At 61.9% G+C, this 56,747-nt stretch carries 51 protein-coding genes and 1 tRNA gene (2 of these 52 cut by a window edge); 21 read left to right on the forward strand and 31 right to left on the reverse strand.

Annotated elements, in window-relative coordinates:
* From purL to A9D60_RS08335, 4 genes are all read right to left on the reverse strand, one after another.
* On the reverse strand, nt 1-579 hold the 5' portion of the coding sequence (purL, locus tag A9D60_RS08320) for a phosphoribosylformylglycinamidine synthase subunit PurL (protein ID WP_065267146.1). 1,587 nt of this gene lie to the left of the window's left edge; the window shows 579 of its 2,166 coding nt (coding positions 1-579); it begins with the start codon at nt 577-579; the stop codon falls past the left edge of the window.
* Nucleotides 580-682: 103 nt separating this feature from the next.
* Entirely contained in the window at nt 683-1,753 is a 1,071-nt protein-coding gene (locus A9D60_RS08325; protein WP_254656651.1) for a BamA/TamA family outer membrane protein, read from the reverse strand.
* Nucleotides 1,754-1,796: 43 nt separating this feature from the next.
* Nucleotides 1,797-4,067: a mechanosensitive ion channel family protein gene (locus tag A9D60_RS08330; protein ID WP_065267147.1), complete on the reverse strand. Its 2,271-nt coding sequence runs from the start codon at nt 4,065-4,067 to the stop codon at nt 1,797-1,799.
* Between the two features lie 387 nt (nt 4,068-4,454).
* A complete protein-coding gene (locus tag A9D60_RS08335; RefSeq protein ID WP_065267148.1) occupies nt 4,455-5,360 on the reverse strand; it encodes a LysR family transcriptional regulator in 906 nt (301 codons plus the stop codon).
* Between the two features lie 169 nt (nt 5,361-5,529).
* Here A9D60_RS08335 and A9D60_RS08340 point away from each other — a divergent pair, with 169 nt between their 5' ends.
* From A9D60_RS08340 to A9D60_RS08390, 11 genes are all read left to right on the forward strand, one after another.
* Nucleotides 5,530-8,949, forward strand: a complete 3,420-nt coding sequence (locus tag A9D60_RS08340) for an indolepyruvate ferredoxin oxidoreductase family protein (protein ID WP_065267149.1) — start codon at nt 5,530-5,532, stop codon at nt 8,947-8,949.
* A gap of 250 nt (nt 8,950-9,199) precedes the next feature.
* Nucleotides 9,200-9,793 (forward strand): dimethylsulfonioproprionate lyase family protein, encoded by a 594-nt coding sequence (locus A9D60_RS08345; RefSeq protein ID WP_065267150.1) that lies wholly within the window; start codon nt 9,200-9,202, stop codon nt 9,791-9,793.
* A gap of 118 nt (nt 9,794-9,911) precedes the next feature.
* Nucleotides 9,912-10,790: a lysophospholipid acyltransferase family protein gene (locus tag A9D60_RS08350; RefSeq protein WP_065267151.1), complete on the forward strand. Its 879-nt coding sequence runs from the start codon at nt 9,912-9,914 to the stop codon at nt 10,788-10,790.
* A gap of 9 nt (nt 10,791-10,799) precedes the next feature.
* Complete coding sequence (locus tag A9D60_RS08355; RefSeq protein ID WP_065267152.1) at nt 10,800-11,609, forward strand: glutamate racemase; 810 nt, start codon at nt 10,800-10,802, stop codon at nt 11,607-11,609.
* Between the two features lie 114 nt (nt 11,610-11,723).
* Complete coding sequence (gene argC / locus A9D60_RS08360) at nt 11,724-12,752, forward strand: N-acetyl-gamma-glutamyl-phosphate reductase (RefSeq protein ID WP_065267153.1); 1,029 nt, start codon at nt 11,724-11,726, stop codon at nt 12,750-12,752.
* 40 nt (nt 12,753-12,792) lie between these two features.
* Nucleotides 12,793-13,236: a cytochrome c maturation protein CcmE gene (ccmE, locus tag A9D60_RS08365; protein ID WP_065267154.1), complete on the forward strand. Its 444-nt coding sequence runs from the start codon at nt 12,793-12,795 to the stop codon at nt 13,234-13,236.
* A 198-nt stretch (nt 13,237-13,434) separates the two neighbouring features.
* The gene (locus A9D60_RS08370) at nt 13,435-14,046 is read left to right on the forward strand and encodes a holin-associated N-acetylmuramidase (protein ID WP_065267155.1); all 612 of its coding nucleotides are present in this window, start codon (nt 13,435-13,437) and stop codon (nt 14,044-14,046) included.
* Entirely contained in the window at nt 14,037-14,612 is a 576-nt protein-coding gene (locus A9D60_RS08375; RefSeq protein WP_065267156.1) for a holin family protein, read from the forward strand. The genes A9D60_RS08370 and A9D60_RS08375 overlap by 10 nt, the downstream gene beginning before the upstream one ends.
* Before the next feature lie 108 nt (nt 14,613-14,720).
* Nucleotides 14,721-16,685, forward strand: coding sequence for a heme lyase CcmF/NrfE family subunit (locus A9D60_RS08380; RefSeq protein WP_065267157.1), 1,965 nt, complete (start codon nt 14,721-14,723; stop codon nt 16,683-16,685).
* A 5-nt stretch (nt 16,686-16,690) separates the two neighbouring features.
* Nucleotides 16,691-17,164, forward strand: coding sequence for a cytochrome c-type biogenesis protein (locus A9D60_RS08385; protein ID WP_065267359.1), 474 nt, complete (start codon nt 16,691-16,693; stop codon nt 17,162-17,164).
* Between the two features lie 110 nt (nt 17,165-17,274).
* Nucleotides 17,275-18,051: an enoyl-CoA hydratase-related protein gene (locus A9D60_RS08390; RefSeq protein ID WP_065267158.1), complete on the forward strand. Its 777-nt coding sequence runs from the start codon at nt 17,275-17,277 to the stop codon at nt 18,049-18,051.
* 148 nt (nt 18,052-18,199) lie between these two features.
* On the opposite strand, the gene A9D60_RS08395 is transcribed toward A9D60_RS08390, so the two are convergent.
* Both A9D60_RS08395 and gltX read right to left on the reverse strand, forming a co-directional pair.
* The gene (locus tag A9D60_RS08395; protein ID WP_065267159.1) at nt 18,200-19,495 is read right to left on the reverse strand and encodes a citrate synthase; all 1,296 of its coding nucleotides are present in this window, start codon (nt 19,493-19,495) and stop codon (nt 18,200-18,202) included.
* A gap of 127 nt (nt 19,496-19,622) precedes the next feature.
* On the reverse strand, nt 19,623-21,023 hold the full coding sequence (gltX, locus tag A9D60_RS08400; RefSeq protein WP_065267160.1) for a glutamate--tRNA ligase: 1,401 nt from the start codon (nt 21,021-21,023) through the stop codon (nt 19,623-19,625).
* Between the two features lie 79 nt (nt 21,024-21,102).
* Here gltX and A9D60_RS08405 point away from each other — a divergent pair, with 79 nt between their 5' ends.
* Nucleotides 21,103-23,166, forward strand: a complete 2,064-nt coding sequence (locus A9D60_RS08405; protein ID WP_065267161.1) for a ComEC/Rec2 family competence protein — start codon at nt 21,103-21,105, stop codon at nt 23,164-23,166.
* On the opposite strand, the gene lexA is transcribed toward A9D60_RS08405, so the two are convergent.
* The 7 genes from lexA to A9D60_RS08440 all read right to left on the reverse strand — a co-directional run bounded on the left by lexA (nt 23,160) and on the right by A9D60_RS08440 (nt 28,740).
* Nucleotides 23,160-23,867, reverse strand: a complete 708-nt coding sequence (lexA, locus tag A9D60_RS08410) for a transcriptional repressor LexA (RefSeq protein WP_065267162.1) — start codon at nt 23,865-23,867, stop codon at nt 23,160-23,162. The two genes, A9D60_RS08405 and lexA, sit on opposite strands and share 7 nt — an antisense overlap.
* A 143-nt stretch (nt 23,868-24,010) precedes the next feature.
* Nucleotides 24,011-25,183: a molybdopterin molybdotransferase MoeA gene (locus A9D60_RS08415; RefSeq protein WP_065267163.1), complete on the reverse strand. Its 1,173-nt coding sequence runs from the start codon at nt 25,181-25,183 to the stop codon at nt 24,011-24,013.
* A complete protein-coding gene (gene moaC / locus A9D60_RS08420; RefSeq protein ID WP_065267164.1) occupies nt 25,184-25,654 on the reverse strand; it encodes a cyclic pyranopterin monophosphate synthase MoaC in 471 nt (156 codons plus the stop codon).
* Nucleotides 25,655-25,665: 11 nt separating this feature from the next.
* Nucleotides 25,666-26,478, reverse strand: coding sequence for an indole-3-glycerol phosphate synthase TrpC (gene trpC / locus A9D60_RS08425; RefSeq protein WP_065267360.1), 813 nt, complete (start codon nt 26,476-26,478; stop codon nt 25,666-25,668).
* A gap of 14 nt (nt 26,479-26,492) precedes the next feature.
* Complete coding sequence (locus tag A9D60_RS08430; RefSeq protein WP_065267165.1) at nt 26,493-27,146, reverse strand: uracil-DNA glycosylase; 654 nt, start codon at nt 27,144-27,146, stop codon at nt 26,493-26,495.
* Complete coding sequence (gene trpD / locus A9D60_RS08435; protein ID WP_065267166.1) at nt 27,143-28,162, reverse strand: anthranilate phosphoribosyltransferase; 1,020 nt, start codon at nt 28,160-28,162, stop codon at nt 27,143-27,145. Before trpD ends, A9D60_RS08430 begins: the two co-directional genes overlap by 4 nt.
* Complete coding sequence (locus A9D60_RS08440) at nt 28,159-28,740, reverse strand: anthranilate synthase component II (RefSeq protein ID WP_065267167.1); 582 nt, start codon at nt 28,738-28,740, stop codon at nt 28,159-28,161. Before A9D60_RS08440 ends, trpD begins: the two co-directional genes overlap by 4 nt.
* 188 nt (nt 28,741-28,928) lie before the next feature.
* On the opposite strand from A9D60_RS08440, the gene A9D60_RS08445 reads away from it, so the two are divergent.
* Nucleotides 28,929-30,491 carry a divergent polysaccharide deacetylase family protein gene (locus A9D60_RS08445; protein WP_065267168.1) on the forward strand — a complete coding sequence of 521 codons (1,563 nt, stop codon included), beginning with the start codon at nt 28,929-28,931 and terminating at the stop codon, nt 30,489-30,491.
* A 96-nt stretch (nt 30,492-30,587) separates the two neighbouring features.
* On the opposite strand, the gene trpE is transcribed toward A9D60_RS08445, so the two are convergent.
* The 5 genes from trpE to fabI all read right to left on the reverse strand — a co-directional run bounded on the left by trpE (nt 30,588) and on the right by fabI (nt 36,811).
* Nucleotides 30,588-32,099, reverse strand: a complete 1,512-nt coding sequence (gene trpE, locus A9D60_RS08450) for an anthranilate synthase component I (protein ID WP_065267169.1) — start codon at nt 32,097-32,099, stop codon at nt 30,588-30,590.
* 16 nt (nt 32,100-32,115) lie between these two features.
* On the reverse strand, nt 32,116-33,957 hold the full coding sequence (locus tag A9D60_RS08455; RefSeq protein WP_065267170.1) for a peptidylprolyl isomerase: 1,842 nt from the start codon (nt 33,955-33,957) through the stop codon (nt 32,116-32,118).
* A 118-nt stretch (nt 33,958-34,075) separates the two neighbouring features.
* Nucleotides 34,076-35,251 (reverse strand): aminotransferase, encoded by a 1,176-nt coding sequence (locus A9D60_RS08460; protein ID WP_065267171.1) that lies wholly within the window; start codon nt 35,249-35,251, stop codon nt 34,076-34,078.
* A 180-nt stretch (nt 35,252-35,431) separates the two neighbouring features.
* Entirely contained in the window at nt 35,432-35,935 is a 504-nt protein-coding gene (gpt, locus tag A9D60_RS08465) for a xanthine phosphoribosyltransferase (RefSeq protein ID WP_065267172.1), read from the reverse strand.
* Nucleotides 35,936-36,007: 72 nt separating this feature from the next.
* Nucleotides 36,008-36,811 carry an enoyl-ACP reductase FabI gene (gene fabI, locus A9D60_RS08470; RefSeq protein WP_039182935.1) on the reverse strand — a complete coding sequence of 268 codons (804 nt, stop codon included), beginning with the start codon at nt 36,809-36,811 and terminating at the stop codon, nt 36,008-36,010.
* A gap of 132 nt (nt 36,812-36,943) precedes the next feature.
* On the opposite strand from fabI, the gene pdxH reads away from it, so the two are divergent.
* The 5 genes from pdxH to A9D60_RS08495 all read left to right on the forward strand — a co-directional run bounded on the left by pdxH (nt 36,944) and on the right by A9D60_RS08495 (nt 43,193).
* On the forward strand, nt 36,944-37,549 hold the full coding sequence (gene pdxH, locus A9D60_RS08475) for a pyridoxamine 5'-phosphate oxidase (RefSeq protein ID WP_065267173.1): 606 nt from the start codon (nt 36,944-36,946) through the stop codon (nt 37,547-37,549).
* 132 nt (nt 37,550-37,681) lie between these two features.
* Nucleotides 37,682-38,221, forward strand: coding sequence for a cold-shock protein (locus A9D60_RS08480; protein WP_065267174.1), 540 nt, complete (start codon nt 37,682-37,684; stop codon nt 38,219-38,221).
* A 4-nt stretch (nt 38,222-38,225) separates the two neighbouring features.
* Nucleotides 38,226-38,705 (forward strand): DUF192 domain-containing protein, encoded by a 480-nt coding sequence (locus A9D60_RS08485; RefSeq protein WP_065267175.1) that lies wholly within the window; start codon nt 38,226-38,228, stop codon nt 38,703-38,705.
* 43 nt (nt 38,706-38,748) lie between these two features.
* Nucleotides 38,749-38,825 (forward strand) — tRNA-Pro (locus A9D60_RS08490).
* A gap of 723 nt (nt 38,826-39,548) precedes the next feature.
* Nucleotides 39,549-43,193, forward strand: coding sequence for a vitamin B12-dependent ribonucleotide reductase (locus A9D60_RS08495; protein WP_065267176.1), 3,645 nt, complete (start codon nt 39,549-39,551; stop codon nt 43,191-43,193).
* Between the two features lie 309 nt (nt 43,194-43,502).
* On the opposite strand, the gene A9D60_RS08500 is transcribed toward A9D60_RS08495, so the two are convergent.
* Together A9D60_RS08500 and A9D60_RS08505 are read right to left on the reverse strand one after the other, a co-directional pair.
* On the reverse strand, nt 43,503-44,366 hold the full coding sequence (locus A9D60_RS08500) for an acyl-CoA thioesterase (protein ID WP_065267177.1): 864 nt from the start codon (nt 44,364-44,366) through the stop codon (nt 43,503-43,505).
* Nucleotides 44,367-44,410: 44 nt separating this feature from the next.
* Complete coding sequence (locus A9D60_RS08505; protein ID WP_065267178.1) at nt 44,411-45,622, reverse strand: serine hydrolase domain-containing protein; 1,212 nt, start codon at nt 45,620-45,622, stop codon at nt 44,411-44,413.
* 262 nt (nt 45,623-45,884) lie between these two features.
* On the opposite strand from A9D60_RS08505, the gene aroQ reads away from it, so the two are divergent.
* Nucleotides 45,885-46,334: a type II 3-dehydroquinate dehydratase gene (aroQ, locus tag A9D60_RS08510; protein ID WP_065267179.1), complete on the forward strand. Its 450-nt coding sequence runs from the start codon at nt 45,885-45,887 to the stop codon at nt 46,332-46,334.
* Entirely contained in the window at nt 46,331-47,086 is a 756-nt protein-coding gene (locus A9D60_RS08515; RefSeq protein ID WP_065267180.1) for a helix-turn-helix transcriptional regulator, read from the forward strand. Before aroQ ends, A9D60_RS08515 begins: the two co-directional genes overlap by 4 nt.
* Nucleotides 47,087-47,580: 494 nt before the next feature.
* On the opposite strand, the gene tsf is transcribed toward A9D60_RS08515, so the two are convergent.
* From tsf to A9D60_RS08540, 5 genes are all read right to left on the reverse strand, one after another.
* Nucleotides 47,581-48,456, reverse strand: coding sequence for a translation elongation factor Ts (gene tsf / locus A9D60_RS08520; RefSeq protein ID WP_065267181.1), 876 nt, complete (start codon nt 48,454-48,456; stop codon nt 47,581-47,583).
* 80 nt (nt 48,457-48,536) lie between these two features.
* Nucleotides 48,537-49,310, reverse strand: a complete 774-nt coding sequence (rpsB, locus tag A9D60_RS08525; protein ID WP_065267182.1) for a 30S ribosomal protein S2 — start codon at nt 49,308-49,310, stop codon at nt 48,537-48,539.
* Between the two features lie 182 nt (nt 49,311-49,492).
* Nucleotides 49,493-50,329: a lysophospholipid acyltransferase family protein gene (locus A9D60_RS08530; RefSeq protein ID WP_065267183.1), complete on the reverse strand. Its 837-nt coding sequence runs from the start codon at nt 50,327-50,329 to the stop codon at nt 49,493-49,495.
* Nucleotides 50,326-51,081, reverse strand: coding sequence for a GNAT family N-acetyltransferase (locus A9D60_RS08535; RefSeq protein ID WP_065267184.1), 756 nt, complete (start codon nt 51,079-51,081; stop codon nt 50,326-50,328). Before A9D60_RS08535 ends, A9D60_RS08530 begins: the two co-directional genes overlap by 4 nt.
* 107 nt (nt 51,082-51,188) lie before the next feature.
* A complete protein-coding gene (locus A9D60_RS08540) occupies nt 51,189-51,371 on the reverse strand; it encodes a DUF3553 domain-containing protein (RefSeq protein ID WP_039145992.1) in 183 nt (60 codons plus the stop codon).
* A gap of 34 nt (nt 51,372-51,405) precedes the next feature.
* Here A9D60_RS08540 and A9D60_RS08545 point away from each other — a divergent pair, with 34 nt between their 5' ends.
* Entirely contained in the window at nt 51,406-52,002 is a 597-nt protein-coding gene (locus A9D60_RS08545; protein WP_065267185.1) for a histidine phosphotransferase family protein, read from the forward strand.
* A gap of 62 nt (nt 52,003-52,064) precedes the next feature.
* On the opposite strand, the gene A9D60_RS08550 is transcribed toward A9D60_RS08545, so the two are convergent.
* The 6 genes from A9D60_RS08550 to rplU form a co-directional block, all read right to left on the reverse strand.
* The gene (locus A9D60_RS08550; RefSeq protein ID WP_065267186.1) at nt 52,065-53,330 is read right to left on the reverse strand and encodes a glutamate-5-semialdehyde dehydrogenase; all 1,266 of its coding nucleotides are present in this window, start codon (nt 53,328-53,330) and stop codon (nt 52,065-52,067) included.
* A gap of 75 nt (nt 53,331-53,405) precedes the next feature.
* Nucleotides 53,406-54,512, reverse strand: coding sequence for a glutamate 5-kinase (gene proB, locus A9D60_RS08555; RefSeq protein ID WP_065267187.1), 1,107 nt, complete (start codon nt 54,510-54,512; stop codon nt 53,406-53,408).
* The gene (gene obgE, locus A9D60_RS08560) at nt 54,500-55,534 is read right to left on the reverse strand and encodes a GTPase ObgE (RefSeq protein ID WP_065267188.1); all 1,035 of its coding nucleotides are present in this window, start codon (nt 55,532-55,534) and stop codon (nt 54,500-54,502) included. Before obgE ends, proB begins: the two co-directional genes overlap by 13 nt.
* A 120-nt stretch (nt 55,535-55,654) precedes the next feature.
* Nucleotides 55,655-56,191 (reverse strand): GNAT family N-acetyltransferase, encoded by a 537-nt coding sequence (locus A9D60_RS08565; protein WP_065267189.1) that lies wholly within the window; start codon nt 56,189-56,191, stop codon nt 55,655-55,657.
* A gap of 248 nt (nt 56,192-56,439) precedes the next feature.
* Entirely contained in the window at nt 56,440-56,709 is a 270-nt protein-coding gene (gene rpmA, locus A9D60_RS08570; RefSeq protein ID WP_019297807.1) for a 50S ribosomal protein L27, read from the reverse strand.
* Nucleotides 56,710-56,720: 11 nt separating this feature from the next.
* Nucleotides 56,721-56,747, reverse strand: the 3' end of a protein-coding gene (gene rplU / locus A9D60_RS08575) for a 50S ribosomal protein L21 (RefSeq protein WP_065267190.1). It continues 537 nt past the right edge of the window; only the last 27 of its 564 coding nucleotides appear in the window; its start codon lies off the right edge, out of view — the gene reads right to left on this strand; its stop codon occupies nt 56,721-56,723.

Raw genomic sequence — 56,747 nt, forward strand, 5'->3', positions numbered from 1 at the left:
GAAGATCGAGTCGGTGCGTGCGAGGCCAGCCGCAAAGGCGTTCACCAGGCAGTTGCCGTTATAGGCGGGGTGGAAGCGGACCTCGCCGCCTGCGCAAGGAACACCAAAGCAGTTGCCGTAGCCGCCGATGCCCTCAACGACGCCGTTGACCAGCTGGCGGGTCTTGTGGTGGCCGGGCTCACCAAAGGACAGCGAGTTCATCGAGGCGATGGGGCGCGCACCCATGGTAAAGACGTCGCGCAGAATACCGCCAACCCCGGTTGCCGCGCCCTGGTAGGGCTCGATGTAGGAGGGGTGGTTGTGGCTTTCCATTTTGAAAACAACGGCATCGCCGTCGCCGATGTCCACGATGCCCGCGTTTTCGCCGGGGCCGCAGATCACTTGCGGACCGTCGGTTGGCAGGGTGCGAAGCCATTTCTTGGAGGACTTGTAGGAGCAGTGCTCGTTCCACATCGCCGAGAAGATGCCCAGCTCGGTGAAGGTCGGCTCCCGCCCGATGATTTCGAGGATCAGATCGTACTCATCGGGCTTCAGCCCGTGGTTTGCGATCAGTTCAGGCGTGATGGCGGGTTCCTGCATCCGTAAACGTCCCCAATGGCTGCGATTGCGCGCCTTTTAGAGCAAGCTTTGCCATTGGGAAAGAGGGGTTGCGCAAACGGATGCACGCCGCGTGTCCGCAGTGTCAGAACCGCTGCCCGACATAGACATACAACTGGGTTTCCTGAGCGTTGTTGCGGCTGACATCAATCGAGAAATCCACCGGGAATTTCTTGGACACCCGGTAGCGGAGGCCTGCGCCGGCAGCACTGTGGCTGCCGCCCTGCGTCAAATCGCCGAACTCCGGCCCCGTCCAGCCGGTGCCGGCAAAGACCACGCCGCCCCAGCGCTTGGAAAACCTTTTGCGGTACTCGGCCTGCACCGAGGCAGAGCGCGCGCCGATAAACTGCGTGCTGTTGAAGCCGCGCATGTTATCGGTGGCCCCGATGGAGCACTGGTCGAAGAACGGCGTGTTGCCAGAGGCAGCACAGATCGTGCCACGCAGGGCCAGGACGCCGCGTCGCCCCAGAGGGCGGTAACCGTCAAGAATGGCATACCCCTTGTCATACCGGCGGCTGAGCCCGCCCAGTGTATGGGACCGGGTGGCAAAAGCAGTCAGCCGTGTGCCCTGTGTGGGATAGTCACTGTCGTCGCGCCGGTCCCAGTCGAGGCTGAGACCGAAGGTGCCGATTTCCAGATCGGCGTCCGGCTGCAGGCTGGGCGGCAGCAAGCCCGCGTTTGGAGCGATGCTTGTTTCCAGATAGCGCAGCAGGACCCCGGCAGACAGCTCCGTTGTCACTCCGTATGCCGCGTTGATCCGCACCAGCGACCCGTCTTGGCTGACAGGCAGAACACCAAGCCCGGTATAAAGGTCATAGACCGCATCCGCCCGTGCCGCGAAGGCCTTGATCTGCCAGCGGTTACCGGGAAAGGCTAGGTTGACCATGCCTGCCGCCGCCTGGCTGCCGTTATCGGACCTGAGCCCGCCCAGCCCGACGACAGAGGTGTTGGCATCCGGGCTGGTCTTGAACAGATAACCCGCGCCCAGCGCAAGGCCGGAGCCGATCATCGGGCTGGAGAACGGCACCGGCGCAACCACGACGGAGCCGTTGCGGAAGCCATAGCCCTCAGCCTTCTGCGCCGTCTCGATATGGCCGAGGTGCCGCTCGGTTTGTTCGGGCCCAGCGGCCAGCCCGGCAAAGGCAAAGACTGCCACACCCGCCGCCAGGGTGGCGGACCTGATGGCACGGCACAGGCAGTTACTTCTTCTGCCCGGCACCGTCTTCGGCCCCTTCGGCTGCCTGCTGCTGCGCGGCGCTGCCGGCGGCTGCGGCGATGGCGGCCTTTTCGGTGTCGTTCAGCTGGTCGCTGTCCTCCAGGCCCGGGATTGCCACCCGGACCTCGCGGCGGGCAAAATCGATGCCGTTTTCCGCAAAGGCTGCTTTGATCCGGTTGTAGATCTCCTTGCGGATGGTGAACTGGGTGCCCGGCTTGGCCATGAACTTGCCGCGCATGATCATGCCGACGTCATCGAAGTCGAAAACGCCCTGGCTCTTGAACGGCTGTAGAAAGTCGTCCTTGTACAACTCGTCCGCCATCATCTCAGCCCCGATCTTCTTGAAGATCTTCTTGACCTTGTTGGGATCGGTATCAAACGGAACCGTGAAGCGCAGCTTCATGATCACCCAGTCGCGGCTGTAGTTGGTCAGCTTGGGGATCTCGCCATAAGGGATTGTATTGATCGGACCGCGGTGATGGCGCAGCTGCATCGAGCGGATCGAAATCTTCTCCACCGTGCCGCGGGTACCTTCGACCTCGACATATTCACCGACCCGGAAGGCATCATCGACCAGAAAGAAGATTCCGGAGACCACATCCGACACCAGCTTCTGCGCGCCAAAGCCGATGGCAAGGCCCAGAATGCCGGCACCGGCCAAAAGCGGCGTGATATCGATGCCCAGCGCGCCGACAGCCAGCAGGCCGAAAATCACCACGATGGCGACCTGCGCGGTGACCAGCAAGAGCGGCAGCACCGTTGCCAGCCGCGATCCGCCCGCACCGCCGCCTTCGCCGCCAACCTCGCCCTCTTCGCCGGAGGTCTGCTCCTTGGCGAGCCTCCGGTTGATCCACAGCGACACGCCTTCATAAACCACATAGCCCACTGCGATGGTCATCAGGCAGCCGATGATGTTGCCTGCGATGCCCTCTGCGCCGGTGGCGATGGCCATCAGGTCAACATCCCATGCGTTGGAGATGATCATCAGCACGATGCCTGCAACCAGCACCCGGCCGATCCGGATATAGCTGCGCTTGGTGGAGATATACGCAGCCTCGGCCAGATGGCCCTCGCCGGACATCGGCGGCACCAGATGCTTGACCAGGCCGCGGATGGCCGTGTCCAGCGCTGGCGCGGCCAGCAGCCAGAACATGGTGACGTAATGGGCGCCGTGGATCAGCTGCGCCACCTTGCCGAGGCCAACCAGGGTTCCGACCACCACCCAAGTCAGCGCCGCAACAGCCATTGCGAAATAGGGGTAATACTGCGCCGCCATCTCGTCATAGCGGGTGCGGTCCGGGTCGGTGCCGCGCATCATGTCGGCCAGCCCTTCGCGTGCGGTCCAGGCAATCCAGATAATGTAGACATAGACCAGACTGTCCAGCCAGTAGGCCAGGCGGATCGATTCCGGCGGAACTCCGTTAGCGGTATTGAAGCCAACGGAGAAAATGGTCAGCCCGGCCAGGAAAATCAGGCCAATGGTGTGCAAATGCAGGAAGTCGGCCCAGCGGTCGCTGGCATTGACCAGCCGCCGGTCCGGCCGTTCCGGAGCCATGATGAAACGGGACACGGCTGCCCCAACGCGCGGCATCCAAATCAGGTATGTGACCATCGGTGCCGCAAACTGCAGCATATGCGCATCCAGCAGGGTGCGGCCCACGGCGCGGATCACGACGTAAAAGACCACCAGACCAATCATCTCGCGCAGGAAGCGGCGTCCCAGAAAGCTCAGCGCGCCTGCCAATGTGTCCGCATCGCCGCTGACCGTTTCAAGGTTGCGCCAGCGCGCGATCAGTTTGCGCACCCCGAATTCCGCGGCCAGGCCGATGGCGAGGGTCAGGGCAATCAGCCCCAGCATCTTCAGCACGCCGCCGAAACCGCCATGTTTCTGAACAAAGTTGCCAATCGCCCGTGACTGCCCCTCCGGCAGAACAGGAAGCTTGCGCACCGCATCCGTGACTGGCAGCGTGAAGGCAGTCCAAAGCTGCACCACCCGCCCGGTCAGGGTCGGCGGCGGGGCTTCGGCCTGCTGGCGGGCGGCCACGGCGTCCAGCCTTTCAAGCAGCAGCGCCCGGACCTGGTCGTCGGACATCCGGGCGACCATCTCATGAATGGCGTCCTCCGTCAGAGGGTCGGGCAGGGCAGGCGCCGCGCTGGTCTGAGCAATAGCCGGCGCGTTCAGGACTGCCCCAAGAACCAGAACCGTCAAAAAAACGCTCAAAATGCGGGCGAAGTGCTGAAAATAAAACGTCATCGGAACCTCCTGTGCCAGAATATCGGGCCGGGTGCGGGTAACCTCTGGCTCAGTTGAACCGATGAGTTGTATTCAGGTCAAAGGAAAATGGTTTTTTGTTGCAGGATGTTAATCCCCGGCCGCTGGCTGCGGGATGCCGTTGAGCCAAAAAAAAGGCCGAGCACTAAGCTCGGCCGAAGTCCAACAGGGAGGTATGAAGGGGGGCGAAGCCGCCGCCTTCATGAGGATCATTTAGGGTGATAGGGCGTACCCTTCAAGGGGAGTTACGCCAATTCAGCGTCAATGCTGCTATGCGGTTTTTGCATGGCTGACGCTTCCGTTTGCCGGGAACAGGCCCGGCCGCCGTAAAGCAGCTGTGAAACAAGCGCGCCGGCCCGGTCCAGGCGTTCAGAGTTTGCCCAATTCCTTCATATGCTTGCGGTGGGCCATGATTTCGCTTTGCACGAAATCACGGAAAGCGCCGACACGCTGGGAATGGCGCAGCTCCTCCGGGTAGGCAAGGTAGACCGGAACTTCGTTCTGGACCTCTTCCGGCAGCACTTCGACCAGTTGCGGGAATTCTTCAGTCACGTAATCCGGCAGAATCCCGATACCCAGATTATGCAGAACCCCCTGCAGCACCCCGAAGTAATTGTTCACAGTCAGCAGCGAACCGGGGTTCAAGGCCATAAGCTTCTTGCCCAGAACTGCGGCCGACCCCACCTGCGCTGAGCGCTGGTTCTGGCAAATGAGCCGGTGATTGGAAATGTCCTCGGAGGTTTCCAGACTGCCGTTCTTCTCCAGATAGGACGGCGTCGCATACAGCCCCATCCGCACCGTCATCAGCCGCTTGCGCACCAGATCGGCCTGGCTGGGCTCCTTCATGCGGATCGCCACGTCTGCCTCGCGCATGGGCAGGTCCAGCACCCGTTCCTCCAGCATCAGGTCGATCTTGAGGTTGGGATACTGCTCATACAGTTTGGTCAGCCGCGGTGCCAGCCACAGCGTTCCGAACCCCACGGTGGTGGTGACCCGCAGCTCGCCGAACACTTCCTCTTCACTGTCGCGGATGCGGGCAGAGGCTGCTTCCAGACGCGCGGACATGGATTGGGTGGCGTCAAACAGCAGCTCACCCTGCTCAGTAAGAATCAGTCCGCGCGCATGACGGTGGAAAAGCGTCGCATTCAGGCTTTCTTCCAGCGCCCGGATCTGGCGGCTGACCGCGGATTGCGACAGATTCAGCTTGTCCCCGGCATGGGTCAGGCTGCCCGCATCGGCCACCGCGTGAAATATTCTGAGCTTATCCCAATCCATATGTGTTACTTTCTGTCCGTTCGGGGCCGACTGTATGAAATCTTAGTTATGTATCAGTTTTCACGGCGCAAGCGAGCAAAATCGAAAAAAATGCGGCTATTCAGGTCAGCATTTATGACCTATTCTTGCGGGCAGAAAGTGCAAGCTAATCCCGGTTGAGGAGGCCACGATGAGCACGCCGAAAATTACTCTGAACGACAAATATGACCTGACCAAATCGCCCGTGCTGCTGAACGGCACCCAGGCGCTGGTACGCCTGATGCTGATGCAGAAGCACCGCGACAAGGCAGCGGGTCTCAACACCGCCGGTCTTGTTACCGGCTACCGAGGATCGCCCCTGGGGGCAGTGGACCTGCAGATGTCCCGCGCCGAGAAGCAGCTGAAAGAGGCGGATGTCACCTTTCAGTACGGCCTGAACGAGGACCTGGCGGTCACCGCGCTCTGGGGCGCACAGCAGGCTGAGGTACGCGGCGAAGGCAAATACGACGGCGTCTTCGGCCTGTGGTACGGCAAGGGGCCGGGCGTTGACCGCTCCGGCGACGCGATCCGCCACGCCAATATGGCCGGCTCCTCCAAATACGGCGGCGTGCTGCTGGCGATGGGTGATGACCACACCGGCGAAAGCTCCACCGTGCTGCACCAGTCTGAATGGTCGCTGTTGGACTGCTACCTGCCGATCGTCAGCCCGGCCGGCGTGCAGGAGATCCTGGATTACGGCATCTACGGCTACGCGCTCAGCCGGTTCTCCGGCCTCTGGACCGGCCTCAAGACCATGAAGGACACCATTGAGGTCACCTCGGTCGTCGATGCCCGCCCGGACCGGATGCAGCTGGTCACCCCGGAGTTCGACATGCCGGCCGACGGCCTCAACATCCGCCTGGATGACGACCGTTTCCGCCAGGAAAACCGCATCATCGACTACAAGCGCTTTGCGGCAGAGGCGTTCAGCCATGCCAACAAGATGGATAAGCGCATGTGGGGCAAACCCGGCGCCAAGATCGGTTTTGTCGCCGCGGGCAAGAACTGGCTCGACCTTGTGCACGCGCTGAAGCTCTTGAACATCGACGAGAACATGGCGGAGCGCTTGGGCATCACCACCTACAAGGTGGGCCAGACCTGGCCGATGGACATGAAAGGCTTCAACGACTGGGCCGAGGGCCTCGACCTGATCGTCGTGGTCGAGGAAAAGCGCAAGCTGATCGAGATCCAGATCAAGGAAGCGATCTTTGACAACCGCCGCGGCCGCCGGGTTTACGGCTGGTACAAGGGCGGCGCCGGCGGCATGCATAGGGATGAGCTGTTCCCGACAAAATATGCGCTGGACCCGATCATGATCGCCGAGAAGCTGGGCGGCATCCTGATCGAGGAGGGCCGCGAGACCGAAGCGATCAAGGCCGGGCTGGAAGCGCTGGCAGAGGCGCGCCGCGCCGACAACGCCGAGGAAATCGCCACCCGTCTGCCGTATTTCTGTTCCGGCTGTCCGCACAATTCGTCCACCCGCCTGCCGGACGGCTCCCGCGCCTATGCCGGCATCGGCTGCCACTTCATGGTGCAGTGGATGGACCGCGAAACCACCGGCTTCACCCACATGGGTGGCGAAGGCGTGAACTGGGTCGGCGAGGCCCCGTTCTCCACCCGCAAGCACGTGTTCCAGAACCTGGGCGACGGCACCTACAACCACTCCGGCGTGCAGGCGATCCGCGCGGCATTGGCCGAAGGCACCAACATCACCTACAAGATCCTTTATAACGATGCGGTCGCGATGACCGGCGGCCAGCAGGCCGAGGGCGGTCTGACCGCGCAGCAGATCGCGCATGAGTTGAAGGCGATGGGTGTCAAGACCATGGCCGTGGTCTATGACGAGAAAGAGGACGTGGACGCCTCCTTGTTCCCGGCCGGCATGCGGATGCATGAACGCGCCGAGATGATGAAGATCCAGCGCGAGTTTGAACAGGTCGAAGGCGTCTCTGCCATCATCTACATTCAGACCTGCGCCGCCGAGAAACGCCGCCGCCGCAAGCGGGGCCAGTTCCCGGATCCGGATCAGCGGGTGTTCATCAACACCGACGTCTGCGAAGGCTGCGGCGATTGCGGCGTGCAATCCAACTGTGTCTCCATAGTGCCCAAGGACACCGAACTGGGGCGCAAGCGCGCCATCGACCAGTCGTCCTGCAACAAGGACTTCTCCTGCTTGAACGGCTTCTGCCCGTCCTTCGTGACCGTCGAAGGCGCCAAGATACGCAAGGAAGCAACCGCGGGCCTCGACCTGCCGCACCTGCCCAAGCCGGAACTGCCTGCAATCGACGGCACCCATAACGTGGTGATCACCGGCGTCGGCGGCACCGGCGTTGTGACTATCGGCGCGGTTCTGGCGCAGGCAGCCCAGATCGACGGCAAGGGCGCGGGCCTGATGGAAATGGCCGGCCTCGCCCAGAAGGGCGGCGCGGTGCATATCCACTGCCGGATTGCTGAGAAGCCGGAGGACATCTCCGCCATCCGTGTTGCCACCGGCGAGGCGCATGCGCTGATCGGCGGCGACCTGGTGGTGAGTGCCGGCGCCAAGACCCTGGGCCTGACAACCACCGGCAAGACCGGCGCAGTGGTGAACAGCCACGAGATCATCACCGGCGAGTTCACCAAGAACACCGAGTTCAAGGTGCCCTCCGACCGTCTGGAATTGGCCCTGCAGGCCCGCCTTCGCGACCAGCTGGACCTGTTTGATGCCTCTGAACTGGCCCGCGTGACCATGGGCGACTCGATTTTCTCGAACATGATGGTGTTCGGCGGCGCCTGGCAGAAAGGGCTGATCCCCGTCAGCTTTGAAGCCATCGCACAGGCGATCGAGATGAACGGCGCCGCGGTGGACCGCAACAAGCGTGCCTTCGACATCGGCCGCTGGGCAGTGCTGCACCCAAAGGAAGCCAACAAGCTGATCGAGCCCAAGGTGGTAGACAAGCCCAAGACGCTTGAGGAGAAAATCGCCTTCCGCGCCGATCACCTGGTGGCCTACCAGGGCAAGGGCCTGGCCAAGCGCTATGGCAAGCTGCTGGTCGGCATCAGCGATCCCGCTCTGAAAGAGGCGGTGGCAAAAGGCTATCATAAGCTCCTGTCCTACAAGGATGAATACGAGGTCGCCCGCTTGCTGCTCGACAGCCGCGCCAAGGCGGAAGAGGCGTTCGAGGGCGATCTCAAGCTCTCCTACCACCTGGCCCCGCCGATGCTGACCGGAACCGATCCGGACGGCCGCCCGAAGAAGCGCAAGTTCGGCGCCGGCATTGAACGCGGTTTCCGCCTGCTGGCCAAGCTGAAGGGCTTGCGCGGCACACCGCTGGACGTCTTCGGCTACACCGAGGAACGCAAGATGGAGCGGGCGCTGATCAAGCAGTATGAGGCTGACATGAAGGAATGGCTGCCGAAGGCTGCGCCTGAAATCATGGAGCCGCTGCAGGCGCTGGCCGAACTGCCGCTGCAGATCCGCGGTTTCGGCCCGGTGAAGATGGTGAACGAGCAAAAGGCCGCCAAGCGCCGCGAGGAGCTGCTGGCCGCGCTGCGCCAGGGCGGCGTGCCGCTGAAACAGGCGGCGGAATAATACCGGGGCAGGGCGGGAAACTCCCGCCCGCCTTGATCCTTTCGAAGAAAGGCCCACGACAGTTGGGCCCGGCGCCGCGCTGACGCGCGGCGTTTGCCGTTCCGCCTTTTGGGACCAGTCCGCTTGAAAATTTTTGCTGCGGCGGTCGTTTTTGTCTTATTTTCCTGCAAATGCAGCGCGCGGCTTGTCGCGCCGCCGCTAGGCTCGGCCCGGATTGCATGTTTCTGCTGCACCGGAAAGGAGCCGCCCGATGTCCCTCTCTCAGGCCCTGCAAGCCGCCCGCGAACTGCACAGCCAACTGCCTGCTCTGCGCGAGTTCGCGCCCTGGCCCGGTGATCTGCAACCCGCCGCGCTTGCGCCCGCAGCAATGCCCGCGCTGGATCAGGTGGCCGGATTCGGGCAGCCGGGCACTGCCGAAACCCAGCCGCTGATCAATGCTCTGCGCAACTCGGCCTCCCAAGCGTATTGGACCCAGACCTACACCGAGGAAGAAGTCGGCGCGCATTTCCTGCAAAACTACGGCTATTTCGAGCTGTTCGGCCCGACCGGCCATTTCCGCACCAACCAGTTGCGCGGCTATATCGCCTATTGGGGCGCCGGGCTGAAATACGACTGGCACAGCCACGAGGCGGAAGAACTGTATGTGGTGCTGGGCGGCGGGGCGCAGTTCCTGACGGATGAAAATGACTGCTGGCTCAGCGCCGGCGATACGCGCCTGCATGGAGGCTGGCAGCCGCATGCGATGAATACGGGAGACCAGCCGATCCTGACCTATGTCCTGTGGCGCGGCGCCGGGCTGGAAGGCCTGCCGCTGATGGGCGGCCAGCGGGCAAGCGCAGCCTGATCCGGCATCAGCCCCGGCCAGCGGATTGCCGCAAAGCGTCACACCGTTGTTACAGATCTGTTGCACAGAGCGCTGCCGGCCTTATCTGGCCGGTGACACCTAACGGAGACCCGCCCCGATGCAGGCCCAGCGCCATATTGCCCGTGACATTTCCTATGCGCATTCCGCCTCCACCCGCGCCGGCCGCGCGGTGATCCGGCTGATGGAAAACTCCACCGGCCGGCTGAACCTGATCCGCCGCGCTGCAGGCTATGAGCAGGAGGTCGCTGCCGGGCGCAGCTTCTGGAGCGTGATGGCGGAGCGCTACGGGCTGACGCTGGATATTGCAGGCGGCGCGCTGTCGAACATCCCGCAGGACAAGCCGGTGATCCTGATTGCCAACCACCCTTACGGCATCCTCGACGGGCTGATGATGGGACATATCCTGGCCGAAACCCGCGGCGATTTCCGCATTCTGGCGCATCAGGTGTTCCGCAGGGTGGAGGACCTGAACAAGGTGATCCTTCCGGTGGATTTTGCTGAGACGCGGGAGGCCATGCAAACCAACCTGCAAACCCGCAAGGAGGCGCTCAGCTACCTGGGGCAGGGCGGCGCCATCGGCATTTTCCCGGGCGGCACGGTGTCCACCGCGGCGCGTCCGATGGGCCATCCGATGGATCCGGGCTGGCGCGGGTTCACCGCCCGGATGATCGCCAAATCGGACGCCGTGGTGGTGCCGGTGTACTTTGACGGCCACACCTCGCGCCTGTTCCAGATTGCCAGCCACCTGCACGCAACCCTGCGCATGGGGCTGCTGATCCAGGAGTTCCGCAAACGCGTCGATACCCCGGTCCGTGTGGTGATCGGCGAACCAATTGGCCGCGACGTTCTGGCGCCTTTGGCAGGTGATACAAAAGCCCTTATGGATTTCTTGCGCAAAGCGACGTATGAGCTTTCTCCAGAACCTCTCAAATCCTATGCGTACGGGTTTGAGTTCGAAGAGAAACACCGCGCGTGAGAAGGCGACATGGCTGTAGGCATCTTTGATTCAGGCCTGGGCGGGCTGACCGTCCTGGACGCGGCGCAAAAGCGCCTGCCGGATGTGGATTTCCTCTATTACGGCGACAACGCCCGCGCGCCTTATGGCGTGCGCGATGCGGAGGATGTCTATCAGCTGACCAAAGCCGCCGTTCATGACATGTGGGACAAGGGCTGCGATCTGGTGATCCTCGCCTGCAACACCGCCTCCGCCGCCGCGCTGCGCCGGATGCAGGAGGGCGGGCTGCCCCAGGGCAAGCGGGTGCTGGGCGTCTTTGTGCCGCTGATCGAGGCGCTGACCGAGCGGCAGTGGGGCGACAACTCCCCTCCGCGCGAAGTTGAGGTGAAACATGTGGCGCTGTTCGCAACGCCCGCCACCGTCGCCAGCCGCGCCTTCCAGCGGGAACTGGCCTTCCGCGCCATTGGTGTGGACGTCGAGGCGCAGGCCTGCGGCGGCGTTGTTGACGCGATCGAGGACGGCGACATGATTCTGGCCGAGGCGCTGGTGCGCTCCCACGTCGATGCGCTGAAGCGCAAGATGCCGCATCCGCAGGCCGCAATCCTCGGCTGCACCCATTACCCGCTGATGGAACAGACCTTTCAGGAGGCGCTGGGGCCGGAGGTCAAAGTGTTCAGCCAGGGCAGCCTGGTGGCCGACAGCCTGGCGGACTACCTGACCCGCCATCCCGGCATGCACGGCAACGGTAAGGGCGGCTTCTATACCACCGGAAACCCCGGCCGCGTCAGCGACCGCGCGACCCAGTTTCTCCGACGGGAAATCACCTTTCAGGCGGCCTGATCGCAATCGCCCCGGAACCTTGTTCCAGGTCAAAGTGCGCCGCCGCGTTTCCCAATATTTCTCTCCGCAGATGGCTGCGGAACCGGCATATCACATCGAAAGACGAGGTCTAACATGACCCATAAAGTGGCTATCCTTGGCGCTTCCGGCTACACCGGCGCCGAACTGGTGCGGCTGATCGCCCAGCACCCGAACATCGAGATCGCGGCGCTGTCCGCCGACCGCAAGGCCGGCATGACCATGGCCGAAGTGTTCCCGCACCTGCGCCATATGGAGCTGCCGGTGCTGTGCAAGATCGACGAAATCGACTTTGCAAACATCGACCTCTGCTTCTGCGCGCTGCCGCATAAAACCAGCCAGGAAGTGATCGCTGCGCTGCCCAAGGACCTGAAGATCGTCGACCTGTCGGCCGACTTCCGGCTGCGCGACCCTGCGGAATACGAAAAATGGTACGGCAATCCCCATGCCGCGCTGGAACAGCAGAAAGAGGCTGTTTACGGCCTGACCGAGTTCTACCGGGATGAGATCAAATCCGCGCGGCTGGTGGCTGGAACCGGCTGCAACGCCGCCACCGGCCAGTTCGCCATTCGGCCGCTGATCGCTGCGGGCGTGATTGATCTGGACGAGATTATCCTGGACCTGAAATGCGCCGTCTCCGGTGCCGGCCGCTCGCTTAAGGAAAACCTGCTGCATGCAGAGCTGAGCGAGGGCTACAATGCCTATGCCATCGGCGGCACCCACCGGCATTTGGGCGAGTTCGACCAGGAGTTCAGCAAAATCGCAGGCCGCCCGGTGAAGGTGCAGTTCACCCCGCATCTGCTGCCGGTGAACCGCGGCATCCTGGCAACCGTCTATGTAAAGGGTGACGCACAGGCGATCCATGATACCTTTGCCAAGGCTTACGCCGATGAGCCTTTCATCGAACTGCTGCCCTTTGGCGAGGCGCCGAGCACCCATCATGTGCGCGGTTCCAACTTCTGCCACATCGGCGTGGCGCAGGACCGGATCGGCGGCCGCGCCATCGTCTTTGCGGCGCTGGATAACCTGACAAAAGGAAGCAGCGGCCAGGCCTTGCAGAACGCCAACCTGATGTTAGGTGAGGAAGAGACCGAAGGCCTGATGATGGCGCCGCTGTTCCCCTGATCCGGGGGCGGCGCTGGCTTGGGCTTGAATTGAGGACACCATGAAGAACCTGAAGAAACAGCGCCGTATCCAGGTCATCGCGGTTGCCGCGGTGGCCCTGATCGTTGCCACCGTCCTGATCGGCTATGCCATGCAGGACGGGATCAACTATTTCCGTTCGCCCAGCCAGGTGGCTGAAGCACCGCCGCAGCCGTCGGAGGTGTTCCGTATCGGCGGGCTGGTGGCCGAAGGCTCGCTGCAGCGCGGCCAGGGCGAGACCGTGCGCTTTGCCGTCACCGACGGCGGCGCCACGGTGCCGGTCGCCTATACCGGCGTGCTGCCCGACCTGTTTGAAGAGAACCAGGGCATGGTTGGCACCGGCAGCTACGTGAACGGCGTGTTCGAAGCTACTGAAATCCTGGCGAAACATGACGAGACTTACATGCCCAAGGAAGTCATGGACGCGCTGAAGGAACAAGGCGTTTATCAGGAACCCGAAACCTGATCGCGGCTCCGGAACGGAGCCCTCCCGCCCCAAAGACGCCTCCCTTCCCGGGGGGCGTTTTGCGTTGGGCCGGGCGCCGCGCGATGCTCGGCGCGGCAGTGCTCTGCAGGGGTGTTGCGTACCCTGCGTACGGTGGTGTCAGGGGTTCTTAGGTCCTGTGCGGCAGTATGGCCCAAACCGGAAAAGTGGTGAGGTGACATGCTGACAGTGACTGAGATTGCAGAACAGATCGTGGCGCGCGAAGGCGGTTTTGTGAATGACCCGGCTGATCCCGGCGGCGCCACCAAACACGGGGTGACCATCGGCACGCTGCGGCGGCTGGGGCTGGACCTGACCGGCGATGGGCGCGTGGGCATCGCGGATGTGCGGGCGCTCAGCCGGGCGCAGGCGGTGGAGATTTTCGTCCGCCATTATTACGAGGCGCCCCGCATCGCCAGCTTGCCGGCCTGCCTGCAAGCGACTGTCTTCGACATGTATGTAAACGCCGGCAGCAATGCGGTGCGCATCCTGCAGCGGCTGCTGAACGAAATGGGGTTTGGCGTGGTTGTGGACGGCGCCATTGGCCCGCAGACGGCATCGGCGGCAGAGCAGGCGGCCTTGGTTGACGCAGACGCCTTGCGCGACGCCTATGGCATTGCCCGAAGAAATTACTACTTCCGCCTGGCAGACCGCCGCGCCGCCAGCCGCAAATTCGCCCGCGCCCGCGACGGTACCAAGGGCGGCTGGATCAAGCGGGCGGAGGAATTCATCTCTGCCCAGTACCACCTGAGCCGGCAGGCCTTTCAGCGGAGGACCGCAGAATGGGGCTGATCACGGATGTGCTGGGATTGATTTTCGGAAGCCCGCGCAATGCCTTGCGGGAAACTGTTGAGGTATTCCGGGAAAACGCCGAAGCCGGCGCCGCCCGGGCGCATGAGATTCAAAGCGCTGCGCTGAGCCAGCTGGCAGCCGAATTCCAATACGGCGGCAAAAGCCGGTTTGACCGGTTCATGGATGGCGTGAACCGGCTGCCGCGTCCCTTGCTGGCGCTTGGAACCCTTGCGCTGATGGGGGTAGCTCTTACAGATCCGGTCTGGTTTGCTGCAAGAATGCAAGGCCTGGCGCTGGTGCCGGAACCCTTGTGGTGGCTGCTGGGGGTCATCGTCTCCTTCTACTTCGGAGCGCGCCACCAGATAAAAAGCCAGGAGTTTCAGCAGGGACTGGCTGCCAGCATGGCCCGGGCGCCGCAGGTGGCCCGCAACATCGCGTTGCTGGAAAGCGTGCGGGCAGACTCGCCTGCCGCCGCCGCCACCGGCACCGATGCCGCAGCCCGGCTGGACGCCACCGAAACGGAGGTCAACCCGGCCCTGAGGGCCTGGAAAGCCCGCCGCGGCTGATCACAATTTGCCCTCTGCGGCGGCGTGGCGCGGCGTTTGCCATTGGCCCTCCCGTCGGACAGGCGTATAGGAAAACCCAATCCTTTCAGAGCATGGACACCCCGGCACATGATCACAGAACTCGGACATTTCGCCCTAATTCTCGCCTTCATGATTGCCATCGTGCAGGCCATCATCCCCTTGATCGGCGCACATAAACGCTGGCCCGGCTGGATGGCCGTAGCGGAACCTGCGGCGCAAGCACAGTTCCTGTTCACAGCCTTTGCCTTTGGCGCGCTGATGTGGGGGTTCATCACCTCTGACTTCTCGCTGAAGCTGGTAACGCTGAACAGCCATTCGGCCAAACCGATGCTGTATAAAATCTCCGGCACCTGGGGCAACCACGAGGGCTCAATGCTGTTGTGGGTGCTGATCGTCAGCCTGTTCGGCGCCATGGCCTCGGTCTTTGGCGGCGGGCTGCCGCCCACGCTCAAGGCGCGCGTTTTGTCGGTTCAGGCGGCCATCGGCGTGGCCTTCTTTGCTTTCATCCTGTTCACCTCCAACCCGTTTCTGCGCCTCACGGTGCCGCCGTTTGACGGGCAGGACCTGAACCCGCTGCTGCAAGACCCGGGCCTCGCCTTCCACCCGCCGTTCCTCTACCTCGGCTATGTGGGCCTCAGCATGGCGTTCTCCTTTGCCGTTGCCGCCCTGATCGAAGGCCGCGTCGACGCAGCCTGGGGCCGCTGGGTGCGGCCCTGGACGCTGGCGGCCTGGGTGTTCCTGACCATCGGCATCGCACTGGGGTCCTGGTGGGCTTATTACGAGCTGGGCTGGGGCGGTTTCTGGTTCTGGGACCCGGTTGAGAACGCTTCTTTCATGCCCTGGCTGCTGGCAGCCGCGCTGCTGCACTCTGCCATCGTGGTGGAGAAGCGCGAGGCGCTGAAAAGCTGGACCATCCTCCTGGCGATCCTCGCCTTCGGCTTCTCGCTGATCGGCACCTTCATCGTGCGCTCCGGCATCATCACAAGTGTGCACGCCTTTGCCAACGACCCGGAACGCGGGGTGTTCATCCTGTTCATTCTGGCCTTCTTCACCGGCGGTGCGCTGACGCTGTTTGCAGCCCGCGCCCAGGCGATGGAGGCCAAGGGGCTGTTTGGCATGGTCAGCCGCGAAACCGCGCTGGTGGCCAACAACATCCTGCTGGCGGTCAGCTGCTTTGTGGTGTTCTTCGGCACTGTCTGGCCGATCGTCGCCGAGATGGTTTTTGACCGCAAGCTGAGCGTCGGCCCGCCGTTCTTCAACTCTGCCTTCACCCCGTTCATGGTTGTGCTGGGCCTGATCATGCCGGTTGGCGCCATGCTGCCGTGGAAGCGCGGGCGGATTGGCCGGGTGGCCTGGCAGCTGCGCTATGTGTTCCTGCTGGCGGTGTCGATGGGCGTGCTGGCCTGGGCGATGCAGACCGGGCGGTCCGCCCTGGGTCCGGTGGGGCTGTTCCTCGGCTCCTGGATGGTCTTTGGCGCGCTGGCCGACCTGTGGCTGCGCAGCGGCAAGTCAAGCCGCCTTGCGCGCATGCTGCGGCTGCCGCGGGCGGACTGGGGCAAGGCGGTGGCCCATGGGGGCCTCGGCATCACCATCTTTGCCATTGCGGGCCTGACCGCCTGGGAGCAGGAGGACATCCGCGTGGCCCGTATTGGCGAGCCGTTTGAGGTAGGCGCCTTCAGCCTGAAACTGACGGATGTGAGCCGCGAGCAGGGGCCGAACTATTTCACCACCAAGGGCCGGGTCGAAGTGACACGCAACGGAGCCCCTGAGGCGGTGATGTTCCCGGAAAAGCGGGATTACCCGGTTGCTAAGATGCCCACAACCGAAGCCGCGATCGACTACCGTGTCACCCGTGACCTCTATGTTGTGCTGGGCGACCAGCAGGCGGACGGCAGTTGGACCATGCGGACCTATATCAAGCCCTTTGCCAACTGGATCTGGGCGGGCTGCATCCTGATGGCGCTTGGCGGGCTCCTCAGCCTCAGCGACAGGCGGTTCCGGGTCGCGGCGGGCGCGCGCAAGACACCTTCGGCGGGAGTGCCAGCGGAATGAAACAGATGCGTTTTCTGATCCTTGCGCTGGCAGCGCTGATGGCGTTTGCCGTTATTGTTCCGGCGCCGGTGCTGGCGGTGGAGCCGGACGAAGTGCTGGAGGATCCGGCGCTGGAGGCCCGCGCCCGCGACTTGTCAGAAGGCTTGCGCTGCCTGGTCTGCCGTAATGAGAGCATTGATGAATCCAACGCTGAACTGGCGCGCGACCTGCGCGTCCTGCTGCGCGAGCGGCTGGTGGCCGGCGACAGCGACCGGGAGGCGATTGACTTCATCGTCGACCGCTATGGCGAGTATGTGCTGCTGAAGCCCACGGCACACGGGGCCAACCTGCTGCTTTGGGCGGCTGGCCCACTCATGCTGCTGGCGGCGCTGGTGATCGGGATCTTCTATATCCGGGGCCGGGCGCGCGCGCCCAAGGCGGCGGAGCAGCGCCTGAGCGCTGAAGAGCAGGAACGGCTCAAGAAAATCCTGGAGGATTGACGCCGGGTCTGGCTTTCCGGCCCGCGCGCTTTGCGTCACCATGCCCGCCAACCGGCTGCGCGTGCGGACTGACCGCGCGGCCCAAGGCTGACTTTAGGTAGGGCATTTCGATGGAATACAAGGAAATCCTGTTTTCACTGCAGGACGGGCTGGCGGTGATCACGCTGAACCGGGAAGCGCGCAAGAACGCGCTGACCAGCCGGATGCGGTCGGAGATCACCCATGCGATGCGGCTGGCCGCGGGCGAGGCGCGCGCGGTTGTGCTGACGGGCGCAGGCGATGCCTTCTGCTCCGGTCAGGACCTGAGCGATGCCGGCAGCCAGGGCAAGCTGGATCTGGAACGCACCCTGCGGGACGAGTATCTGCCGATGCTGCAGGCGATCTATGACTGCCCTGTGCCGGTGGTTGCCGCGGTCAATGGCGCCGCAGCCGGGGCCGGCGCCAACCTGGCGCTGGCGGCGGATGTTGTGATTGCCTGCGAAAGCGCGTTTTTCATGCAGGCCTTTACCAAGATCGGCCTGATCCCCGATGCCGGCGGCACTTGGTTCCTGCCGCGCCAGATCGGCCTGGCCAAGGCCACCGGTGCGGCGCTGTTTGCGGACCGCATCAGCGCGCAGCAGGCCAGCGATTGGGGCATGATCTGGGAAGCGGTTCCGGACGCCGATTTCGATGCCCATTGGCGCGCGCGTGCAGCCTATCTGGCCGAAGGCCCGACCAAGGCCTTGGCCGCAACCAAAACCGCCCTGCGCGACAGCTATGGCCGCACATTGGCAGAGCAGCTGTCGGAAGAGGCGCATCTGCAGGGTCAATGCGGCAAGACCCGTGATTTCCTGGAAGGCGTGACCGCGTTCATGGAAAAACGCCCCGCGAAATTCGAGGGGCGCTGACGCCCTTCTGAGACTGCGGGGATAGCCCTGGCACCGGGAAACGCTTTTTGCTGCGTTTCCCGGCAAACCCGGCCCCGGTTAAACAATTACTTCCAAACAAAAAAACGCCCCGCAGTTTGCGGGGCGTTTGTCATCTAGTGCCGGCTGCTTAGCGCTGTTCGATGTCGATGTAGTCGCGCATGGTTTCGCCGAGGTACAGCTGGCGCGGGCGGCCGATCTTGTTTTGCGGGTCGGCGATCATTTCCTTCCACTGCGAGATCCAGCCGACGGTGCGCGACAGCGCGAAGATCGGGGTGAACATCGAGGTCGGGAAGCCCATCGCTTCCAGGATGATGCCGGAGTAGAAGTCGACGTTCGGGAACAGCTTCTTCTCAATGAAGTAGGGATCGTTGAGCGCGGTCTGCTCCAGCTCCTTGGCAACCTGCAAGAGCGGGTTGTCCTCGACACCCAAGAGTTCCAGAACCTCGTCCGCGGACTGTTTCAGCACCTTGGCGCGCGGGTCGGTGTTCTTGTACACGCGGTGGCCAAAGCCCATCAGGCGGAACGGGTCGTTCTTGTCCTTGGCGCGGGCGATGTATTCCGGAATGCGGTCGACGGTGCCGATTTCCTTGAGCATCTCCAGGCAGGCCTGGTTGGCGCCGCCGTGGGCCGGACCCCAGAGGCAAGCGATGCCGGCTGCAATACAGGCGAACGGGTTCGCTCCGGAGGAAGACGCCAGGCGCACGGTGGAGGTCGATGCGTTCTGCTCGTGATCCGCGTGCAGGGTCAGGATACGGTCCATAGCCCGGCTAAGGATCGGGTTCACATGGTATTCCTCGGCCGGCACCGAGAAGCACATGTGCAGGAAGTTGGCCGCGTAATCGAGATCGTTGCGCGGATACACAAACGGCTGGCCGATCGAATACTTATAGGCCATCGCAGCGATGGTCGGCAGCTTGGCGATCAGGCGGACCGCGGCAACCTCACGCTGCCAGGGGTCGGTCACGTCCAGCGAGTCGTGGTAGAAGGCCGACATTGCGCCGACAACGCCCACCAGGGTCGCCATCGGGTGCGCATCGCGGCGGAACCCGCGGAAGAAGTTGTGCATCTGCTCATGCACCATGGTGTGACGGGTCACACGGGTCTCAAAATCCTCCAGCTGGGCTGCGGTCGGCAGTTCGCCGTAAAGCAGCAGGTAGCAGACCTCGAGGTAATGAGACTTGGAGGCCAGCTGGTCGATCGGGTAGCCGCGGTGCAGCAGCTCGCCCTTGTCACCGTCGATATAGGTGATGGTGCTGTCGCAGCTGGCGGTGGAGGTGAAGCCCGGATCGTAAGTGAACACACCTGCCTTTGCATAGAGCTTGCGGATGTCGAGAACATCGGGCCCGGCCGTCGGTGAGAAAATGGGCAGCTCGTAATTTTCGCCATTCAGCGTGAGCGTGGCTGATTTCTGTGTGTCGGTCATAAATGTCCCTTCCTGTTGCAGGCACGAAAGCTGCCCGGTCCGGGCGCACTCATGCGGGCAGCGCCTGCGCGGTTTCGCGCAGGGGTTGTCGTATCAAAACAGGCTTTACCGGGTGTAAAGACCGCAGTCAGCCTGTTGCGTCCTTGAGCCGGGCGAGGGTTTCCTCGCGGCCCAGAATCAGCATCATGTCGAACACCGAAGGCGTTACCGCCCGACCGGCGAGCACCGCCCGCAAGGGGCCTGCCAGCTTGCCGAACTTGGTATCATGGGCTTCTGCAAATCCGTTCAGAAGCGCCTCCAGATCGTCACGGACCCAGCTAGCATTTTGCAACTGCGGCGTCAATTCTTCCAGTATACCATCGGATACAGTAGTCAGGGCCTTTTCTGCCTTCGCGTCCCGGTCAAGAGGCCGTGAGGCAAGGATAAAATGCGCTTTTTCAAGAAGTTCAGGGAAGGTGCGCGCGCGGTCCTTGAGGCAATACATCGCACGCTCCAGACCTTGTGACTGCGCGTCAGTCAAAGCGGCTTCTCCGGCTGCCGCCAGATAAGCGCAGATTTCCTGCCGCAGCGCAGCATCATCGCTGATGGCTATGTGCTGGCCGCAGAGATTCTCCAGCTTCTTGGTGTCGAACCGGGCGGGGCTTTTGCCGATACCCGAAAGATTAAACCACTCTTTGGCCTGGCTGTCCGTAAAAAACTCGTCATCACCATGTGACCAGCCGAGACGCGCCAGATAGTTGCGCATGCCCGCCGCGGGATAGCCCATCGCCTGGTATTCCTGCGCGCCGAGCGCGCCGTGGCGTTTGGACAGCTTCTTGCCGTCGGCGCCGTGGATCAGCGGGATATGGGCCCAGACCGGCACGTCCCAGCCCATCGCCTGATAGATCATCATCTGGCGGGCAGCGTTGTTCAGGTGGTCGTCGCCGCGGATCACGTGGGTGACGCCCATGTCGTGGTCATCGACCACAACTGCCAGCATATAGACCGGGGTGCCGTCGGAGCGCAGCAGGATCATATCGTCGAGCTGATCATTGCGAATGGTGACGTCGCCCTGCACCTCATCCTGGATCACGGTGGCGCCGTCCTGGGGTGCCTTGATGCGGATAACGTAAGGCGCATCGGGGTGGCTGGCCGCATCCGCGTCGCGCCAGGGGGAACGGTAGAGGGTGGATTTGCCCTCCGCCTTTGCCTGTTCGCGGAAGGCGGCGATTTCGTCCTGGGTGGCAAAGCACTTGTATGCCTTGCCTTCGGCCAGCAACTGCTTGGCGACTTCGGCGTGGCGGTCTGCGCGTTCGAACTGGCTGATCACTTCACCGTCATGATCCAATCCCAGCCATTCCATGCCCTGCAGGATGGCGGCGGTGGCCTCAGGGGTGGAGCGTTCGCGGTCTGTATCCTCGATCCGGAGCAGGAACTTGCCGCCGCGGCCGCGGGCATAAAGCCAGTTGAACAGCGCTGTGCGAGCGCCGCCGATGTGCAGATAGCCGGTGGGAGAAGGCGCGAAACGGGTGACAACCGGTTGGGTCATGTGCAGGATTTACCTTTTGGAAACCATGTGAGGCGTAGAGTTTCCGCCTGTCTACCGGGCGAGACGGCGGGGGGCAAGCATGGGGCTTGGAACTGCAGTCAGCAACGTTCTGCAAGGCCAGCGCGGCAACCTGTTTCCCTGGGTGCCTGTGTATCTCGGCGCGGGCATAGGCGTCTACTTCAGCCTGAAAATTGAACCAGGCACGGCGGAAATTGCGGAACTGACCGCCGCTGTTTTGTTTTTCGGCGCCTGCGCTTTGATGCAGAGGCCATTGGCGTTTTTAGGCTGGGTTCCAGCGCTGCTGGCGGCGGGCGTGTGCCTGGCCTATGCACGTACCCATCTGGTGGCCGCCCCGGTTCTGGAATTCCGGTATTACGGTCCGGTTGAGGGGCGGGTGGTCGCGGTGGACCGTTCTCCCACGGATGCGCTGCGGCTGACGCTGGACCAGGTGCGGCTGGGCCGGGTTGCACCGTGGAAGACGCCTGCACGGGTCAGGATTTCGCTGAAAGGGCAGGCTGACCTTCCGCAGCCCGGATCACGGGTGATGACAACCGCACATCTTCTGCCGCCGCAGGGGCCGGTAGAACCGGGAGGCTTCGATTTCCGCCGCCACGCCTGGTTCAAGCAACTGGGCGGGCTTGGCTATACCCGCACGGCGGTGCTGCTGGCCGAAGCTCCTGGCGGCAGTAAGCCTATTGCGCAGCTGCGCAGATCGCTGGCGCATTATCTCCAGCAGGCACTGCCGGGCGAGACCGGCGGGTTTGCCGCGGCTGTCACTGCTGGAGATCGAAGTGGTGTGGGTGAGGCTACGCTGACCGCGTTGCGGCAAAGCAATTTGGCGCATCTTCTGGCAATCTCCGGCCTCCACATGGGGCTGCTGACGGGCTTTGTCTTTGCCACACTGCGCAGTCTGATGTGCTTGGTGCCCTGGATTGCGCTGCGCTGGCCGGTCAAGAAGCTGGCGGCAGGTGCAGCGCTGGCGGCGGGGTGCGGGTATCTGCTGCTGTCAGGCGGCAATGTCGCGACGGAGCGGGCGTTCGTGATGGTGGCGGTGATGTTCGGCGCGGTCCTGCTTGACCGGCGTGCGATCACCCTGCGGGCGGTGGCCGTGGCAGCGCTGATCGTGCTGCTGAGGCGGCCTGAAAGCCTGCTGAGCCCCGGCTTCCAGATGAGCTTTGCGGCCACTGCCGCCTTGGTGGCGGTGTTTGCCGCGCTCCGCGACGGGGCGGTGCCACTGGGGCCGCGCTGGCTGCGGCCCGTGCTCGCCCTGGTGATATCCTCTGCTGTGGCCGGCGCTGCCACCGCGCCCTTTGCCGCAGCGCATTTCAACACCATCCCGCACTACGGGCTGCTGGCGAACCTGCTGTCGGTGCCGGTGATGGGCACGATTGTGATCCCTGCCGCCGTGCTTGCGCTGTGCCTGGTACCGTTCGGGCTGGAGTGGATCGGGCTGGCGGTGATGCAATGGGGTATGGAATGGATCCTGTGGGTGGCCCGGACCGTGTCCGGCTTTGACGGGTCGGTGTCGCATGTGGCGGCACCGGGGCCTTGGGTGCTGCCTCTTCTTGCGGGAGGTTTCATTTTTGCAGTGGTCTGGAAGGGGCGGCTGTGGCTGACCGGGCTGCTGCCTGCCGCCTGTGCCTTAGCCCTCTGGTCCATGGGAGAGCGCCCGCACGTTCTGATTGCTGATTCCGGCGGGCTGATCGGCGTCATGGAAACCGAAGGCCGTGCACTGTCGCGGGCCAAGGGGCAGGGGTTCACAGCGGAAATCTGGCTTGAGAATGACGGCGATCCGGCAAGCCAGCCTGTTTCTGCGTCCCGCTGGGCCGCCGAATTGAACGGTTTGCCGGTCTGGCAGGGCGACAAATTCCGCCTGATACATGCGCCGGGAAAGCGTAAACTTACGACCGCAAGTGACTGTAAAAGCAGAGATATCGTCATTTCCACCGTGCCGGGCGGTGGCGGCTGTCTGCTGCTGACGCCAGAGGTGATGCGGCAGACTGGCAGTATCGCGCTGACCCGCAGAGGCGAGATGCTGACAGCGCGGGACGCAGCGGGCGAGCGGCCCTGGACCGGCTGGCAGCCGGAGGGGCGGGAAATCCGCCGCCTGCGGCAGCTGCTGAGTGGAGCTGGAGGTCAGTAAGTGCGGATCAGCCCGACAAGACGGCCCTGGACCTGGACCATATCCTCGGGATAGCGGCGGGTTTCATAGGCCGGGTTGGCGGCCTCCAGCGCAATCATGGAGCCTTCGCGGAAATACTTCTTCAGAGTAGCTTCCTGGCCTTCGACCAGCGCCACAACAATGTCGCCGTTATCGGCCGCAGAAGACTCGCGGATCACTACGATATCGCCGTCGTTGATGCCGGCCTCGATCATCGAGTCGCCTTTGACCTCGAGCGCGTAATGCTGGCCCGAGGGGGCTATCATACCGCCCGGCACTGCAACCTGATGCGAAACCTGGCTGATCGCTTCAATCGGCACACCTGCGGCGATCCGGCCCATGACCGGCAGTTCGACTGCCGCCTGGCGCAGCGGGTCTGCTGATGCCGGAGCCGGCGCTGCGGTTCTTGCCTGGCCGCCCTCAATCACCTTGGGAGCAAATCCCTGTGGATCACCTGTGCCTCCCAGGCTCTCGGGCAGGCGGATGATTTCGATGGCGCGGGCGCGGTGCGGCAGGCGGCGGATGAAGCCGCGCTCCTCCAGCGCTGTGATCAGCCGGTGGATGCCGGATTTCGACCGGAGGTCGAGTTCGGTCTTCATTTCGTCAAAACTGGGGGGCACGCCATCGCGCTGCAGGCGTTTGTGAATGAATTCCAGCAGTTGAAGTTGCTTCTTTGTGAGCATCGCCGCTCCCTCCGTGCCTCATGTTTTCTTTTGTTCTACGCATGTTCACGTTTTGTGTCAACACGGCTGTACCGAGGAGTTGCGGCGCCACGGTCGGAGGCCTGCGCCACTGGTGTGTGCGCTTGTGCAAAGAGGAAGCGGGATCAGATGGCGAGGTATTGCACCGTTTCGCCTGCAGCGCAGGCGCTGTCACCTGGCGCACGCAGTAGCAGGGCGTTGGCCTCTGCCAGAATGGTCAGCAGCGAGCTGTCCTGATTTTCAAAGGCGGTCAGCTGGCCGTTTTCGACCCGGGCCCTCATGTAATGTTCCCGTGGGCCGTTCTTCCCGAGAGGCTTGGCTAGAGTTGCGTCCAGCAGTTGCTGCGCTTCTGGCGGCAATCCGAGCATGGCCCGGATCATGGGGGCCAGGAAGACATGGCCGCAAACCATAGCGGAAACCGGGTTTCCCGGCAGGCCGACCATCGCGGCACTGCCCATCCGGCCCGCCATCAGCGGTTTGCCGGGGCGCATGGCGACCTTGTAGAAGCTGCGCTCCATCCCGAGGTCCTGCGCCACCTTGCCGACCAGATCGTGATCGCCGACAGAGGCGCCGCCGATGGTGACAACAAGATCCGCTCCCTCCGCCAGCTCAAACGCGGTGCGCAGGGAGCTTTCGGTGTCGCGGGCGATGGGCAGGATGCGGGCGCGGGCGCCGAGCGCCTCCAGCATCGCCTTGAGCCCGAAAGTGTTGGAGGCGATGATCTGATCCGGTCCGGGGGTGCCGCCGGGCATCACCAGTTCGTCGCCGGTGGAGATCAGCGCGACCTCCGGGTGGCGGGTGACAGTGACCGAAGGGACGTTCATTGCCGCTAGCAAAGCGATGTCTGCCGGCGTCAGCAGCCGGGGCGCGCTGATGGTCTGGCCATCGGTGAAATCACCGCCGCGGGGGCGGATATTGTGGTTGCTGCCGGGTGCATCGGTGATGGTGATGAGGTTGCCGTTACGGGTCACATCCTCTTGTATGACAACGAAACTTGCGCCTTCCGGAACCGGGGCGCCGGTGAAGATCCGCACCGCCTGGCCTGCGCCCACACGGCCAGCGAAAGCGTGGCCGGCTGCGGCCTCGCCGATCACTTTGAACATGGCGTGCAGCTCAACTTCGGCGGCGTTCACCGCGTAGCCATCCATGGCGGAGGCGGAGAACGGCGGCTGGTCGCGGCGGGCCTGGACGTTACGGGCGAGCACCCGGCCTGCGGCCTGGTCCAGCGGCACTTCCTCGGTTTCCAGCTGGCTGACAAGCGCCAGAAGATGCGCGCGGGCTTCGCTGACAGGGATCATTTATGCCTCGTMCCTGCCTGATTTTCCGCCGTCTTTCAGCGTCACACGAACACCGCCGATCTGCATTGCCTTGTCCACGGCCTTGGCCATGTCATAGACGGTAAGCGCGGCTGTGGAGACGGCGGTGAGCGCTTCCATCTCAACCCCGGTCTGGCCGGTGGTCTTGACGGTCGCCTCGACCCGCACGCCGGGCAGGTCCGGGTCCAGCGTCAGCTCCACCGCGACCTTGGTCACCGGCAGCGGGTGGCACAGCGGGATCAGGTCGGGCGTTTTCTTGGCGCCCATGATGCCCGCCAGGCGGGCCACCGACAAAACGTCCCCCTTCTTGGCGCGGCCTTCCGCTATGATATCAAAGGTTTCCTGCGCCATTGTGATATGGCCCTCGGCAGTGGCGATGCGCGAGGTTACCGCCTTGTCCGAGACATCGACCATGTGGGCGTCGCCCTTGGTGTCGAAATGGGTGAGGCTCATCCGGTCCTCCTTTACATCATGCCCGGCATCAGCGGGTTGGCGAGCAGCGCACGGGTGGCACCGGCGACGTCATCCTGGCGCATCAGGCTTTCACCAATGAGGAAAGTTCGGGCGCCGTAACGGGCCATGTCGCTGAGGTCCTCAGGCGTGAACAATCCGCTTTCGCAGACGATGGTGCGGTCTGCGGGCACCATGCGGGACAGCGTGCGGGTGGTGTCCAGCGTCGTCTCAAACGTCTTGAGGTTGCGGTTGTTGATGCCCATCAGCGGCGATTTCAGATTGCAGGCGCGCTCAAGCTCTTCCGCGTCATGCACCTCCAGCAGCACATCCATGCCCCATTCAAAGGCGCTTTCCTCCAGCTCCTGCGCCTGGGCGTCGGAGACCGAGGCTAGGATGATCAGAATACAGTCAGCCCCCAGCGCGCGGGCCTCTGCCACCTGGTAGGTGTCATACATGAAGTCCTTGCGCAGTGCGGGCAGGGAGCAGGCCTCGCGGGCCTGGGTAAGGAAGTCCTTGGCGCCCTGGAAGCTGGGGGTGTCGGTAAGCACCGACAGGCAGGTTGCGCCGCCGTCCTCATAGGCCTTGGCCAGTTCCGCCGGTTCGAAATCGGGGCGGATCAGGCCCTTGGAGGGGCTCGCTTTCTTGATCTCGGCAATCAGGCCATAACCTGTGCGGTTGGCTTGCATCAGGCTGTCTGCAAAGCCGCGCACCGGCGATGCTTCGCGCGCCTCGGCCTCGACCGCCTCGATCGGTTTGGCGGCCTTGTCTGCGGCCACTTCCTCAAGCTTATAGGCCTTGATCTTGTCGAGCACGTTTTCGGTCATACCGGCGTCTCCGTTCATGCGTTCCAGTCTATGGCAGTTTCACCACGGTCGGCGAGCCAATTGTTCACTTTCGAAAAGGGCCGGGACCCGAAGAAACCGCGCCGCGCCGACAACGGCGAAGGATGGGCGGTTTTCAGGATCAGGTGATCGCCCGGTTTGATATGTTTTTCAAGCTTTTGCGCCGCATTTCCCCAGAGAACGTAGGCGGTGGGGGTTTCGGACGTCAGTTCCAGCACTTGGTGCACCAGATGATGCCAGCCCAAGTGCTTGTGCCCGTTTGCTTCTCCTGTCGGAACCGACAGGGCGGTATTCAGAAGCAGCACGCCCTGGCGCGCCCAGCCGCGAAGGTCCGCATCGGGCCGGGTGGTGCCAAGGTCCTCCTGCAGCTCCTTGTAAATATTTGACAAAGATCGTGGAAGAGGGCGCACATGCGGCTCTGCTGAGAAGGCCAGCCCGTGAGCGTGGCCGGGCGTCGGATAGGGATCCTGACCAAGGATCACCACCCTTGTGTCTTCAGGCTGGGTCAGTTCCAGCGCCGCAAACCGCTGGTGAGCGGGCGGCAGGATTTCCCGGCCATCCGCTTCAATCGCGGAGGAGATCCCGGGCCAGGCAGTGCTGAAAAAGGGCAGGCCGGACCAGGCGCCCAGCCCTGCGGGCAGATTGGTCATGCGGCTGAGGTGATGCGGGCCAATGCTTCGACCTTGGCCTTGGCAGCACCGCTGTCGATTGACTCTGCGGCGCATGCGACGCCCTCCTTGAGGTCGGAGGCCTTGCCAGCCACCACCAGCGCAGCGGCCGCATTCAGCAGCACCGCGTCACGGTAGGCCGAGGGTGTGCCCTGCAGCAGAACGCGGAAGGCCATGGCGTTTTCCGCAGGGGTGCCGCCGACGATCTTGTCGAAGTCGTGCGCCGGCAGGCCTGCGTCTTCGGGGTGCAGTTCGACGTCGCGGATTTCGCCGTCTTCTTCCAGCGCCGAGACCCAGCTGACACCGGTGATGGTCAGCTCATCGGTGCCATCTGAGCCGTGGACCAGCCAGGCACGTTCGGAGCCAAGCGCCTTGAGGGTTTCCGCCATCGGCCGGATCATCTCACGGCTGAAGGCGCCCGTCAGCTGGCGTTTGACACCGGCCGGGTTGGTAAGTGGGCCGAGGATGTTGAAGATCGTACGGGTTCCGAGCTCAGCCCGGGTCGGCATTACATGAGCCACCGCCGGGTGGTGCATGGGCGCCATCATGAAACCGATACCGGCCTCATTGATTGCTTTTTCAACGACTTCCGGGCCAACCATCACGTTGATGCCCATCTGGGACTGCATGTCGGCAGTTCCGGATTTGGAACTGAGATTGCGGTTGCCGTGTTTGGCAACGACCACGCCTGCACCCGCTGCCACAAAGGCAGTTGCGGTGGAGATATTCAGGGTGTTCTTGCCATCGCCGCCGGTGCCGACGATGTCCATGGCACCTTCGGGGGCCTTGACCGGGTTGCATTTGGACCGCATCACGGCAGCAGCGGCGGCGTATTCATCGACGCTTTCGCCGCGGGTGCGCATCGCCATCAAAAGCCCGCCGATCTGGCTGGGCGTGGCTTCGCCCTCAAACAGGAGCGTGAAGGCCTTCTCGGCTTCTTCGCGAGTCAGTGAGCGTTCGGCGGCGGCGCCGATCAGCGGCTTCAGCTGGTCGCTCATGCCGGCACCTGCATCACGTCGAGGAAGTTCTTCAAGAGGGCGTGGCCATGTTCTGAGGCAATCGATTCCGGGTGGAACTGGACGCCGTGGATCGGCAGTTCCTTGTGCTGCAGGCCCATGATGGTGCCGTCTTCCAGCTCAGCCGTGATTTCCAGGCAATCAGGCAGGCTATCGCGCTCCACCACCAGGGAGTGATAGCGGGTTGCCTCAAAAGGTGTCGGCAAACCCTTGAAAACGCCCGTATCCTTGTGGTGCATCATGCCCATTTTCCCGTGCACGATCTCGTGGCAGCGCACCACCTTGCCGCCGAAGGCCTGGCCGATGGTCTGATGGCCGAGGCAGACGCCCAGCAGCGGCGTTCCGGTCTCCGCCGCAGCCTCCGTCAGGGCCAGGCAGATGCCGGCCTGATCCGGGTCGCAGGGTCCCGGCGACAGCAGGATGCCTGCGGGCTTCATCGCCATGGCTTCCTGCACATTGATGGCGTCGTTGCGGTGCACTTCCATTTCGGCGCCAAGCTCGCCGAGGTAGTGGACGAGGTTGTAGGTGAAGGAATCGTAGTTGTCGATCAGCAGCAGCATCTTGCGGGCTCTTTTAAGGGTGGCGGGCGGGGTGCGCGCCGCAGTATAGTGGTTGCAACATACTTGTTCAGGGATACGAGGCAGCGTCAAGGGCAGGAAGGGCGAATGCGGGGGCGAACCGGCACATGGTTCGCACTGGCAGGCCTGAGCGGCGCAGCACGGCAGAAAGATTGAGAGGCAAAACAGGCATGCGTGGATTTCTGGGCGGCGTGAGTGTCGGGGCTTTGCTGGCGGCGGGCGGACTGGCGATGCTGTCACTGTCGGTGCCACTGCCGCAGACGGCAGTCAAACAGGACCCAGTACCGGAACCTGCCGGGCAAACTGCGGGTGCAGCGCCTGAGGTGGCGGAAACTCAAGAGGCGGAGGCTCCGCAACCGGTTGCGCATGATCCCGGTGAGGCGCCGCAGATGCCCAATGGCGGCGGTGAAGAAGCAGTGGTTCCCGGCAATGGCCAGCGCGACGCCGACCTGGCTGAGGTTCAGCCCGAGGCACCCGGTGCAGAGGCCGCAGGGGATGACCTGAGCGCCCTTGCCGGCGCCGATACGTCCCCGGCAGACCAGCCTGCGGTTGGCCTTGTCACCGCAATGCAAAGTGCGGGCAAGCTTGCACCGGCAAAGGCTCCGGAGCCGGTGATGACCGCCGCCGGGCACCAGCCGCAGGCGGCGCTGCCTGCCGCCCCGGAGGCGCCAGGCAGCGAGAGTGTGATTGTAGCTTCAACAGAACCCGCAGCTGCGCCGGAAGAAAGCCCCGCGGCAGAGGGGCTTGGGACGGTTGAGCTGCCTGCGCAGCAGAAGCCCCCCGCGACAGCCGAAGCCCCTGTGTCCAGCACCGTACAGGTTCCGGATATCGGCACAGCGCCTGCAGAAATTACACTGCCGGTGATCGGGGCTGCATCTGGCATCCCGGCGGCCGCGGGCAGCAGTGATACCGATGAAAGTGCGGAACAGACTGCGGATTCGGAAGCCGCCGAACCTGCACCACTGACACCCAGCATCGGAACACTGGTTGTGCCGCTGACCGAGCGGGACAAGCAGGAAACCGGCTCTGACGGTTTTGGCGGCGAGCCTGTGGCCAATCCGTTTACCGCCAATGCGGAACCGTTCCTCAACCCCGAAGACCGTCCTTTGATGTCGATTGTTCTGATTGATGATGCCGGCGCAATTGGAGCGGAGGCCCTGGCGGAATTTCCCTACCCGTTGAGCTTTGCGATCGACCCGGAGGATCCTGAGGCAGCCGCGAAAATGGCTGCCCGCCGGGAGGCCGGTTTTGAGGTTCTGATGCTGGCGGACCTGCCGCGTGAAGCCACGCCGCAAGACGCGGAAACCTCCTTTGAGGTCTGGCGCGGCAAGCTGCCGGAGGCAGTGGCAATCCTTGAAGGTGTTGATACCGGCGTTCAGGGCAACCGCCCGCTGGCGGACCAGGTGGCGGCGGTGGCGGCTTCAGCCGGTTACGGCCTCGTGACCCAGGACAGCGGCCTTAATACCGTGCAGAAACTGGCGCTGCGCGACGGCGTGCCGGCTGGTGTGGTGTTCCGCGATTTTGACGGTGCAGGACAGGATCCGCGGGCGATCCGCCGGTTCCTGGATCAGGCGGCGTTCCGTGCCGGGCAGGAGGGCGCGGTGATCATGCTGGGCCGCCTGCGGCCCGATACGATCTCGGCTTTGCTGCTGTGGGGGCTTCAAGACCGGGCGGAGCGGGTGGCGCTGGCACCGGTCTCAGCCAGCCTGGATTCGCTGCTGCCCGAGAAGTGATCCCTCGCAAAGTGAAACGGCGCCCTGAACGGGCGCCGTTGCCTTCGGAAGAAGTGTTTTCACAAGAAAGAAGCGGGGTATCCCGCCATTTTGGGGTTAACTGTTGCCGTTTCCGGTAAAACGAGCGGCGTCGGCGGCAGCACGGCGGATGGCGTTGGATTTGTGGACAGTCTCCATGTATTCGGCCTCCGGGTCGCTGTCATAGACAACGCCGCCGCCGGCCTGGATATAGAGGTTCTGATCCTTGACGATGGCTGTGCGCAGAGCAATGCACATGTCCATGTCACCGCCGGCCGAGAAATAACCGACGCCGCCGCCGTAGATGCCGCGCTTTTCAGGCTCCAGTTCGTCGATGATTTCCATCGCCCGAACCTTGGGCGCGCCGGAGACAGTGCCAGCGGGCATGCCGGCAAAGAAGGCATCCAGCGCATCCTTGTCCTCTGCCAGCTCACCCACGACATTGGAGACGATGTGCATCACATGGCTGTAGCGTTCGATGATGAACTTCTCAGTCGGGCGCACGGTGCCGATTTTGGCCACCCGGCCAGTGTCGTTGCGGCCGAGGTCCAGGAGCATCAGGTGCTCTGCCAGCTCCTTCTTGTCGGCCAGCAGATCGGCCTCCAGCGCCTTGTCCTCTTCCGGCGTGGCGCCGCGCGGGCGGGTGCCTGCGATGGGGCGGATGGTGACCTCCTGCCCGAAGACGCGGACCAGGATTTCAGGGCTTGCACCCACCACCTGGAAACCGCCGAAATTGAAGTAGAACATGAAGGGCGACGGGTTGGTGCGCCGCAGCGAGCGGTAAAGCGCGAAAGGCGGCTGGCGGAATTCCTGGGTCCAGCGCTGTGCCGGCACCACCTGAAAGATGTCGCCTGCACGGATGTATTCCTTGGCCTTCTCCACTGCGGCCATATAGCCGTCCTTGGTGAAATTCGAGACCGGCGGGGAGACTTCGTGCGCGTCGCCGAGGTCGCGGCTTTCAGCAGGCATCGCGCGTTCCAGATCGCGCACCGCGTCCATTACCCGTTCGGCTGCCTGAGCGTAGGCCGCCTTGGCGGTCTGGCCGTCGCTGGACCAGACGGGGGACACTACGGTGACCTCGCCTTTGACGCCGTCCAGCACGGCAATGACCGAAGGACGCAGCATCAGCGCGTCGGGCAGGCCGAGCGGATCGGGGTTCACGTCAGGCAGGTGTTCGACCAGACGGATCATGTCATAGCCGAGGTAGCCAAAGAGTCCGGCCGCTGCCTGGGGCAGATCGTCGGGCAGGTCGATTTTGCTTTCGGCAATCAGCGCCCGCAGGTTGTCCATCGGATTGCCGTCCTGCGGGGTGAAGTCGTCCGCGTCGAACCGCGCCGAGCGGTTCAGGGCCGACTGCTCCCCGTGGCAACGCCAGACCAGATCCGGCTTCATTCCGATGATCGAATAGCGCCCGCGCACTTCGCCGCCGGTGACGGACTCCAGCATGAAGGCGTCCTTCTGGGCGCCGGTGAGCTTGAGCATCAGCGACACCGGCGTGTCGAGATCAGCGGCAAGGCGGGTGTAGACGACCTGGTTTTCGCCGGCCTCGTAGGCCTTGGAAAATGTGTCGAAATCGGGAGTCAGGGCCATGGATCAGGTGCCTTGGTTACTGGAAGTTCGCCTGCGCTGCGTTCAGCGCCTGCTGGTCTACACGGGGTTCGGCGCGGGTCTGGACGTCCTGCGCATAAGCCTGGAACAGTTCCTGCGCCAGAGCCTGGTCCAGTTGCGCCTGCAGCGCCTGGGTGAGCAGGTTCATGTCGTCGCTGGCTTCCGGCGGCAGGATGGCGTCAAGACGCACAACCACGGCTGAGTCCGCATCCTGCACCAGGCGGAAATCGCCGGTTTCCATTCCGAAAACATCAGCGACCAGGCTGGCCGGCACCGTGTCGATATAGGCCGTGCGGGTCAGGCCGGTTTCGGTTTGCACCTCAGCACCCTCGGCAAAGCTGCCTGCGTCTTCCGCCTGGGCCAGCAGTTCCTCACCCTGTTTCCGCAGGGTGCTGGCGCGGCGGTCGGCATTCCACGCGGTCAGAACCTTATCCTTGGCATCTGCGAACGGTTCCGGACGTTCCGGCAGGACATCATCCAGACGGATGGCAAACAGGCTGCCATCTTCCAGGAAACCGACTTCCGGAAAGTCCTCGGCGGTGACCGCAGCAGCTGCGGTGCGGAAGCCCTCATAGGCGGCGATGTCGTCGCTGCCTTCCTCAGTCCAATTGATCTGGGCCAGCTCCAGTCCGCTTTCGGTTGCCAGTTCCTCCAGAGTGGCACCGCCGGCCAGCATGTCGTCAATGTCCTCGGCCTGGGTTTCCACCAGGCGGCGGGCGCGGTCGGAGGCCAGTTCCTCCACCAATTCCGGCTTGGCGTCATCAAAGGTGGTGATCTGAGCCTCAAGCCGGCCGTTCACACGGTAGAGCGCCGGGCCGAGGTCGGAGGGCAGGGGGCCTGCCACGGTGCCCACCTCAGAAGCAAAGACATCAGCGCCGGCTGCGCCAAGGTCGCCCATGGTGACGTCGCCCATGTCGATGTCCTGAAGTGTCAGGCCACGGGTCTCGACCAGGCTTTCGAAGGTGGCGCCGCCGGTTTCCAGCTGCGCCTTGGCGCTGGCGGCGGCTTCCTCATCGCCAAACACCAGACGTTCGACCAGGCGGCGTTCCGGCACCTGATACTGGTCGGAGCGGTCTTCGAACAGGCGCTGCAGCTGGGCCTCGTCCACCTCGATCTCGTCCAGCAGCATCGAGGGGCGCAGGGCAGCGTAGGTGATGACCTTGGTTTCCGGCAGCATGAACTGGTCCTGGTTGGCCTCGTAGAAGGCTTCCAGGTCCGCATCCGTGGGCGCCAGGGTGATCAGCGCGATGTCAGACGCCATCAGCTGCACATAAGAAAAGCTGCGGCGGGCCCCGATGTAGCTGGTCAGGGTTTCTGTCAGGGTTTCGGGCATTTTGGCACCGGACAGCACCGCGCGCTGAACAATGGTGCGGGCGGCCTCGCGGCGCAGGTCTTCTTCGAACTCCTTCTCCGTCAGGCCGGCGTTGCGCAGGGCATAGCTGTAGGCCTCGCGGTCGAACTGGCCGTTCACGCCCTGAAAAGCGTCGATGGCGGCCAGTTCCTCGATCAGGTTTTCATCACCCAGCGACAGGCCAAGATTCTTGGCCTCGTGATCCAGTGCGGCAATGGAAATCAGGCGCCCCAGAACCACCCGGTCAAGACCAAAGGCGGTCATCTGCGCCATCGACATCGCCTGGCCGGTCTGTGCCTGCAGGGCGCGCTGTTCGCGCTGCAGTTCGCGCACATAAGTGCCGATGCTGACATCCTCGTCACCAACCTGGGCGACGGAGGAAGAGGAACTGGAGAAGTTCACGGCGCCAAAGCCGGCAAGGCCGACAATCAGCATCCCCATCAGGATCCAGACGAAGGTTTTGGATAGATGTTTCATGCCTGCGGCCATGATGCCCTCTTTATTGTTCTGCCGCGCAAGGGAACGCCCTGCAGCGGGAAATGCCGCTGACTGAATACGCGGCTGCCCGCAGAGGAGCAAGATGAATGCAGCGCAAACTGCTGGGTGATCAGGGATTAAAGGCCGCCAAGCGTTCAAACAGCGTGTGAATGCCCGCGCGGTTCACATTGGCGAAGGCAATGCGGAACTGGCGAGCGCCATCCGGGTCGCCCTCGGGCATGAACATTGAGCCCGGCAGCATCAGGATGGACGCCTCCTTTACCAGCTTGCGGGCAATCTGGTCCGCGGGCTGGTCGAACGGGTGTTCGACATAAGCGAAATAGGCGCCGCAACCGAGGAGTTTCCAGCCTTTTGCGGCCAGCACCGGAAAGCCTTCCTCAATCGCGAGGCGGCGGTCGAGGATCACCAGTCGTTCACCTGCCAGCCAGTGATGCAGGTTTTCAATGCCCCACAGCGCGCCGGCCTGCCCCAATTGCGAGGGGCAGATGGTGACGGTGTCCAGAAATTTCTCCATCTCAAAAAGGCGGTCCGCTGAGGCGGCGATGGCGCCGACCCGATGGCCGGTCAGCCGGTAGGCCTTGGAGAAGGAATAGAGGTGGATCAGGGTGCTGTCCCAGTCCGGCATTTGGAACAGCCCATGCGGGGCGCCGCCGCGGCTGTCGAAATCGCGGTAGGTTTCATCAACAATCAGCGCGAGGCCGCGGCTGCGGGCTAGGCTGAAGAAGGACTGAACCAGACCGCTGGGGTATTCCACGCCGCAGGGGTTGTTTGGCGTGACCAGCACGATGGCGCGGGTGCGGTCCGTAATCAGCGCCTCTGCCGCGGCCAGATCCGGCAGCATGCCATCGCCCACATGCAGCGGCACGGCAGTAACGCTTGCCATGTCCAGCCACATTTTGTGATTGAAGTACCAGGGGACCGGAATGATCACCTCGTCGCCTTCACCGCAAAGGGCGGCAATGGCGGCAGCAAATGCCTGGTTGCAGCCGGACGTGATGCCGACCTGCTGCGGCAAGACCTCTGCCTGATAGTGGCGGCACATCTGCTGGGCCAGAGCCCGGCGCAACGGGTCATTGCCAAGGACGGGGCCATAGAGATGCGCAGAGACGTCATTCAGCGCGGCCTCCGCCAGCGCCTGGCGCAGACCTTCCGGCGGCGCCTCTGCCGGGGCGGCTTGGCTCACGTTCAACAGCGGTCGGTCCGGCGGAAAATCCGCCCCGGCCACCCAGCGGCGCGATTCGACGATGGGCGATACAAAGGTGGATTGGGTGCGGGGCAGGGGCATGGGCGGCTCCGGTCTGCAGCGAAAGTTCAGGCGCATCCTGATGCGCGCCGGGATATGTCTGGCACGGCGCCCCTTGCGGCTCAAGCGGGAAGGGCATTTGGATCCAACCTAAGACCGGTCTATCCAACGAAAAAGGCGCGCAGTGACGCGCGCCTTTGGCATTTTGCAGTCTGGATCAGTTCAATCCGTGCCGCGATAGGGTTCGACGTACTGCAGCGCCATATCCCAGGGGAAGAAAATCCAAGTGTCCTGGCTCACCTCAGTGATAAAGGTGTCCACCATCGGCCGCCCCTTGGGCTTGGCATAGACAGTTGCGAAATGCGCCTTGGGGTACATCTGGCGCACCAGTTCAAGGGTTTTGCCGCTGTCGACCAGATCGTCAATGATCAGCACGCCATCACCGTCACCCATCAGACCTGCGTCCGGCGCCTTCAGCACCTCGGCCTCGCCCTGGGCCTGGTGGTGGTACGACCGCACAGAGATGGTGTCGACGGTGCGGATGTCGAGTTCGCGGCTGACGATCATCGCGGGCGCCATGCCGCCGCGGGTGATCGCCACAACGGCGCGCCAGGCACCATCGTCGGGACCTTGCCCGTCCAGACGCCAGGCCAGCGCGCGGCTGTCGCGGTGGATCTGGTCCCAGCTGATGTGAAAGCCTTTTTCGTGCGGCAGACGATCTGTCATGTTATGTGCTCCCCGCGGTGTCGCGCCAGCTTGCGGGCGCCCGGACCGATGCCCGGGCGCCCTTGTTTTCAGTTACTTGGAAATATCCGGCGCATCGACCGCCTTCATGCCGACCACATGATAGCCGGCGTCCACATGCAGATTCTCGCCGGTGACGCCGGAGCTGAGATCGGACAGCAGATAGAGCGCAGATTTGCCCACATCGTCGATAGTCACGTTGCGGCGCAGCGGCGAGTTGTACTCGTTCCACTTCATGATGTAGCGGAAGTCGCCGATACCCGACGCGGCCAGGGTTTTGATCGGACCAGCAGAGATCGCGTTGACGCGGATGCCGTCCTTGCCCAGGTCTTCGGCCAGGTATTTGACGGAGGCCTCGAGCGCGGCCTTGGCGACACCCATCACATTATAATGCGGCATCACTTGCTCGGCACCGTAATAGGTGAGGGTCAGCAGCGAACCGCCTTCGCTCATCATTTTTTCGGCGCGGTTGGCCACGGCGGTGAAGGAGAACACCGAGATGTCCATGGTCATCTGGAAGTTGCTGCGGCTGGTGTCGACGTAGCGGCCGCGCAACTCATTCTTGTCGGAGAACCCGATGGCGTGGACCACAAAGTCCAGCTTGCCCCATTTGGCTTCCAGTTCAGCGAACAGCGCGTCGATGGACGCTTCGTCCGACACGTCGCAAGGCAGGACAATGTTGCTGCCCAGCTGTTCGGCCAGCGGGTCGACCCGCTTTTTCAGCGCATCGCCCTGATAGGAAAAGGCAAGCTCGGCGCCGGCGTCTGCGCAGGCCTTGGCAATGCCCCACGCAATGGATTTGTCGTTGGCCAGGCCCATGATGAGGCCGCGCTTACCGGCCATCAGTTGACTAGACATGCAGGTTCTCCGCCTGTGATCTGATAATTTAGCGGTGTTTATAATGCCGCGCGGGGCGCTTCAAGGGTTCACGCCCTTGCAGGCGGAAAGGAAGCTCCCTAGGTTGCAATCAAATTCCCGTTTGAGGTGCCCATGTCCGACCGTACAGGTATATTTGAAGGCGACGATCCGTTTGCCATTGCCAGGTCCTGGCTTGCAGAGGCGGAGCAGACCGAACCAAATGACGCGAACGCCATTGCGCTGGCCACGGTGGACGAGACCGGGTTGCCCAACAGTCGCATGGTTCTTCTCAAGGAAATCGAGGACGCCGCCTTTGTGTTCTATACCAACTACGGCAGTGCCAAGGCGCAGGAACTGGACCATGCGGGCAAGGCAGCCTTTGTGATGCACTGGAAATCCCTGCGCCGTCAGATCCGCGTGCGCGGCACCATCACCCGCGAGGAAGGGCCACAGGCGGACGAATACTACAGGTCCCGCTCGCTCAAGAGCAGGCTGGGGGCCTGGGCTTCAAAACAGTCGCAGCCGCTGGACAGCCGTGGCACGCTGATGGCGGAGGTCGCGAAAGTGACCGCGATGAAAGGCCCGAATCCCGAGCGCCCGCCGTTCTGGGGCGGATACCGTCTGGTGCCGGTTGAGATCGAGTTCTGGGCCGATGGCGCCTTCCGGTTGCACGACCGGTTCCGCTGGCGCCGCGATGACGCATCTGCAGCATGGCAGATCAATCGGCTCAATCCCTGACAGGAATCGTCAGTTTACCTTGGGTCAAGGGGTCTTTCGTGACAATTTCAAGACTTTTTAGCTTGAATTCCAAGGTCAGTTTGGCGCATCAGGACACCATCAAAAAACAAGAAACGCGGTAGGGAATATCCAGTGGCAGAAGATCTCAGCAGCTTGCAGCAAGTTCAGGGGCTGGTGAAGTGGTTCGACCCGGCGAAAGGGTACGGCTTTGTCGTTTCCGACACCGGCGGACCGGACATTCTTCTGCATGTGAATGTGCTGCGCAATTTCGGGCAAAGTTCTGTTGCGGACGGCGCCCGCATTGAGATCGTGACGCATCAGACCGGACGCGGTGTTCAGGCCGTGGAAGTGATCTCGATCCAGCCGCCGGAGCGCGAAGACACCCCGGTGTTGAGCGATTTTGCCGAACTGGATATGGGCAGCCTGCAAAATGAGCCGCTTGAGCCCGCACGGGTAAAATGGTTCGACAAGGGCAAAGGCTTTGGCTTTGCCAATGTGTTCGGCCGCGGCGAAGACGTTTTCCTGCATGTAGAAGTGCTGCGCCAATCCGGCCTTGCGGATCTGCAGCCCGGCGAAGCCCTGGCGATGCGGGTTATCGATGGCAAGCGCGGCCACATGGCGGTCGAGGTGCTGGCATGGGAAGCCGCATTGGCGGCAGGCCACCAGGACTGAGCTGATGTTGCGGCGTCTTCGGTATTGGAGCCTCGCCGCAGCCGCCAGTTTCGCGATGGCCGCACCAGGTTTCGCCGGAGAATGCCAATCCGGCCGGGTCGATCTGCGCGGCAGCTGGGGGCAGACCGGATTTTCAGTCGAAATCGCTGACGATGAGCAGGAGCGCGCCCAAGGGCTGATGTTCCGCAAGTCGATGCCGCGCGGGGCAGGGATGCTGTTTGTCTACGACCGGCCCCAGCCCGCGGCGTTCTGGATGAAGAACACCCTGATTCCACTGGATATCATTTTCCTGAACGAAAATGGCCTAGTGACCTCAGTGCATGAGAACGCCAAACCAGGCGATCTGACCCCGATCCCGGGCGGAGATGACGTGTTCGCGGTGCTCGAAATCAACGGCGGGCTGGCCCGTCGCTACGGCATCACTTCCGGCACCCAGATGCGGCATCAAATTTTTTCCGCCGGAGGCGCAGTTTGGCCCTGTTAGGGGTTTTCAAATCACTTTGCCGGAGATAGGAAGGCGCACGGTCCGGGGCGTGGCGCAGTCTGGTAGCGCACCTGTTTTGGGTACAGGGGGTCGTGAGTTCGAATCTCGCCGCCCCGACCACTCCTCTCCATTAAACCTCAGCGAATCCCAACCAAGAGAATCTGCCACAGGGATTCGCCTCACGCTTTTGGAGATACGCGCACCACAAACACAACCTCAAGCGTTAACATTTCCTTAACACCCTGTTAACACACTCTTAACCATCTGGTGCTGACCCGCATCACTTGATTAATGGCACTGCAGGCGCCGATGCCGCAGCGCCATGATGCCATCGGAAGATCACCGTAAAGTTGTTTGCGCGCGACACTTGCCGCCAGTTGGTCGACAGATGTGAATCATTGCCCGGTAGAACTGCAGTTCTGGCTTCTCTGCGAAGCGGCAAGTCACTTGCTTGGCGTAAGAATTCCGGGCTGGCAGCTGACCAGAGTTTCGCACCGAAGGACGTGGCAGCCTGTGGATGAATCAACGGCCTTCACCGGACCCTTGAAACCGAGAATAGCGTCAACAGCAAAGATCGTTGCAAAGGGGTAAATTTAACGTTGACCGTTTGTGTGTGAATACGCCAAATTGTGGACACCGGTTGCGACGGCACTAAATCTGGTGGATTAAGGGGCCGCAGCAACAACGCTGACAAACAGCAGACAGTCCTGTGAAGAAAGGCCGGCGAGGGCCGCAAGTGCGCCGTATGCGGCGTACGCCGGATATCTGCGTTCTGAGTGGCCGGTATGGCTGGTGCGGGGGCACCGTGACACTGACCGATGTGTGCTTGAGAAGGGGCAGAGCATGAAGATCGAACGGAAATTCACCAAACCCGGGCAGGATGCTTACGCCGATCTGGCTTTTGTCTCCGCCACCTCGGAGATCCGCAACCCGGACGGGACCATTGTTTTCCGGCTCGACAATATCGAAATTCCCGCGTCGTGGAGCCAGGTGGCCAGCGACGTGATTGCCCAGAAATATTTCCGCAAGGCAGGTGTGCCGTCCCGCCTGAAAAAGGTCCGCGAAAAGGACGTGCCGGAGTTTCTGTGGCGCTCTGTCCCGGAAAAGGGGGCTGAGTTCGGCGGTGAGACCTCCTCCAAGCAGGTGTTCGACCGTCTGGCGGGCGCCTGGGCTTACTGGGGCTGGAAGGGCGGCTATTTCTCCTCTGAGACGGATGCACGCGCCTACTACGACGAAATGCGTTATATGCTGGCGACCCAGCGCTCGGCCCCGAACTCGCCCCAGTGGTTCAACACCGGCCTGCATTGGGCCTATGGCATCGACGGCCCGGCCCAGGGCCATCACTATGTCGATTACAAGACCGGCAAGCTGACCAAGTCGGACAGCGCCTATGAGCACCCCCAGCCGCACGCCTGCTTCATCCAGTCGGTCTCGGATGATCTGGTCAAGGACGGCGGCATCATGGACCTGTGGGTGCGCGAAGCGCGGCTGTTCAAATACGGCTCCGGCACCGGCACCAATTTCTCCCATCTGCGCGCCGAGGGCGAGCCGCTGTCCGGCGGCGGCAAATCCTCCGGCCTGATGGGCTTTCTCAAAATCGGCGACCGCGCGGCGGGCGCCATCAAATCAGGCGGCACAACCCGTCGGGCAGCAAAGATGGTGATCGTGGACGCCGATCACCCGGATATCGAGCAGTTCATCCAGTGGAAGGTGATCGAAGAGCAGAAGGTCGCGTCCATCGTCGCGGGCTCCAAGATGCACGAGAAGATGCTGAACGGCATTTTCGAGGCGATCCGCAGCTGGGACGGGGCTGAGGCCGATGCCTATGACCCGGCGGTCAACGACGGGCTGAAAAAGGCGGTCCGCGAGGCCAAGAAGGTCGCGATCCCGGAAACCTATATCAAGCGGGTGCTGGATTACGCTAAGCAGGGGCACACCTCGATCGAGTTTCCGACCTATGACACCGACTGGGATTCGGAGGCCTACAGCTCTGTTTCCGGGCAGAACTCCAACAACTCGATCCGGGTCACCAACGCCTTCCTGCATGCGGTCGAAAAGGACGCTGACTGGGAACTGTTCAATCGCACCGACGGCAAGGTTGCCAAGGTGATCAGGGCCCGCGATCTGTGGGAAAAGGTGGGTCATGCGGCCTGGGCCTGCGCCGATCCCGGCATCCAGTTCCACGACACCGTGAACGAATGGCACACTTGCCCGGAAGACGGTGAGATCCGCGGCTCAAACCCTTGTTCGGAATACATGTTCCTGGACGACACCGCCTGCAACCTGGCATCGCTGAACCTGCTGAGCTTCCTGAAGGACGGCCAGTTCCAGGCAGATGACTACATGCATTGCTGCCGTCTGTGGACGCTGACGCTGGAAATCTCGGTGATGATGGCGCAGTTCCCCTCCAAGGAAATCGCGCAGCGCTCCTATGACTTCCGCACCCTGGGGCTGGGCTATGCCAATATCGGCGGTCTGCTTATGAACATGGGCTACAGCTACGACTCGGATGAGGGCAGGGCGCTTTGCGGTGCGCTGACCGCACTGATGACCGGTGTGGCCTATGCAACCTCGGCCGAGATCGCCTCGGAACTGGGCGCATTCCCAGGTTATGCGAAAAACGCAGACCACATGCTGCGGATTATCCGAAACCACCGCAACGCTGCAAAGGGCAACGCTGAGGGCTATGAAGCCCTGTCTGTGAAGCCGGTGCCGCTGGACATCGCAAATTGCCCCGATGCGCTTCTGACCGATCTGGCCGCCAGCGCCTGGGACGAAGCACTGAAACTGGGCGAAAAGCACGGCTACCGCAACGCCCAGACCACGGTAATTGCTCCGACCGGCACCATCGGCCTGGTCATGGACTGCGATACCACGGGCATTGAGCCGGACTTTGCCCTGGTGAAATTCAAGAAGCTGGCAGGCGGCGGCTACTTCAAAATCATCAACCGCTCGGTGCCGTCAGCGCTTGAGGGGCTGGGCTATAGCTCCTCCCAGATCGAGGAGATCGTGTCCTACGCCGTCGGCCATGGCTCCATTGGCAACGCGCCGGGCATCAACCACACCTCGCTGGCAGGTCACGGCTTTGGCCCCAATGAGCTGGCCAAGGTGGATGCGGCGCTGGAATCGGCCTTTGACATCCGCTTCGTGTTCAACCAATGGACCCTGGGCGAAGATTTCTGCACCGGCGTGCTGGGCATCCCGGCGGCCAAGCTGAACGACCCGACCTTCGACTTGCTGCGTCATCTGGGCTTCACCAAGGCGGATATCGAGGCGGCCAACGACCATGTCTGCGGCACCATGACCCTAGAAGGCGCACCGCATCTGCAGGAAGAGCATTACGCGATCTTTGACTGCGCCAACCCGTGCGGCAAGAAAGGCAAGCGTTTCCTGAGTGTTGACAGCCATATCTACATGATGGCTGCGGCCCAGAGCTTCATCTCCGGCGCGATCTCCAAAACTATTAATATGCCGAATTCGGCAACCATCGAGGACTGCCAGAAAGCTTATGAGCTGAGCTGGAGCCTGGGCATCAAGGCCAACGCGCTGTACCGCGACGGCTCCAAGCTGAGCCAGCCGCTGGCAGCTGCTTTGGTCGAGGATGACGACGACGCGGCGGAGGTGCTGGAGAGCGGCGCACCGCAGGAGAAAGCGGCTGTTCTGGCTGAGAAGATCGTCGAGAAAGTGGTCATCAAGGAAGTGCTGAAATCGCACCGCACCAAGATGCCGCAGCGCCGCAAGGGCTATACCCAGAAGGCGGTTGTCGGCGGCCACAAAGTGTATCTGCGCACCGGCGAGTACGAGGACGGCAACCTCGGCGAGATTTTCATCGACATGCACAAGGAAGGCGCAGGCTTCCGGGCGATGATGAACAACTTTGCCATCGCGGTGTCGGTCGGCCTGCAGTATGGCGTGCCGCTGGAGGAGTTCGTCGACGCCTTCACCTTCACCAAGTTCGAGCCCGCGGGCATGGTCCAGGGCAACGACTCCATCAAGAATGCGACCTCGATCCTCGATTATGTGTTCCGCGAACTGGCGGTTTCCTATCTCGACCGCACTGATCTGGCGCATGTGAAGCCAGAAGGCGCTACCTTCGACGATCTGGGCCGAGGCGAGGAAGAAGGCGTATCGAACCTGTCCGAGCTGAGCGAAAGCGCCGCGACCCGGTCGCTGGAAGTTCTGAAGCAGATCTCCTCGACGGGCTATCTGCGCAAGCGTCTGCCGCAGGATCTTGTGGTGCTGCAGGGTGGCCAGACCGACGCAGGACTTTTGGGCACTGGAACCGATCCGGTGGCGGCGCTGCAAACACTGGTGCCCGAAACCACTGAGGCGCCGGCGCAAAGCAACGGCGGAATGGACGCGCGCACTAAAGCAAAAATGCAAGGCTATGAAGGTGAAGCCTGTGGCGAATGCGGCAACTACACGCTGGTTCGCAACGGCACCTGCATGAAATGCAACACCTGCGGGGGAACCTCCGGCTGCAGCTGAGGAACCTCTGCCTGCGGCACCGGCACACCCCCGACGGTGCCGCAAAAAACACCTCAAGCGGGATGAGTTCCGCTTCGAACAAGATCAGGAACGGGTGCGCCCGTTCTGAACACCGGGATGGCCCAGGTAAGAAAAAACTTTCGGGCAGTCAATGAAGGAGCCTGACCGGTGACAACTGGCTTCCTCTGGATCAGAGGGAGCCATTTTCTTTTAGGGGGCTGCGTTTTGACCCTCAATAAATCTTATAATCAGAATTATGGTAAATAATAGGGCGACCTGAGTGGCTATGGCGGCAAAATATTCGCAAGATCAGTGCCTTAGCGGCCTCAGCAGACCCTCTTGGGCTACGCTGGCCACCAAATCCCCGTCTTTTGTATAGATCGATCCGCGATTGAAACCGCGGGCGTTGCCGGTGAATGGTGCGTCCATCGAATACAGATGCCAGTTCTGCAATTGCACCGGAGCATGGAACCACATTGCGTGATCCAGACTGGCCGTCATCGCTTCAGGATTGTGAAACGTCAGCCCATGCGGACGCATCGAGGATCCCAGCAACCCGAAGTCCGACACATAGGCCAGCAGAATGTGTTGCAGTTCCGGGCCAGCGCCGCGTGCCGCTTCCATTCGCACCCACATCTGGTTGGCATCACTGGTTTTTTCGGGTGCCACCGGGGCGCGCGGCTCCACCTCGCGGATTTCAAACGGCCGCGGACGCAGCAGTTCAGCCTGCTTGTCCTGCGCAAATCGGCTGGCATTCCGCTTGAGGATCTCGTGGCGCGGTTCCAAGCTGCCCGGATCCGGCACCTCGGGCATTTTGTGCTGATGATCCCAGCCGTCTTCCTGGGCATGAAAGGATGCTGCCAGGTTCAGGATTTGCTTTCCGTTCTGAATCGCCACAACCCGCCGCGTGGTAAAACTGCGGCCGTCGCGCGAAGGATCAACCTCGTAGATTACCGGCCTAGACGGATCGCCGGGCCGGATGAAATACGCATGAAGAGAATGGCGTAAACGTCCGGAAATAGTAGAATAAGCCGCAGTTAACGCCTGCGCGATCACTTGCCCGCCGTAGATCCGCGTCGGGGTTTCACCACCAGATCCGGACCCGCGGAAAAGATTGGTGTCCAGGCTTTCAAGATCCAGGAGATCAAGCAGAACTTTGGCGGTATCAGTCATAGGTATCGCTTTCCATTCACCAGCCGTGTTGCCGGAAATGCACGTTAATCTGTGATGGCGCCATGCACCAGTGCCTTGAGTTCCGGGCGTGACGGGTATGAACTGGAGGGCGCTAGCTGGGTCAGAAACACCACTGACAAGTTCAGTTTCCGGTCGACCCAGAAAAAGGTCGAGGCAATTCCACCCCAGCTGAAGTCACCTATGGAACCAGGACAGCGCGCACGTGCAGGATTCAGCACCACCGCACCACCGAGCCCGAAGCCTATGCCTTCCATAGGCTGCTCTGCAAAACTGCTGGGCCCCATCGACGCGATGTCGCCAGCAAGATGGTTTTGCATCATAAAATCAATCATATACGGGCTGACTATGAAACCATCATTGCAACAGCCCCGCTTCCGGAGCATCTCAGCAAACGCCATGTAGTCGTCAATTGTACCAACCAGCCCGCCACCGCCAGACTGCATACTGGCTTGCTCAAATGGTGAGTTCCCGTAACAGTCAGTAAGGCGCAAGCTGTCACTGCCTGCATCCGCCGAGTTGAGCGCCATGGCATCACCGGCAAGCGGCGTATAGAGCGAGGCAAAGCGGCTCCCTGCCCCGTCTGGCACCTGAAATCCGGTCTCTGCCATGCCCAGCGGCTCAAAGATTTCACTGCTCAGGAAACCGCCAAGCGACTTTCCGGAAACAACCTCCACAACCCGGCCAAGCACATCCGTAGCCACCGAATATTCCCAGCGGTTCCCCGGTGTGAACGCCAACGGCAGCTCTGCCAGGCGTGCAACCATCGAGGACAGCGGGCCATGGTCCGGTTTGAACAGGATATCTTCTCTTGCCATCGCTTCGGGCAAAACTCCCGGATTGAACGGATAACTCAGCCCGCTGGTATGTGTCAGCAGCTGATGCAGAGTTGGAACCTGGCATGGTTCAGTCTGATCTATGGCCGTTGCAGCCGGTATCAGTGCCCTCATGCTACTGAATTCCGGGAGGAAATCGCTGACTGGCGCATCCAGGTGAAACGCGCCGCGTTCCAGCAGCATCATGACAGCCAGTGACGTCACTGGCTTGGTCATCGAGTAGAGCCGCACCAGCGTATCGCGGGTATATGGCAGGTTCTCTTCTATGTTCCGCATCCCAACAGCATGGAAGTAGATTTCCTCACCACCGCGGCGGATCAGCAATGTGCTTCCGGGGTATTTCCGTTGGTCCGCATAGCGTTGCTGCCAGGAGTTAATTCTCCCCATTCGCTCAGGGTTCATTGGTGCCTCCCGTCCATGCCCGGTAGTCCCCACAGGGGCTGTCTGGATAATGCGTTGCACGCTTGGCCAGGTCGAGCGGATTTTGTACCTTTGGCTGAGTGGACTATTCTGCCATCTACCGCGGGCATCAATCAGCGGCCTTCCGGTTTCTTCAACCAGAGCAAGTTGCGTCACGTTTTTTACGCCTAATTACGTTTGTGTGTTCGCATTCGAAATAAATTTGTCTTAGAAGTTCAAAGGGAAAGACGGCAAGGACATACCGATGGCGAGTATTCTGGTTTTGAACGGACCCAACCTGAACCTGCTTGGCACACGCCAGCCGGAGGTCTATGGCTCTGTGACATTGGCAATGGTTGAGGACGCCTGTGCGGATCATGCCGCGAAGCTGGGTTTGGAAGTAGCCTGCCTGCAATCAAACCACGAGGGTGCGCTTATTGACGCGATCCATGATGCCAAGGGCCGCCATCAGGGGATTATCCTGAATGCCGGTGCCTATACCCACACCTCAATCGCACTGATGGATGCCTTGATTTCCGTGGAAATTCCGGCAGTTGAAGTGCATCTTTCAAACATTCATGCACGCGAGTCTTTCCGCCACACCTCCTACATTTCCAAGGCAGCACTGGGGCAGATCTGCGGATTTGGCGCACAGGGTTATTTGCTGGCACTGGATGCATTGGCGGTGCATTTGAAGGGTGCCGGTGCCGCATGAAAATCCGGAAATACCTGAATTTTGTCTGCGGCGCGCAGAGTCTGGAAGAGCTGTGGCATGGCCACGTTCAGCAAATGTCGGAATATGGCTTCGACAGGCTGATCTATGGGCACACGCGCTACAAGACGGAGACATCCTTGGGGGATCCGGATGACTTTGTCATACTGTCCAACCATGAGAACGCGTACTTGGACGGCTTCCTGCGCAAGGGGCTCTATTCTCACGCGCCAATGCTTCGCTGGGCTCTGGAAAATGAAGGGCCGGGAAGCTGGCGAATTGTGCAAGAGATGGCCGCAAAAGGCACCCTGGGACCAGAAGCTCTGAAAGTACATGAATTCAACCAAGCATTGGATATGAAAGCTGGCTATACGATCAGCTTTTACTCCTCGTCTCCGCGCTACAAGGGTGCGATTTCCCTGGCCGCCCGGCCGGGCCTGTCTCAGGATCAGGTAGATGCCCTGTGGCAGGAAGAGGGTGACGATATTGTCCTGATGAACAACGTCGCGCATTTGAAAATTCTCACCCTGCCCTATGAAGCTCCGCACCGGAGCCTGACCAAACGGCAGCGGGAAGTGCTGCAATGGGTTGGCGATGGCAAGACGACTCAGGATATCGCATTGCTGATGGGACTGACGCCGGCGACAATTGAAAAACACCTTCGCTTGGCACGGGAATCTTTGTCAGTGGAAACCACCGCACAGGCTGTCCTGAAAGCCGCCCTTTATAACCAGATGTATGTAGTAGACGCCTAAGGTTTGAACCGCGCCTCCTCCCATCCAGCATCAGCTTTGAAGTTTACATCTCTGAAATAGTGATGTTTTTTCATGTAAAGCAGCCTCCATTTGAAAACGGTTCACTCAGTAACAGCAGCGCAAAAGACGTTAATTAGCGTCAAAAAGTATGGTATTCTGTACTACCGCTAAAGGATAATTCATTGCAAATTCCTCATGTTCCGTGAGTGGTGGCTTTGGCCAAGGAACTTTGGGTATCGAACCTTGCGATTTCAAGGCTCTCCTACCTGGTCTGGGGCAGGCACGTATAGATCCGTGTTCTGCCCCGATATATGAGGGGTCCTGCCCATCCCCATCAGCGGGGCCCCTCGCAACTTCCTCCTAAACAGATTTTCCCTCTAATCCCAGGTGGCTGGACCCGCGTCAGTGGCCTGCCTTCTCAAGCAACCAGCACCCACAAAAAAACCGGCAGGAGATCTCCTGCCGGCTTCCGAACCTGATGCGTTGGGACCAGATCAGCCCTGAGCAGCCTTGGCAACTTCTGCTGCGAAGTCCTCTTTCTCGACCTCGATACCTTCGCCGACTTCCACACGGACAAAGCCGGTGATGGTGGCGCCAGCTTCCTTGGCAGCGGCTTCCACGGTCAGGTCAGGGTTCACGACGAACTGCTGGTTCAGCAGGGTCGATTCAGCCACGAATTTCTTCATGCGGCCTTCGATCATCTTCTCGATCACCTGCTCCGGCTTGCCGGATTCGCGGGCGATGTCGATCTGAACCTGCTTTTCCTTTTCAACGATCGAAGCATCCAGGTCAGCTTCGGACAGCGCCGCCGGGTTCACGGCTGCGATGTGCATTGCAACCTGTTTGCCAATGGCTTCGTCGCCGCCGTTCATTGCAACCAGAACGCCGATTTTGCCCATGCCGGCAGTTGCCGCGTTGTGGACGTAGGACACGACGGTCTCGCCTTCCAGCGATTCCATGCGGCGCAGCGACATGTTCTCGCCGATGGTGGCGATCTTGTCGGTCAGGGTGTCGGCAACGGATTTGCCGCCCAGATCTGCAGCGGCCAGCGCTTCGACGTCAGCGGCGCCCAGGGCTGCGGTGGCGATTTTGCCGACCATTTCCTGGAACTCGCCGTTCTTTGCGACGAAGTCGGTTTCGGAGTTTACCTCGACGGCAACGCCCTTGCCGCCTTCGACGACAACTGCCACCAGGCCTTCTGCGGCGGTGCGGCCGGATTTCTTGGCGGCTTTCGCCAGGCCTTTGGTGCGCAGCCAGTCAACAGCGGCTTCCATGTTGCCGTCGTTCTCGACCAGTGCTTTTTTCGCGTCCATCATGCCTGCGCCGGTGGATTCGCGCAGTTCTTTCACCATTGCTGCAGTGATTGCCATCTCTTGGCTCTCCTCAATTCAAAAACAGATTTGGGGCAGGTGATACCCTGCCCCGCATGTCAGTTCCGTGACAGAACGGATCAGGCTTCGGCGGCTGCTTCTTCAGCAACGGCCTCTTCTGCCGGTGCTTCTTCCAGCGCGCCCAAGTCAACGCCTGCTGCGCCCAGCTGAGCCGACATGCCGTCCAGAGCGGCGCGGGCAACCAGGTCGCAGTACAGCGAGATGGCGCGCGAAGCGTCGTCGTTGCCCGGGATGATGTAGTCAACGCCATCGGGCGAGCAGTTGGTGTCGACAACAGCCACAACCGGAATGCCCAGTTTCTTGGCTTCGGCGATGGCCAGTGCTTCTTTTTTCACGTCAATGACGAACAGCAGATCCGGCACGCCGCCCATTTCGCGGATGCCGCCCAGGGAGGCCTGCAGTTTCTCCTGGTCGCGTTCCATGCCCAGACGCTCTTTCTTGGTCAGGCCTTCGGCGCCGCCGGACATCTTCTCGTCGATTTCCTTCAGGCGGTTGATCGACTGGGAAACGGTTTTCCAGTTGGTCAGGGTGCCGCCGAGCCAGCGGTGGTTCATGAAGTACTGAGCAGACTTCTCGGCTGCTTCGGCGATCGGGCCGGCTGCCTGACGCTTGGTGCCGACGAACAGGATGCGGCCGCCTTTGGCAACGGTGTCGCGAACAACCTGCAGCGCCTGGTCCAGCATCGGAACAGTCTGGGTCAGGTCCATGATGTGGATGCCGTTGCGCGCGCCGTAGATGAAGGGCGACATGCGCGGGTTCCAGCGCTGAGTCTGGTGACCGAAGTGTACGCCAGCTTCCAGCAGCTGACGCATGGTGAACTCGGGAAGAGCCATGCTATTCTATCCTTTCCGGTTTCTATCCTCGGCGGGGGTTCAGAGCGGGTGCTCCAACCGGGGGTCCGTCAGGGATGTCTCCCCTGATCAGGCCAAACCCCGCCTGCGGGTTCGTAGGCGCGCCTATAGATCAGAAATTGCATGCTGACAAGGGCTGCGGGCAGAAAATACGGGGCAACCCGTCAAATACCTGCCGGGCGGCCTGTTTCATGGCCATAGCGGACCAGCTCCTCTGCCATGGCGGCCAGGGATTTGCGGTCTGCGAAATCTGAGACCTTCAGCGGCGGATGATAGATCAGCTCAACCGTGCCCTGCCGCGGCGCAGCCAGTGTCTTGAGCAGATGAGGCCCAAAATCCATGTCGCCCCACCACGCATAATACCTGTCCGGCTGCCCCCGGGGCGAAAGAAACCGTACCGATACCGGCTGAACATGCAGGTGCTCGCGCAGTTCATCTGTGAAAAAGGCCGCGAACAGCGTTGTTTTAAAAGACAGAACCCGCAACCCGTCAGTGGACGTTCCTTCTGGAAAGAACAGCAGCTTGTGGCCCGCCAACAGACGCGTTTCAAACAGCTCCGCCTGCTCCCTTGCCTTTTTGGGATTGCGTTCAATGAAAACGGTGCCTGTCGCCCGTGCCAGCCAGCCGATCCCCGGCCATTTGGCGACCTCGGCCTTGGAGACGAAATAGATCCGCTTGCGGGCATTCAGAGCAAAAATATCCAGCCAGGAGGAATGGTTGGCGACCACAGCTCCGTTCCGGCGCATCAATTCTCCCCGTGTTCTGTAAGCGATGCCGAGGATGCGGAACGCGTTGCGGCAGACGAACTGGGTGATAAAGGGCGTCACCGGGCGCCGCACTCCGAACAGCGGCCGCTCGATCAGCCGTACCATCAAAAGAACAGCCAGCCCGCCAAACACCAGCAGCGCCAGCGGCAGCCCGCGCAGAACCACCAGCAGCCAGCCGGCCGGGCTGATCCGTATGGGATCCGGGGGCACTTCACTGTGCCAGCTGATGCTCATCCGCGGCCTCCCGCATAAATTCTGCGCTGCCGTTCGTTCATCCGGGTCGTGTCCAGGATCAGGCAGACATCCGTCGTGTTGAAGGCATGATCGATATAGGCTCCTTCCCCGACAAAGCCGCCGAGCCGCAGATAGGCCTTTATCAGCGCTGGAGTTTCGATCATGGCGCGTTTGCGGTCCAGGTTACCGACACCCACCAAGTCCATGGACTGAAAGGCTTTTGACCGCACGCGCAATTCGGGCGGCGCCAGGTGGTTGTGATGCAGCATGGCTAGTGGATTGGCTAGTTCCTTCGGGCTGGTGCCATGGAAGCTTGCGACGCCGAACAGGATCTCAATCCCGTTCTTTTCAACATAGTCCGCCAGCCCGGACCAAAGGTGAAACATGGCGATGCCGCCGCGGTAATCGGGATGCAGACAGGACCGGCCAAGCTCCAGCAACCGGCGGCCTGAGGCCTTAAGCGTGCTCAGGTCGTATTCATCTTCGGAATAGAATTGACCCGCCTGCGCCGCCTGGTCATCCCGCAGCAGCCGGTAAACCCCGGCCACCGTGCCTGTGGCCTTATCTGTCACCAGCATGTGGTCGAAGAACTGGTCGAACCTGTCCCGCTCCAGCCCTTCCTGATGATCAACCATCTCGCCGCCGCCGCCCAGTTCGCGAACAAACACGTCATAGCGGAGGGCCTGCGCGGCGCGCAGTTCACTCTCGGTTTCGGCGATCTTTACGGAAAATTCCGGTGCGGTGTCGGACATTCACTCACCTTCGCGTCGTTCAGTCTTGAGCGCTACTCGCCAATAAGGCAAAGAGCGCGCAGGAATTGGAGAGAATTTGAGGGATTACGTTAACCCTTCATAAACCGTTATGGATCAAAGACGGGAATAAGGGAGACACGCGCTCCGTCAATCACAAGCTTGCCCTGATCGGGAAAGTTCACAGTGATCTTGCCGCCTGCGTTCGACTGCACCTGGCCCACGCCCCACTCAGGGTGATCCGGGTGCCGGACAAACATGCCGGGGGCTAAAATAGCGTTGAGGTCATTCATAGGGGGATGGCCCAGTTCGGAGGAAGTAGTAGTTATGGGTGTAGATAACGCCAATCTGGCCGCATTGGTAGGGTCGCGGATCTGTCATGATCTGATCAGCCCAGTCGGTGCCATCAACAACGGGCTGGAGCTCCTGGGCATGGCCGGCAGCATGTCGGGTCCGGAGCTGGAGCTGATTTCCGACAGCGTTGCAAATGCCAACGCACGCATCCGCTTCTTCCGCATCGCCTTTGGTGCGGCAGGCGATCAGCAGACACCGCGGGCGGAGATCGTTTCCGTGCTGGAAGATGTCAGCAAGGGCGGACGTATTCAGTACCAATGGTCGCCGCTGGAGGGCTGCACCCGAAGCGAGGCGCGCCTGGCGCTGTTGTCGGCGCTGTGCCTGGAAAGTGCCCTGCCCTATGGCGGCACGGTCAAAATCTTCTGCGCCGACGGCAAATGGACGATCGTCGGAGAAGGCCGCAAGGTCACGGTTGATGATGAGCTGTGGGCGCGGGTCAGCGGAGGCAGCTCCAACGCCGAGATTACACCCGCACTGGTTCAATTCGCCTTGCTGCCGGAGGCCGCCAAGGAGGCTGGCCGAACCGTACGGCTGGAATTGAACCTGGAAAACATCACGATGCAGTTTTAAGAACTGCATCCTGCGCAAAGAAACGCCGGGCGGGCCGCCCGGCGTTTTGCATTTTTTAAGGGTCAGGCGCGGGTGGTTCCGTTGCCGCGCACCAGATATTTGAAGCTGGTGAGCTGGGTTGCGCCGACCGGTCCGCGGGCATGCATCTTGCCGGTTGCGATACCGATTTCCGCTCCCATCCCGAATTCGCCGCCATCGGCAAACTGGGTTGAGGCATTGTGCATCAGGATGGCGCTGTCGAGTTCTGCAAAAAACTTCTGAACCGCGTCCTCGTCCTCAGTGATGATGCAATCGGTGTGCTGCGAATGGTGCGTGCGGATGTGCTGGATTGCTTCATCTATGCCCGCTACCTGCCTGGCAGCAATGATGGAATCCAGATATTCCTTACCCCAGTCATCGGCCGTAGCGGAGATCATGCCGTCCGGTCCGGGCAGCCCTGCCTCGGCGCGGATTTCGACACCGGCGGAGGCCAGCGCGTCCAGAACCATCTTGCCCAGTGTCGGCGCAATATCCTGATGGATCAGCAGGCATTCCGCGGCACCGCAAATGCCGGTGCGGCGGGTCTTGGCGTTCAGCACCACATCCAGCGCCTTCTGCGGATCGGCGGCCTTGTCGAGGTAGATGTGCACGATCCCCTCAAGATGGGCAAAAACCGGCACCCGCGCCTCGCGCTGCACAAGGCCGACCAGCCCCTTACCGCCGCGCGGCACGATGACATCCACATAATCTGTCATGGTCAGCAACTCCTGCACCGCGGCGCGGTCGCGGGTCGGGACCAGTTGTACGGCGTCCTCCGGCAAGCCTGCGGATTTCAGACCTTCCGCCAAGCATGTATGGATCGCCTGCGAGGAATGGAAGCTTTCGGAGCCGCCGCGCAGGATCACCGCGTTGCCCGATTTCAGGCAGAGCGCGCCGGCGTCAGCCGTCACATTGGGGCGGCTTTCGTAGATCACACCAATCACGCCCAGCGGCGTTCGGACGCGCTGGATTTTCAGGCCTGTGGGCTGCTCCCACTGTTCCATCACTTCGCCAACAGGGTCTCGCTGGTCCGCCACGGCGCGCAGGCCGTCGACGATGCCCTGGATGCGGGCTTCGTCCAGCATCAGCCGGTCCATCATCGCGTCAGACAGGCCCTTGTTCCGGCCAAACTCCAAGTCCTTGGCGTTTGCCGCGATGATTTCTGCCCGGCGGCTCCAGACCGCCTCTGCAGCGCCTATCAGGGCTGCATGTTTGCGTTCCGCACTGGCCGTAGCCAGGATTTGCGCCGCTTGCTTTGCACGTTTGCCTAGCTCCGCCATCACTGCGGGAATATTTTCATTGTCTTTCATATGTCTCGTGCCCTTGCCGGTCCCTGTCTGGCACTGGGTGCCGTCCCGGCTGGAATAAACTATCAGGTGGTTCGGTCAAAGCGCCATATCATCGCGGTGGATCAGCGCGGCGCGGCCGGGATAGCCCAGCGTCGCCTCAATCTCCTGCGATTGGCGCCCCTGGATGGCGCGGGCCTCGTCAGCCGTATAGCGCGACAGCCCCTGCCCCAGTTTGCGCCCGTCTGGGCCGAGGATGGCCAGCGGATCGCCGCGGCCAAAGTCACCCTCCACATGACGGACACCTGCGGGCAGCAGGCTTTTGCCGGACATCAGCGCGCGGGCAGCGCCTTCGTCGATGGTCAGAACGCCGCGGGTCTTCATCGCCGCGATCCAGCGTTTGCGTGCGGCCTGCGGGTCGCCCTGCCCGGTGAACCAGGTGCAAGGCGCGCCTTCCTCCAGCGTTTTCAGAGGGTTCAACGGCGAACCTTCAGTGATCGCCATGGCACAGCCGGCGGCGGTTGCCATCTTGGCAGCCAGCAATTTGGTGATCATCCCGCCCTTCGAGAGACCGGAGACGCCATCGCCAGCCATCGCCTCGATCTCGGGTGTGATCTCGTCAATCCGGTCATAGCGTTTGGCATCCGGGTCCAGTGCCGGGTTTGCACTGTAGAAACCATCCACATCGGACAACAGGATCAGCGCGTCAGCTCCGACCGTCACTGCGACCTGCGCCGCCAAACGGTCGTTGTCGCCATAGCGGATCTCATCCGTGGCGATGGTATCGTTTTCGTTGACGATGGGCACAGCGCCCATCCCCAGCAGTGTTTCAAGTGTCGCGCGGGAGTTGAGGTAGCGGCGGCGGTTTTCGCTGTCCTCCAGCGTCACCAGAACCTGCGCGGTGGTGATCCGGTGCGGTGCCAGCGCCTCCTCATAGGCGCGGGCTAGGCGTATCTGACCGACGGCAGCCGCAGCCTGCGACTGTTCCAGAGGCAGATCGGCGCGGGGCAGCCCCAGCACACCGCGGCCCAGAGCGATGGAGCCAGAGGACACCAGCACAACATCGGTGCCGCGGGACTTCAGCCAGGCAACATCATTTGCCAGTGAATGCAGCCAGCCAGCGCGCAGCTCGCCGGTTTCCCGGTCAACCAGCAGCGCCGAGCCGATTTTGACGACAATGCGTTTTGCCGACGTCAGGGCTGCCAAGGCGCTTCCTCCTCGGCGGGCTTCATCCGCAGGCGGTCGTCGTCGATCTCGTTGCGCAGCGCGCGCAGAATTTCGTTCACGCCCTGACGGCTGACGCCGGACATCAGATGCACCGGACCTCCAACAGCCTCTTCCAGGGCTTTGCGTTTCTCGTCCAGTTCCTCCGGATCGATGGCATCTACCTTGTTGAGCGCAGTGATCCGGGTCTTGGTGGCTAGAACGCCGCCATAGGCCTCCAGTTCACCGATGATGGTCTCGTAATCCTCGACCACGGTTTCGGAGGTTCCGTCGATCAGGTGCAGCAGCACCGCGCAGCGCTCCACATGGCCCAGGAAGCGGTCGCCGATCCCCTTGCCCTCATGCGCGCCTTCAATGAGGCCCGGAATGTCCGCGACCACAAATTCGGTGTTATCGATGCCAACCACGCCCAGGTTCGGGTGCAGTGTGGTAAAGGGGTAATCAGCGATCTTGGGACGGGCGTTGGAAGTGGCCGACAGGAAGGTCGACTTGCCCGCGTTCGGCAACCCCAGAAGACCCGCATCTGCGATAAGCTTGAGCCGCAGCCAGATGGTGCGCTCGACGCCCTCCTGGCCCGGATTGGCGCGCCGCGGCGCCTGGTTGGTAGCGGATTTGAAATGCAGGTTGCCAAAGCCGCCATTGCCGCCCTTGGCCAGTAGAACGCGTTCGCCGGGCACGGTAAGGTCCGCCAAAACGGTTTCCTGATCCTCATCCAGGATTTCCGTCCCCACCGGGACACGCAGAATAATGTCGTCGCCATCCTTGCCGGTACGCTGGCGGCCCATGCCGGACTGGCCGTTCTTGGCAAAGAAGTGCTGCTGATAGCGGAAGTCAATCAGAGTGTTCAGCCCCTCGGTGACCTCTGCCCAGACAGAGCCGCCCTTGCCGCCATCGCCCCCGTCCGGACCTCCGTACTCGATGTATTTCTCACGGCGGAAGCTGACACAGCCGTTTCCGCCGGCGCCCGAGCGGATATAGACCTTTGCCAGATCGAGGAATTTCATGACAGCTCCTTAATGCAGCAGGACATATTTCCTGCCCGCGCAGTACAAGTGTCCCGCCAAGGCCCGGGGCCGCGGCGGGACTGTTTCGATTGCCTTACCGCAAAGCGCGCGCCGCGCCAATCACAGTTTTCGGCTGTAAGTCCAGGTTGGGACGGTAGTGTCGCGGGCCACCGAGTAGCTTTCGGCGTCGCCCAGATAATCGAAGCCGCAATGGATCAGCACCCGGGCCGAAGCCGGGTTGTCCTGAAAAACGCAGACGAACATCGCATCGTTCTTTTGCGGGTTGGCATCAACCAGCGCCTTCAGCGCCGCAGAGGCAAGCCCGGTGTTCCAAAACGGCGGCGCCGTCCAATAAGAGACCTCCGACTGGTTCCGGTCCATCCGTTTTAGTCCGATAACACCCTTCAGTTCGGAATCGCCTTCGACGGTGCCGTCAATCACCCAAACGTCCTCCTCCCGCTCTTCAGCCATCGCACGTGCCACAAAGGCCTCAGCCGCGCCGGGCGGCAGCGGATGCGGTACCGAACGTGTCATGCGGGCGACGCGCTGGTCGCTGACGTAATGCTCAATCAGGCCGGCATCGGACTTTCGAAGCGGCCGCAGCACAAAACGCTCTGTTTCGATGACTTGCTGGCACACGATCTGTTCCAGGTTCATGGGTCTGCTCCTCCTCAACCCGTATTCTTGCGGCTGCTTGCTTGAGATGTGTCTGCGCGGCTGCAACGGCAACAGTTACAGCGTTCAAATTGTGCAAAATTCCCGTTTTCCGGACGTGAACACATTCTGCGCGCGCCCAAACATCGGACTTTCCAGGGAAACTCATCACATTCTCACAGACAAAAACGGCAAAGGGGACCGGCCTTGTAGCCGATCCCCCTAAAGATTTCTTTACCCTTCGGGTCGGCTTACTCAGCGGCCTCCGCCACTGGGAGAACCGATACAAAGGTGCGGCCTTTCAGGCCCTTGCGGAAGCTCACAGCACCGTCAGCAGTTGCAAAGAGGGTGTGGTCTTTGCCCATGCCCACGCCTTCGCCGGCCCAGAACTTGGTGCCGCGCTGACGCACGATGATGTTGCCTGCGATGGCCGCCTGGCCACCGTAGAGTTTCACGCCAAGGCGGCGACCAGCAGAGTCGCGGCCGTTACGGGAGGAACCGCCAGCTTTTTTATGTGCCATTCTCTCTCTCCTTAGCCTTTAGCCAGTTCTTTGGCCTG

The sequence above is a fragment of the Leisingera sp. JC1 genome (assembly GCF_001679925.1).
GTDB lineage: Bacteria > Pseudomonadota > Alphaproteobacteria > Rhodobacterales > Rhodobacteraceae > Leisingera.

Excerpts from the sequence above, each read along its gene's own strand:
- A9D60_RS08515 (WP_065267180.1), top strand. The coding sequence starts at position 46,331 with ATGAAAATCCGGAAATACCTGAATTTTGTCTGCGGCGCGCAGAGTCTG.
- A9D60_RS08335 (WP_065267148.1), bottom strand. The coding sequence starts at position 5,360 with ATGGATTGGGATAAGCTCAGAATATTTCACGCGGTGGCCGATGCGGGC.
- lexA (WP_065267162.1), bottom strand. The coding sequence starts at position 23,867 with ATGCTCACAAAGAAGCAACTTCAACTGCTGGAATTCATTCACAAACGC.
- A9D60_RS08380 (WP_065267157.1), top strand. The coding sequence starts at position 14,721 with ATGATCACAGAACTCGGACATTTCGCCCTAATTCTCGCCTTCATGATT.
- A9D60_RS08565 (WP_065267189.1), bottom strand. The coding sequence starts at position 56,191 with ATGAACCTGGAACAGATCGTGTGCCAGCAAGTCATCGAAACAGAGCGT.
- A9D60_RS08330 (WP_065267147.1), bottom strand. The coding sequence starts at position 4,067 with ATGACGTTTTATTTTCAGCACTTCGCCCGCATTTTGAGCGTTTTTTTG.
- A9D60_RS08395 (WP_065267159.1), bottom strand. The coding sequence starts at position 19,495 with ATGACCGACACACAGAAATCAGCCACGCTCACGCTGAATGGCGAAAAT.
- rpsB (WP_065267182.1), bottom strand. The coding sequence starts at position 49,310 with ATGGCTCTTCCCGAGTTCACCATGCGTCAGCTGCTGGAAGCTGGCGTA.
- A9D60_RS08430 (WP_065267165.1), bottom strand. The coding sequence starts at position 27,146 with ATGACCAATCTGCCCGCAGGGCTGGGCGCCTGGTCCGGCCTGCCCTTT.
- rpmA (WP_019297807.1), bottom strand. The coding sequence starts at position 56,709 with ATGGCACATAAAAAAGCTGGCGGTTCCTCCCGTAACGGCCGCGACTCT.
- obgE (WP_065267188.1), bottom strand. The coding sequence starts at position 55,534 with ATGAAATTCCTCGATCTGGCAAAGGTCTATATCCGCTCGGGCGCCGGC.
- fabI (WP_039182935.1), bottom strand. The coding sequence starts at position 36,811 with ATGTCTAGTCAACTGATGGCCGGTAAGCGCGGCCTCATCATGGGCCTG.
- gpt (WP_065267172.1), bottom strand. The coding sequence starts at position 35,935 with ATGACAGATCGTCTGCCGCACGAAAAAGGCTTTCACATCAGCTGGGAC.
- A9D60_RS08415 (WP_065267163.1), bottom strand. The coding sequence starts at position 25,183 with ATGATCCCTGTCAGCGAAGCCCGCGCGCATCTTCTGGCGCTTGTCAGC.
- A9D60_RS08495 (WP_065267176.1), top strand. The coding sequence starts at position 39,549 with ATGAAGATCGAACGGAAATTCACCAAACCCGGGCAGGATGCTTACGCC.
- A9D60_RS08390 (WP_065267158.1), top strand. The coding sequence starts at position 17,275 with ATGGAATACAAGGAAATCCTGTTTTCACTGCAGGACGGGCTGGCGGTG.
- A9D60_RS08440 (WP_065267167.1), bottom strand. The coding sequence starts at position 28,740 with ATGCTGCTGCTGATCGACAACTACGATTCCTTCACCTACAACCTCGTC.
- A9D60_RS08345 (WP_065267150.1), top strand. The coding sequence starts at position 9,200 with ATGTCCCTCTCTCAGGCCCTGCAAGCCGCCCGCGAACTGCACAGCCAA.
- aroQ (WP_065267179.1), top strand. The coding sequence starts at position 45,885 with ATGGCGAGTATTCTGGTTTTGAACGGACCCAACCTGAACCTGCTTGGC.
- A9D60_RS08530 (WP_065267183.1), bottom strand. The coding sequence starts at position 50,329 with ATGAGCATCAGCTGGCACAGTGAAGTGCCCCCGGATCCCATACGGATC.
- trpE (WP_065267169.1), bottom strand. The coding sequence starts at position 32,099 with ATGGCCCTGACTCCCGATTTCGACACATTTTCCAAGGCCTACGAGGCC.
- A9D60_RS08540 (WP_039145992.1), bottom strand. The coding sequence starts at position 51,371 with ATGAATGACCTCAACGCTATTTTAGCCCCCGGCATGTTTGTCCGGCAC.
- A9D60_RS08505 (WP_065267178.1), bottom strand. The coding sequence starts at position 45,622 with ATGAACCCTGAGCGAATGGGGAGAATTAACTCCTGGCAGCAACGCTAT.
- argC (WP_065267153.1), top strand. The coding sequence starts at position 11,724 with ATGACCCATAAAGTGGCTATCCTTGGCGCTTCCGGCTACACCGGCGCC.
- A9D60_RS08550 (WP_065267186.1), bottom strand. The coding sequence starts at position 53,330 with ATGAAAGACAATGAAAATATTCCCGCAGTGATGGCGGAGCTAGGCAAA.
- A9D60_RS08405 (WP_065267161.1), top strand. The coding sequence starts at position 21,103 with ATGGGGCTTGGAACTGCAGTCAGCAACGTTCTGCAAGGCCAGCGCGGC.
- A9D60_RS08445 (WP_065267168.1), top strand. The coding sequence starts at position 28,929 with ATGCGTGGATTTCTGGGCGGCGTGAGTGTCGGGGCTTTGCTGGCGGCG.
- ccmE (WP_065267154.1), top strand. The coding sequence starts at position 12,793 with ATGAAGAACCTGAAGAAACAGCGCCGTATCCAGGTCATCGCGGTTGCC.
- A9D60_RS08545 (WP_065267185.1), top strand. The coding sequence starts at position 51,406 with ATGGGTGTAGATAACGCCAATCTGGCCGCATTGGTAGGGTCGCGGATC.
- A9D60_RS08500 (WP_065267177.1), bottom strand. The coding sequence starts at position 44,366 with ATGACTGATACCGCCAAAGTTCTGCTTGATCTCCTGGATCTTGAAAGC.
- A9D60_RS08485 (WP_065267175.1), top strand. The coding sequence starts at position 38,226 with ATGTTGCGGCGTCTTCGGTATTGGAGCCTCGCCGCAGCCGCCAGTTTC.
- A9D60_RS08385 (WP_065267359.1), top strand. The coding sequence starts at position 16,691 with ATGCGTTTTCTGATCCTTGCGCTGGCAGCGCTGATGGCGTTTGCCGTT.
- gltX (WP_065267160.1), bottom strand. The coding sequence starts at position 21,023 with ATGACCCAACCGGTTGTCACCCGTTTCGCGCCTTCTCCCACCGGCTAT.
- A9D60_RS08455 (WP_065267170.1), bottom strand. The coding sequence starts at position 33,957 with ATGGCCGCAGGCATGAAACATCTATCCAAAACCTTCGTCTGGATCCTG.
- A9D60_RS08460 (WP_065267171.1), bottom strand. The coding sequence starts at position 35,251 with ATGCCCCTGCCCCGCACCCAATCCACCTTTGTATCGCCCATCGTCGAA.
- trpC (WP_065267360.1), bottom strand. The coding sequence starts at position 26,478 with ATGACCGAAAACGTGCTCGACAAGATCAAGGCCTATAAGCTTGAGGAA.
- A9D60_RS08375 (WP_065267156.1), top strand. The coding sequence starts at position 14,037 with ATGGGGCTGATCACGGATGTGCTGGGATTGATTTTCGGAAGCCCGCGC.
- A9D60_RS08535 (WP_065267184.1), bottom strand. The coding sequence starts at position 51,081 with ATGTCCGACACCGCACCGGAATTTTCCGTAAAGATCGCCGAAACCGAG.
- A9D60_RS08370 (WP_065267155.1), top strand. The coding sequence starts at position 13,435 with ATGCTGACAGTGACTGAGATTGCAGAACAGATCGTGGCGCGCGAAGGC.
- tsf (WP_065267181.1), bottom strand. The coding sequence starts at position 48,456 with ATGGCAATCACTGCAGCAATGGTGAAAGAACTGCGCGAATCCACCGGC.
- trpD (WP_065267166.1), bottom strand. The coding sequence starts at position 28,162 with ATGAGCGACCAGCTGAAGCCGCTGATCGGCGCCGCCGCCGAACGCTCA.
- pdxH (WP_065267173.1), top strand. The coding sequence starts at position 36,944 with ATGTCCGACCGTACAGGTATATTTGAAGGCGACGATCCGTTTGCCATT.
- A9D60_RS08350 (WP_065267151.1), top strand. The coding sequence starts at position 9,912 with ATGCAGGCCCAGCGCCATATTGCCCGTGACATTTCCTATGCGCATTCC.
- A9D60_RS08340 (WP_065267149.1), top strand. The coding sequence starts at position 5,530 with ATGAGCACGCCGAAAATTACTCTGAACGACAAATATGACCTGACCAAA.
- A9D60_RS08355 (WP_065267152.1), top strand. The coding sequence starts at position 10,800 with ATGGCTGTAGGCATCTTTGATTCAGGCCTGGGCGGGCTGACCGTCCTG.